The sequence below is a fragment of the Streptomyces sp. NPDC047081 genome, assembly GCF_040643775.1.
In the GTDB taxonomy this organism is placed as follows: domain Bacteria; phylum Actinomycetota; class Actinomycetes; order Streptomycetales; family Streptomycetaceae; genus Streptomyces.
This window is the reverse complement of the sequence record NZ_JBEYUY010000012.1, coordinates 226569-284239: the sequence shown is the minus strand read 5'-3', so window position 1 is coordinate 284239 and position 57671 is coordinate 226569. Positions and strand designations below refer to the sequence as shown.

The window sequence follows — 57671 nt, the reverse complement described above, 5'->3', positions numbered from 1 at the left end:
TGGAGGAAGACGTGCAGCATCCGGAGGTCCATGCGGAGGCCGTGCAGGGGGTGGTGCAACTCGCCGTCCGGGGTGGAGAGGTAGGCGGCGACGGGGTCCACGTGCTCCAGGGCGGCGAGGGGGTCCGTTTGGTCCACCTGCTCCGTGGCAGCAAGAGGATCGGGGGCGGGCAAGTCGGCGTGGTCGTCGCCGGAGCTGTTGTCCAGGACCGTGCCCAGGCGCAGGACCTGGTCCACCCAGGCCGCCCCCTCGTGGCGGTAGTTGCGCAGCCACCAGAACCAGCCCATGGCCAGGGCGATCGCGCCGGCCTCCGGCTCCTCGCCGGCGGTGAGGGCTCGGTGGAGGGCCGCGCGGATGTTGTCCAGCTCGGTCTCCAGACGGGCGATCCACGGGAGTTGGCGTTCGGAGCGCAGCAGCGGCTCGGCCTCCTCAACCAGCGCGCGCACCCACGCGCGGTGCCGCCGCTCGGCCTCGGCGCGCAGCTCGGGGACCTCGGCGGCGCGCTCCACGGCGTACTCGTGGATCGTCTCCAGCATGCGGTAGCGCATGCCGCCGCCCTCGCCGGAGCCGTCCTGCCCGTGCGGTGCGGCAACGATCAGGGACTTGTCGACGAGCGCCCCGACGAGGTCGGCCGCGGGGCCGCCGCACACGGCCTCCGCCGCCGCGAGGTCCCAGCCGCCCGCGAAGACGGACGCCTCGCGCAGCAGCGTCCGCTCCTGCTCGTCGAGCAGGTCCCAGGACCAGTCGACGACCGCGCGCAGGGTCTGCTGGCGGGGCAGGACCGTGCGGCTCCCGGAGGTGAGGAGGCGGAAGCGGTCGTCTAGGCGGTCGGCGATCTGGCGGGGTGTGAGCAGCCGGAGCCGGGCCGCGGCCAGTTCGATGGCGAGCGGCAGGCCGTCCAGACGGCGGCAGATCTCCGCCACGGCCTCGCGGTCGCCGAGCAGGGCGTCCGTGTCGGGGCGGACGGCGGATGCGCGCTCCTCGAAGAGGCGGAGCGCCTGCTCGGGGACGAGGGGCTCGACCGGGCGCACCGACTCGCCCTGGATGCCCAGGGGTTCACGGCTGGTGGCGAGGATCGTGAGGCCCGGGCAGCGGGTGAGGAGCGTCTCGGCGAGCGCGGCGGCCGCTTCGATGACGTGTTCGCAGTTGTCAAGGATCAGGAGTTGGCTGCGCGGGGCGCAGTACTCGACGAGCAGGGCGAGCGGGTCGTCCTGCGGGGCGGTCAGCTCAGTGGTCATGAGCACGGTCTCGCGCAGACCGAGCGCGCTGACCACCGCGCCGGGCACCGCCTCCGGCCGGTCGAGCGGCGCCAGCTCGACCAGCCACGCCTGCGGGAGCCCGGCGGCGGCTTCCTCGGCGAGGCGGGTCTTTCCAGAGCCGCCCGGTCCGGTGAGGGTGACGAGACGAGCCCTGTGCAATTCGGAACGGATGGCGGCGATCTCGGGTTCCCGGCCCACGAAAGAGGTAAGGCGCGGACGGAGGTTGCCGGTGCGGGGCGGTGGCTGCGGGGCGGGGGCGGCGGACCTGGAGGCGACCTCGGTGGGCTCGGTGCGCTCGGGGACCGCCGGGGCCGTGGGGGGCGAGTCGGGTCGCGGGGCTTCCCTCGGGGCCGGTCGGGGCGTTGTCGGCCGCGCGGGCGCCGGCGTCCCCGCGAGCAGTTCCGTGTGCAGGGCGCGGAGTTGGGGGCCCGGGTCGGTGCCCAGGTCGTCGGCCAGGGCCCGGCGGGCGCTTTCGTACGCGGCCAGCGCGTCCGCGCCGCGGCCCGTGTCGCGCAGGGCGCGGATCAGGAGGGCGTGCAGGGTTTCGTCGTACGGGTGCGCCGCGGTGAGTTCCTTCAGGTGCGGCACGACGGTGTGGGCGCGGCCCAGGCGCAGGTCGGCGTCGATCCGGGCGCGGGTCGCCTCCAGGTGGAGGGCCTCGGGGCGGGTCGCGGCGGTGCGGTCGGGGAGGTCGGCGAGGGCGGGGCCGCGCCAGAGGGCGAGGGCCTCGTCCAGGGTGCGGGCGGCCCGGTCGGGGTCTCCCTGGTTCAGCGCCGCGGTGCCCTGGCGGGCGAGGCGTTCGAAGACGTACAGGTCCACGTCGTTCTCGGTGGCCGCGAGGAGGTAGCCGCCCGGGTCGGAGGTGATGGCGTCTTTGCCGAGGGCACGGCGGAGGCGGCCGACGAGGGCCTGGAGGGCGGCGGGGGCGTCGTGCGGCGGGGTGTCCGCCCAGACGTCGCCGATCAGGGTGTCGGGCGTGGTGAGGCGGCCGGGGCGCAGGGCGAGGGCGGTCAGCAGGGCGCGCAGACGCGGGCCGGGGACGGGTATGGGGCTGCCGTTGTCGTCCTCGGCCTGGGTGACGCCCAGGATTCTGTACCGCACCGGGTCATTGTCGCCGGGGGTGCGGGGTGGAGGCATGGCGTTTTGTGATCGGTGGGGATGTGAGGCGAGGCCGTCAGGATGTGCGGCGGGATGTTTTCGCCCCCGCCGCCCTTACCCGTCCCATCCCCAGGGGCTTCGCCCCTTCGACCCCACCAGGGGGCTCCGCCCCCCTGGACCCCCGTCGGCCTGGGCCCCCGTCGGCCTGAACGGCCTCGTCCTCAAAACTCCCCCAGAGGGGGCACCCCAGACGGGCTGAAATACCTCAGCCTCGCCCTCCCCCCGAAGCGAGCGCCCCTCTCATGGGCGTGATCCCCGCCGGTACCGCGCGCTGGCGCGCGGGCGTGCCCGTCCAGCAGGTGCCTCGGCGGGCCAGCAGGCGGCGCAGCCAGAGTTCCAGGGAGACCAGGTCCGCCAGGCCGTCCAGGGGGAGGGGTTCGCCCTGGGCCGCTGCTCGGAGGGCCTTGCGGACGACCCTTGCCTCGACCAGGCCCGCCTCCGCGAGGAGGGGTGTGCCGAAGAGGGCCATCAGGGAGTCCGCGGCGACGCGGATGCCCGTGCGGGCCGCCACCGCCGCCGGGGCGTGGGAGGGGGCGCCCCAGCCGGGCGGGAGGTCGCTCACGCCGGCGCCCTCCAGGACCGTACGGAGGATCGCCGCGCGGGCGCCTGGCTGGACGCGCAGGGCCTCCGGGAGTTCGCGGCAGGCGCGGACGACCTGGTTGTCGAGGAAGGGGGCGTGCAGGCGCTGGGAGCGGATCTCGGCCGCCTGTTCGAGGACTCGGAGGTCTGCCGCATGGCGGGCGAGAGCGGCACGCGCGCGATAGTCGCCGGGGCGCTGGCCGGGGCCGACGCCCGAGCGGTGCGTGGACGCCTGTAGGCGAACCGATACTTCAGCTAGCGCCTCGCCGGTCAGCCAGCGGGCCGCGGGGCCCGGTCTGGCCCATGTGAGGGCGGACAGGGACGCCCCGACCGCGCCTCCGGGCTCGTCGAAGCGGCGGTCGAGGAGGCGGTCGGCGAGGGCTTCCAGGCCTGTGCGGTAGGGGGTGCGGGCCAGTCGGCGGGCCGCGCCGTACACGCGCGCGGGGACGAGCACCGAGCCGTCCGCCTTCGTGAGCGCGGCCACCGGGCGGACCAGGTGGCGGCGTTTGCGGTCCATCAGGAGATCGGCGAGCCGGGCCGGGTGCGCGTCCAGGACCTGGCGGGCGCCGTAGCCCGTGAAGTGGTCCGCGCTGCCGGCGGCCAGGCGGGCGCGGTGACGGGCGGCCGTGACGAGGGACTGGCCCGGTTCGTCCGTCAGCGGGCCGTCCAGGTCGGCGTACGGGAGGGTCTCCTCGCCGCCGGTGACGACCACGTGGTGCAGGCGGGGGTTGGCGGCGAGGGTGCCCGCGCGTTCCAGTTCCGCCTCGCGGCCGCCTACCGCCAGGTCGTTGAAGGTCACCGCCAGGAGGCGCTCGCCCGCGCCCGTGCCGTGTCCGAGGACCGTGCCCGGCATGCCCGGGAGGCCCGCCGCCAGGAGCGCGAGCGTCCCCGACGCCGGGCCGCCGGACAGGTCCGCGCCGATTCCGGCGACCGGCATCCCGCGCGCGGCACGGCGTTCGGCGGGTCCCATGCCGGGGACCGGGCCGGGGTCCATGTCGACCCCCGGGACGTGCCGCGGCGCCGACAAGCGCGCGCGTACCGCGTCGACCAGTGCGTCGCGTACGGCGTCCACCGCGCTGTCCGGGTCGGCCGAGGGCGCCGCCACCGCGAGGGAGGCGACCGGCTCGTACCCGGCGATCTCGCGCGCCCCGGCGCGCAGGATCAGCGCGTGCCCCGGCGGAATGCGCCGTACGCCGTCGTACGGGGTGGAGTCGTGCAGGGCGGCCGGGACGTCGGGGGCGGCCAGCAGAGCCGCCAGGTGGCCGAAGTCGAGGTTGGCCTCGATGAGGTCGGCGAGGGGGAGCGCGGCGGTCGAGTAGGCGGTGCCGCCGGCCCAGGGGGTGTAGAACACCGGGCGCGCGCCCGCCAGATCGCCGCACACGGTGATGCGGCGGCCGACCTGGACCACGGCCGTGTAACTGCCCGCCCAGGCCGTCAGATGGCGCAGGGCGCCCCCGCGCGCGGCGAACAGACCGACCCTCAGCTCCTCGTCGGAGGCGCCGCACGTGCCCAGGACCGCGATCCGGTTCTGGGCGTCGGCCTTCACCACCCGCACCTCGTCGGGGCGCCAGTCGCCGACCGCCCACAGCGGATCCGGGTCGCCCCACAGGAGTTGGGAACCCACCGGGTGCACGGTCTCGCCGTCGCTTCCGGTGGCCCCCGCGGAGCCGATGCCGGCGGCCACAGGGGCGGTGCTGCTCCAACCCACCAACCACCGCATCGCCGCCTCCACAGGCTGTGGACAACCAGTGCACCGCACGAACCGGTTCACCATGCTGCCACGAAGAACGCGCGCGTGGAGGGGCCGTGGAGCCGCTCGCGATCCCCGGAACGCGCCGGGGCGCTCCCCCTTCCGAGGGGACGGACGAGGTGCGAACGGCCGTACGGGACAAGGCCGCTGCGACGCGAATGCGCCCCCGCTATGCGCCCCGAAAACGCCCTTCACGCCCTCAAGTCCCATGGTGGGAGGCTTATTTACCCAGGGGAGGCGGGGTCGATTTTCAGCCAAATCGGCGGTGCGGGGACAGGTGTGCACACGCTCCGTGCAGGCTCTGCGCACCGCGTTCTCCGGTGCGCAGCCCGGGAGGTGGAGTTCACCTCCCGGACCGTTCCGCCGCCCGCGGGGATGGAGGCGGCGGTGTCCCCCAGCCCACTGGATCCAGTACAGCGGGCCGACCCACGCACGGTCCATGGAACCGCTCCCCCACTGGCCGGAGAAGAGCGCACGCACGGGCGCACGGCCACACAGCGGGAGCACGACGCAACTGCGCGTATCGGACCCGTACTTCAGTACGGACCACAATCCCGCCATCCGGAATAAAGCCTCTTAACGCTTGGGATGCGGCGAACTACGCTGGGTTTACGAATGCCGCGTGGTTATGCCAGCGCGGCAGCCGTCTGTGTCGAGGGGTGGCGCAATGTCCAGGGAGCAACGCGGGCCGAACGAAAAGCTCGGCGCCGTTCTCGCCCTCGCGGGAATCAGCAACGCAGGACTCGCGCGTCGCGTCAACGATCTTGGCGCTCAACGCGGGTTGACTCTTCGCTACGACAAGACCTCGGTGGCGCGCTGGGTGTCGAAGGGCATGGTGCCGCAGGGCGCCGCGCCGCACCTCATCGCCGCCGCGATCGGCCAGAAGCTCGGCCGCCCGGTGCCGCTCCACGAGATCGGCCTGGCGGACGCGGATCCCGCGCCCGAAGTGGGCCTCGCCTTCCCCAGGGACGTAGGACAGGCGGTGAAGTCGGCGACGGAGCTCTACCGTCTCGACCTCGCCGGGCGCCGGGCCGGCTCCGGTGGCATCTGGCAGTCGCTGGCCGGATCATTCGCAGTAAGCGCGTACGCAACGCCCGCCTCACGGTGGCTGATAACCCCGGCCGACAGCTCGGTCGCGCGCGAGGCGCACTCCGCGGAGGAGTCCGGCGCACCGCTCAAAGTCGGCCACAGCGATGTGCAGAAGCTGCGGGAGGCCGCCGAGGACGCCAGGCGCTGGGACTCCAAGTACGGAGGCGGCGACTGGCGTTCGTCCATGGTGCCCGAGTGTTTACGGGTGGAGGCGGCACCGCTGCTGCTCGGCTCGTACTCGGACGAGGTGGGCCGTGCCCTGTTCGGCGCGAGCGCCGAACTCACCCGGCTCGCGGGCTGGATGGCCTTCGACACCGGGCAGCAGGAGGCCGCGCAGCGGTACTACATCCAGGCGCTGCGGCTCGCCCGCGCGGCGGCCGACGTGCCGCTGGGCGGCTATGTGCTGGCGTCCATGTCCCTCCAGGCGACCTACAGAGGCTTCGGCGACGAGGGCGTCGATCTCGCGCAGGCCGCGCTGGAGCGCAACCGGGGCCTTGCGACCGCCCGCACCATGAGCTTCTTCCGGCTGGTCGAGGCACGCGCGCACGCACGCGCGGGTGACGCACAGGCCGCGGGAGCGGCGCTCAAGGCGGCCGAGGGCTGGCTGGAGCGGTCCAGGGAGGGCGACAACGACCCGTCCTGGCTCGGCTTCTACTCCTACGACCGCTTCGCCGCGGACGCCGCCGAGTGCTACCGGGACCTCAAGGCACCGCGCCAGGTCCGCCGCTTCACCGAGCAGGCGCTGTCGAAGCCGACGGAGGAGTTCGTACGGTCGCACGGGCTGCGGCTCGTCGTATCGGCGGTCGCGGAGCTCGAGTCGGGCAATCTCGACGCGGCGTGCGAGCAGGGCGTGCGGGCGGTGGAGGTCGCGGGGCGCATTTCCTCGGCCCGCACCACCGAGTACGTGAAGGACCTGCTGCACCGTTTGGAGCCGTACGGCGACGAGCCACGGGTGGTGGAACTGCGCGAGCGGGCCCGCCCCCTGCTGATGGCTCCCGCGTGAGTGGTGACCACCTCCGATTCACCGGGTTTGAAGTGACTGTCAGTGGCGCAGTGCACTATCGGTAGTGGGAGGTGGTGCAGGTGCGACCGGAGATCGCTTACGACTGCGACGTGCTGGTGGTCGGGGGTGGGATCGTCGGGCTGTCGACGGCGTATGCGATCACGCGTGCCGCGCCGGGAACGCGGGTGACCGTCCTGGAGAAGGAGGCCGGTCCCGCCCGGCACCAGACGGGGCGCAACAGCGGGGTCATCCACAGCGGGATCTACTACCGGCCCGGCTCGCTCAAGGCCCGCTTCGCCGTGCGCGGGGCCGCCGAGATGGTCAAGTTCTGCGCGGAGTACGGCATCGCGCACGCCGTCACCGGCAAGCTGATCGTCGCCACCGAGCGCTCCGAGCTGCCCCGGCTGCACGGCCTGGTGCAGCGTGGCCGGGAGAACGGCATTCCGGTACGGGAGCTGAGCGGCTCCCAGATCGCGGAGTACGAGCCGGAGGTGCGCGGGCTCGCGGCGATACACGTCGGGACCACCGGGATCTGCGACTTCGTCGGGGTCGCCCGGCAGCTGGCGGACGCCTCGGGCGCGGAGATCCGGTACGGGGCCCGGGTCGAGCGGATCGACCGGCGCCCGGAGCTCGGGGTCGCCGTCCGCACGACCACCGGCGACGTCGTACGCGCGCGCGTGCTGGTGAACTGCGCCGGGCTGCACTGCGACGAGGTGGCCCGGCTGACCGGGGACGACCCGGAGATGCGGATCGTGCCCTTCCGCGGGGAGTACTACTCGCTGGCGCGGCCCGAGCTGGTGCGGGGCCTGGTGTATCCGGTGCCGGATCCGGCGTTCCCGTTCCTCGGGGTGCACCTCACACGCGGGATCGACGGCGGCGTCCACATCGGACCGAACGCGGTGCCGGCGCTGGCCCGTGAGGGGTACGGCTGGGCGGTCGTACGGCCGCGGGAGCTCGGTGCGACGCTGGCCTGGCCGGGGTCGTGGCGGATAGCCCGGCGGCACTGGCGGTACGGGGCCGGTGAGCTGCGGCGCTCGGTGTCCAAGGCGGCGTTCACGACGGCGGTACGGCGGCTGCTGCCGGCGGCGACGGTGGAGGACCTGGTGCCGACGGCTGCGGGGGTGCGGGCGCAGGCGGTGCTGCGGGACGGGACGCTGGTGGACGACTTCCTGATCAAGGAGGGGGCGCGTGCTGTGCATGTGCTGAACGCGCCTTCGCCCGCGGCGACGGCCTCGCTGCCGATCGGGCGGGAGGTGGCGGGGAGAGCGTTGGCGATGCTGGGGGCGGTGTGAGGGGTGGGCCGACGTCGGTGTTGGGCTGATCTTGACTGCACCCCCGTAAAATCGACTCACTGTGTCTGACTCCCTCAACGCCCCCGAAGCTCCCCAGCCCGCCGATCACGCCCCCGGCGGGCAAGCCGGCGAGCCCGGTGCCCAGCATCCGCACACGCCCGGCGTGTCCGTCCGGCACACCCGGGCCAAGGGTGAGCCCCGGTTCCCCGACGGGCCCAAGGCCGATCCCGCGGGGTCGCACTTCGAGCGGCGGATCCGGAGTTTTCAGCCGCGGCGGAGTCGGGTGACCGCGGGGCAGGCGGACGCGTTGCAGCGGCTGTGGCCCAAGTGGGGGCTGGACATCGACGGGCAGCAGGTCATCGACCTCGGCGAGCTCTTCGGCAACGCCAACCCCGTGGTGCTGGAGATCGGGTTCGGCATGGGCGAGGCGACCGCGCAAATGGCCGCCGCCGAACCTGACACCAACATCCTCGCCGTGGACGTACACACGCCGGGACAGGGCAATCTGCTCAACCTCGCCGACCAGAGCGGGCTACCGAACGTCCGGGTGGGCAACGGGGACGCCATCATCCTGCTGCGCGAGATGCTCCGGCCGGACTCGCTCGACGGCCTGCGCGTCTACTTCCCCGACCCCTGGCCCAAGAAGCGGCACCACAAGCGCCGGCTCATCCAGCCCGAGTTCCTGGACCTGGCCGCGGCTCGCATCCGGCCCGGCGGCCTGGTGCACTGCGCGACCGACTGGGAGCCGTACGCCGAACAGATGCTCGAAGTGCTCACCGCGCATCCGGACTTCGAGAACACGCAGCCCGGCGGCGGTTTTGCGCCGCGTCCGCAGTTCCGGCCGCTGACCCGTTTCGAGGGGCAGGGACTGGACAAAGGACATGTCGTGAACGACCTGCTCTTCCGTCGCGTACAGCATCACAACCAGCCCCCCACAGGCGCCTGAAAGCCCCTCGGGCAGCCCGATGCACCGTCGCGGGCGGCGCCCTCGCTCGTTAGGGTCAATGCCGTGGCCACGTGTCCCCAGTACCCGCCGTACCCGAACCGGCCGCCGCAGCCCGGCGGTCCGCTCGGCGGTGCGCTCGGGCGGGTGCACTGGTGGCAGCGCAGGTGGGTGCGGTACGGCGCGCTCTGCACCCTGCTGGCGCTCTCCGGGCTGGTCATCCTCGCCCTGGTGCGCCAACAGACCGGCACCGAGGGGTTCCTGGTCGGGCTCGGCCTCGCCGTACTGCCCGTACCGCTGCTCATAGCCGCGTTCCGCTGGCTCGACCGGGTCGCTCCCGGTCCCTGGCGGAACCTGCTGTTCTCCTTCGCCTGGGGGGCCTGCGCGGCGGCGCTGATAGCGATCGTCGCCAACAGTTTCGCGACCAGATGGATAGCTACGGCGACGGCGGATCCGTCCAGCGCGGACACGCTCGGCGCGACGGTCATAGCGCCGATCGTCGAGGAGTCCGCCAAGGCCGCGGCCGTACTGCTCGTGTTCCTGTTCCGCAGACGGGACTTCACCGGGATCGTCGACGGGGTGGTGATAGCCGGGGTCACCGCCACGGGGTTCGCGTTCACCGAGAACATCCTCTACCTCGGCACCGCGTTCGGGACCGACCAGCTCACCGGCGACCGCGGCATCGCCTCCGTCACCGCGGCGACCTTCTTCGTGCGCGTGATCATGTCGCCCTTCGCGCATCCCCTCTTCACCGTCCTCACAGGGATCGGCTTCGGGCTCGCCGCTGCGATGGCCTCCGACCGGCGTCACGTGGGGCGCGTGCTCGTGCCGCTCGCCGGGCTGCTGCTGGCGATGGGCATGCACGCGATCTGGAACGGGTCTTCGTCCTTCGGGGAGTTCGGGTTCTTCGGGGTGTACGCGGCGTTCATGGTGCCGGCGTTCGGGCTGCTGACCTGGCTGGTGATCTGGACGCGGCAGCGGGAGCTGCGGACCGTGCGGGAGGAGCTGCCCGCGTATGCCGTGGCCGGGTGGCTGGCGCCGACGGAGCCGTTCGCGCTGGGGTCGATGCGGGCGCGGCGGCTGGCCCGGGACTATGCCGTGCACCACTTCGGGAAGCCGGCGGGGCGGGCGGTGACGGAGTACGAGGCGTACGCGACGTCGCTGGCGTTTCTGCGGCATCGGGGGCGGCGGGGGCGGGGCGGGGCGGATTTCGCCCTGCGGGAGCGGGAGTTGCTGAACGAGCTGTGGCTGCGGCGGGAGGTGGCTCGGCCGGCGCTGGACTATGCGGCGCGGGTGACTGCGCCGCCTGTGCCGGTGGCTGCGCCGCCTTGGCCGGTGTACGGGGCGTACGGGTACGGCTACGGGTATCCGACGGGGCCGGCGGGGCCGTATCCCTCGTACAACCCGTATCGGTCGTAGGGGTTGCGGAGGGGTCGGCACCGCCGGGGAACGCCGGCGTGGCTGGACGCCGTTGCGGCGGAAAGAAGAAGCCGACGGAGGATCAGGACCGGCAGAAAAAGAGTCCGGTCGATCGTCAGGCCGACGCCTGCGTCAGTCGTGTGAGTTCCGCAGTCGTCAGGGTCAGGTCCGCCACCCCCAGTAGTGCCGGGAGTTGCTCCAGCGTGCGGGCCGATGCGATCGGGGACGCTACTGTCGGCTGGGCTGCCAGCCACGACAGGGCCACCGTCGGGATCGGGACCCCGCGGGTTTCCGCGATTTCGTCCAGGGCCGTCAGGACGCGCTGCCCCCGTTCCGAGTCCGCGTGCTTCGACGCGCCCGCCGCCCTCACGCTGTCCACCTTCGTACCGGGGCGGTACTTGCCCGTCAGGAAGCCCGCCGCCAGCGCGTAGTACGGGACCGCCGCGAGGCCGTACTGCGCGGCGAGGTCCTGGAGGTCGCCCTCGTACGTGTCGCGGGAGACCAGGTTGTAGTGCGGCTGGAGAGCCACGTACTTGGCCAGGCCCTCGCGGTCGGAGAACTCCAGCGACGCCCGCAGCCGCTCCGCCGAGATGTTGGACGCGGCGATGTTGCGCACCTTGCCCGCCCGCACCAGCTCGTCCAGCGCGCCGATGATCTCCTCGACCGGCACCTCGGGCTTGTCGAAGTGGGTGTAGTAGAGGTCGATGTAGTCGGTGCCGAGGCGGCGCAGGGACGCGTCGGCGGCGGCCTTGATGTTGGCCGCGGACAGGCCCTGGTACTCCGGGTGCTGGCTCACCTTGGTCGCGATGACGACGTCGGACCGGTTGCCGCGGGCCTTGACCCACTTGCCGATGATCGTCTCGGACTCGCCGCCCTTGTTGCCGGGCACCCAGGCCGAGTAGCCGTCGGCGGTGTCCACGAAGTTGCCGCCCGCGGCCGCGTACGCGTCCAGGACGGCGAAGGACGTCGCCTCGTCGGCGGTCCAGCCGAAGACGTTGCCGCCGAGGCAGAGCGGGAAGACCTCCAGGTCGGAGGAGCCGAGCTTGCGCAGGGAAGGAGAAGGAGTGGCAGTCATGTTCAGCGTCAACGCCCGCCCTGGAGCCCGGCCTTCCGGGTCACCCGCAAACATCGTGTAAACAACACCGGAGCGTTACGGGTTCAGGCCCTTGCTGCGCAGCCACGTCATCGGGTCGATGCCGTCGGACTGGCCGTTCGGGTGGACCTCCAGGTGCAGGTGCGGCCCGGTCACGTTGCCCGTCGCGCCCACGCGGCCGATGACGTCACCCGTGGCGACCTTCTGCCCGACGCTCACGCTGATCGACGACTGGTGGCAGAACCACAGCTCCGTACCGTCGTCGAGCGTGATGATCGTGCGGTAGCCGTACGACCCCGCCCAGCCGGCCTCCGTGACGGTGCCGGAGTGGATCGCCTTGATGAGCGTGCCCGTCGGGGCGGCGAAGTCGAGGCCCGTGTGGTAGCCGGAGGACCACATGGAGCCGGCCTGTCCGAAGGTGCCGGTGATCGTGTAGGACACGACCGGCAGCTTGTACTGCTTGGCCAGCTCGGCGAGCTTCGCGGCCTCGGCCGCCTTCTCGGCCGCCGCCTCCGCCTTCGCCTTGGCGGCCTTGGCCTTGGCCGCCGCGTCCTGCTCGGCCTTGGCGGCCGCGTCGTCGATCTGCCTGGCGAGCGCCGCCTCGGTGGCGGACTGGGCCTTGCTGTCGACCTGGACCTGCTGCGACTCGGCCTGCGCCATGATCCGGTCGCGCAGCGCCTCGCCCGCGTCCCGGGCGCCCTGCGTGGTGTCCTCGGTGGTCACGCCGACGGAGCTGAGCGCGGTCGCGGAGCCCTTGGGTGCCTCGGAGGAGCCGCCGAACACGGCGCCGACGGAGGGCAGATCGGGCATGGAGATGGAGACCGGCGGCTTCCCGGTGTTGGCGCTGGCCATGCCGCCCGCGCCGACGGCGGCTATGACGCCGACGCCGAGAACCGTGGAGCTGCGGGCGAGTCCCCCGCCGCGCTGCTTGGCGACACGGTGCCGGCCGCGTACCGGAGCGATGGAGTCCGCGGTGGGGTTCCACTCCTCCCACTGGCCCTCTTCGGTGCGGGGGCCGGCGAAGCCGAAAGGCTCGGTGCTCGGCACGAACGGGGCTGCCGGGGCAGGCGGGTTGGACGCCACGTGGGCGTGCTCCTTTCCTTCCTTCTCGCCTACCGGGTTAGCTGACGGGTTCGGAGCAGGAAGGTCTCCTACGCGCGTAAACCTGCCGTGGGTCCACGGCGGTCTCCGCGCGATTCACCCCAGGGTGGTGGTTCCCCGGTTCCCTTGCGGGATTCGGCGCGTGCGCACGGAGCCGCCTCTTGTGACGGCTGGGACGACCGCGCTGCGTTATCGAACGTTAATAGACCCGGGGGGTCGTTTCCAAGCTGTTCGGCTTGATCATTAACGAATCCTGGCTGGACGTAGGGCCCATGGACGGCGAAAAACGGGCGAGTTGACCCGCCCTCAGGATCTTCACAGGCATTGACGGTATGTCAGTTGTTATGCAGAGAGTCACGGCCTGCGTACGGCGAGCAGCGCCATGTCGTCCGTGGTGCCGTCCCCGGTGTGCCGGCGCACCCCGCGCGCGAGGGTGTCGAGCAGTACGCCGGGTTCGCGGAAGACCCGGCCGGCGAGCCGGGCCGCGGGGTCGTAGAACTCGCCCTGTCCGTCGCGCGCCTCGGACAGCCCGTCCGTGTAAAGCAGCAGGGTGGCTCCGCCGGGGAACTTCGTCTCCTCGGCGCGGTCGGGCCAGGCGCCCAGCTCGCCCATGCCGAGCGGCAGCGCGGGCTCGCTCGGGTGCAGGGTGCGTACGGTGCCGTCGGGGCACAGGAGCAGCGGGGGCGGGTGGCCACGGTTGACGATCCGCAACACCCCGTCGTCGTGCGGGAGTTCGGCGAGTACGGCGGTGGTGAACCCCTCGAAGGCGTCGAGCCCGGCGCGCCGGGTGCCCTCGCGGGCCAGCGCCCGCTCCAGCCGCCCCGCGACCGCCTCCAGGGTCGCCTCCTGCTCGGCCGCCTCCCGGAAGGCCCCGATGACGACGGCGACGGCGGCCACCGCGCCCATCCCCTTGCCCCGCACATCGCCGACGACGAGCCGGACGCCGTACGGGGTGTCCTGCACCGCGTACAGATCGCCGCCGATGAACGCGTCGGCCTGCGCCGCCTCGTAGCGTGCCGCGATGTCGAACCCGGCGATGCGCTCGGCGGGTTCGGGCAGTACGGCGCGCTGGGCGGCCTCGGCGATCTCGCGGGTGGAGGCGAGCCGCGCGTCGCCGCGGGCCACGACCCGGTTGATGCCGGCCGCGAGCAGGGCGACCGTGGCCACGGTGACGGCCTCGGTGAGCGTGTCGGCGTCGGGCCCCCAGCCGAAGCGGACGTGGACCCCGTAGGTGGCGAGGGTGGCGATGGCACCGGTGACCGCGGTGGCGGCGAGTGAGAGGACGGGCGCTGCGACGAGCGGGGCGGCCGTGAAGAAGGGGGCGGCGGTGAAGTCCTTCGGGGTGAGGCTGTCGTACAGGATCCCCCCGGCGATCAGCAGCACGGGCAGCACACGCAGGAAGGCGACGGCGTCCCGGGACAGCCGTCCGCCGGCGCTCGCGTACGGCCGCTCATGATCCACAAGTCCAGGCTTCCTGGAGCGGGGCCGGGCGGCGAGTGGTGTGGGCCGACCGAATGACGCAGGTGAGGAGGGGCGGAAGTAAACCGTGGTGCTGAGCGTCCCGCGGATGGCGTATGCTGGTGACACACCGACGCGGGGTGGAGCAGCTCGGTAGCTCGCTGGGCTCATAACCCAGAGGTCGCAGGTTCAAATCCTGTCCCCGCTACTCAAGGCTCAGGGCCGGAATCCAGTCACTGGATTCCGGCCCTGAGTGTTTTCCCCAAGTGGCTTCCCTGAGTGTCTTCACGCTCCGGGGTTGTTCGCGTGGGTCAGGGTCTCCCAGGAGACGAAGAGGTCGTCGGTGCCGGCCGGGCGGGTCTCCTCGGCGAGCTTGTGGGCGTAGGGGACCTTCATGTCGAGACGGTTCTCCAGGTGGTTGAGGGCCACCTCCAGGTCGGGGCCCATGTTCCGGTCGACCTTGCCGCCGCACAGCCAGGCCGGCGGGTTCTCCCCCATCTGGTAGCGGGCGTGGAAGTCGAGCGCGGCCTTCAGCCGGTCCTTGACCTCGCCGTACAGGTCGACGCCCTGGTGCCAGGCGGTCTCGGCGATGTGGGCGGTGGCGGCGAGGGAGTAGCCGACGTGCTTGAAGTTGCGGCAGGTCTCCTGGGCGAGGCCGTCCTTGAAGCGGGTCTGCTTGAACCAGTACGTCGTCAGCTTCTGCGGGGTGTTCACCGTGGAGCCGGCCGGGGTGAGCGGCACCTGGCCGTCCTTCTCCAGGTAGAAGTAGGCGGGCACGCGGTTGCGGAACCGCTTGAGGGCCGCGTCGAAGGCCTTGTGGTCGTTGTTGAAGACCGCGATGCCGATCGCCGCGTCGGTCATCGCGAGGTCCCAGTTGCCGTTGTAGTCGGGGAGGTTCTGGGTGACCTGGGGCTGGTAGGCGGTGCGCAGCATGCGCTCGAACCGCGCGACCCGGTCCGCCGGCCACCCGGCCCCCGGCGCGTACCGCACGATCTCCGCGGCCCGCGCCCAGGTGGACCCGGCCCACGCGGTCTGCAAGCCCGCGTCCTCCTCCGTGTGCCGCCTGATCTTCGCCGACCAGGCGTCCATGATCTCGCGGGCCTTGAGGGCGTGCTGCTGCTTGCCGGTGACGCTGTAGAGCAGGGCCTGGGTGTAGGCGGCGATGGCGTCCTGCCGCTCCTCGACACACCCGTGCGCGGGCCGGGCGCCCCAGGGGCAGTCGACGTGCTCGTACGGCTCCGGCGTGTACTTGTACGACCCGTACTTGCTGTCCCGCATGCCCAGATAGGCCTTCAGCCACGGCTGCTTCCCGGCCTTCACGTTCTTGCGTACGACGTCCAGCTGGGCCTTGTCGACGAGCACGCCGGGGTGGGTGAAGGAGGCGTCGGGGGGCAGCGCGCGGGCCATGGTGCGGGAGCCGACGTCGGTGGCGCCGCAGGATGCGACGGCCGCGGTGAGCAGGGGCACGAGCAGAAGTGCGGCCACTCGTCCGGGAAATGGCCTCATGGGTGCTGGCCTCATGGGTGTTACCTCCGCATATGTCCACGCCGGGTCACGATGAGCGTGACCCTTCCGGGGCGGGGGCGCAGGCTGGGTTGGGCCGATTGGACTGTGCGGGTGGGTGGGGGCGCGGGCGTGAGTGCTGGGGGCTGCGCCCCCAGACCCCGCTTCGGCCCTTAAGGGGCCTCGTCCTCAAACGCCGGACGGGCTGAAGGGCACGGACCCGGCGCCGAGAAGTGGGAGCCGCTCAGCCCAGCAGGTGGCGGTTCGGTGCCTTCGCGCGCTCCTCGTACTCCGGGAGTACGACCACCCCGACGCCCTCCGCCGCCAGCAGCCCGCTCCCGTCCGCCGCCGTCACGAACGTGTCCGGCTCGCGCCAGGACGTGACCACCCGGCGTACCCCCGCGTCGAGGATCAGCCGGGCGCACGGCTTGGGGCGGGAGGCTCGGTGGGCGCAGGGTTCCAGGCTGCTGTAGACCGTCGCGCCGGGCAGGCGTGGGTCGGTGGGGTCGAGCTTGGCCAGGGCCGCCTCCTCGGCGTGGACCACGGGGTCGTCGTCCTCGCGGGAGTGGCCGCGGGCCAGTTCCGTGCCGTCGGCGGCGACGATCACCGCGCCGACGCTGAAGGCGGTCCGGGAGGGCGGGCACAGGGCCGCGAGGTCGCAGGCGAGGGAGAGCCAGTGGTGGTCGGCGGCGGCGGGGAGGGCGCCCGTGCCGGGGGCCGTGGGCTCGTAGCGCATCAGGACCACGTCCTCGATCCGCCGGGTTTCGAGGAGGCGCAGGCGGCCTTCCTGGTAGCCGCCCGGGCCGAACAGGCGGGGGGCGTCCGGGTCGCCGACGAACAGCGGGGCCAGGACCAGTTGGAGTTCGTCGGCCAGGCCCTGCTGGAGGAGTTGGGTGTGGATCGTGCCGCCGCCCTCGACCATGAGGCGCCGTACTCCTCGTACCTCGTGAAGGTGCTCCAGGAGGCGGCGCCAGTCGAGGTCCGGGCCGAGGGGGACCACGTCGGCCGCCAGGCCCGCGGCACGGGACCGCTCCGCGCCCTTGTCCGTCGTATAGACGACCTTGTCGCCGCCCGTGTGCCAGAACTTCGCCGTGGGGTCGAGGTCCCCGGAGCCGCTGACCGTGACCTTGAGGGGGTACTCGGACTGTCCGGCGGCCACGCGGGCGGCGCGGCGCTCGGGTGAGTTCACCAGGAGCCGCGGGTTGTCGGCGCGGATGGTGCCGGCGCCGACGAGGATGGCGTCGACGGAGGCCCGTACCTCGTCGACGCGGTCGAAGTCGGCCGGGGACGAGAGCAGCAGGCGCTCGGGGCCGGTGTCGTCGAGGTAGCCGTCGAGGGAGACGGCGGCGGACAGCAGGACGTACGGGTACGGCATCGGACGCGCTCACATTCGGCGGGTGGGGCTTGGTTCAAGTTTGAAACAAACCTACACTGGTGGCATGACGACTCGCTGGCTCACTCCGGAGGAGCAGCGCGCCTGGCGCGCGTACATCGCCGCGGCGCACCTCCTGGAGGACGCGCTCGACCGGCAGCTCCAGCAGGACGCCGGCATGCCCCATCTGTACTACTCCATCCTGGCCAACCTCTCCGACGAGCCCGACCACCGGCTGCGGATGACCGATCTCGCCGAGCGGACGAAGATCACCCGCAGCCGGCTGACGTACGCCGTCACCCGGCTGGAGAAGGACGGGCTGATCCGGCGCGAGAACTGCAACTGGGACAAGCGCAGCAGCTTCGCCGCCCTCACCGACGAGGGGATGGCGGTGCTGGAGCGCACGGCGCCGGGGCATGTGGAGACGGTACGGGCCTTCCTCTTCGACCACCTCACCGAGGAGCAGGTCGGGCAGCTGGAGGAGATCTTCACCGAGGTCACGAAGGCGCTGGAGGCGGACGAGACCCGCCCGTCCGCGGACGAGGTGCCCTGGCGGCGGCGCTCGTCGTCACCGTGCTCGGGCACCGCGAGCGAGTGAGCTGCACCATAATCCTGTTGCTTCAAATTTAAAGCATGAGGTAGGGTCACGGATCATGGATCTGCTTCAAAACTGAAGCAGATACGCACGGACCCCGGAGACCCGCATGCCCGACTTCCCCGCCGCCACCCAGCGCTCCCGCGTCCGGGTGCCGCTGCGCTTCCAGGACGGCTACAGCGTCGACGCCGAACTGGTCACCTTCCACGGCCTCACCGACGGCCAGGAGCACGTGGCCGTCGTCCTCGGCGACCCCGCCCCCGGCACCACCCCGCTGGTCCGGCTGCACTCCGAGTGCCTCACCGGCGACGTCTTCGGCTCGGCCCGCTGCGACTGCGGCCCCCAGCTGCGCGAGGCGGTCGAGCGGATAGCCGAGCGCGGCGGCGTCCTGCTCTACCTGCGCCAGGAGGGCCGGGGCATCGGTCTCTACAACAAGCTCGACGCGTACGCCCTGCAGGACCAGGGGCTCGACACGTACGAGGCGAACGCGGCGCTCGGGCTGCCGGAGGACGACCGCGACTACACGGCGGCGGCGCAGATGCTGCGGTCCCTCGGCATCGACGAGCTGGACCTGCTGTCCAACAACCCGGACAAGGCCGGCCAGCTGCGCGGGCTCGGCATCGCGGTCCGCGACCGGGTCCCGACCGGCGTGTTCACCACCGCCCACAACGTCCGCTACCTGCGCGCGAAGGTCCTGCAGACGCAGCACACGCTGCCGCTGGGGGAGCTGACGGAGCTCAACGCGGGCTGACCGCGGGCAGCGCCGGTGAGTGGCGGCGCCCGAAACAGACAGACGGGAAGAACGGACGCCGCCGTCGAGAACGTACGGCGAAGACGGGCGAATTGTCAACAATCCTGTCGACTTCTTACCTTCACCATACGCAGGGAAGCATCACGTCGATCACCGTCGGACCGCCCACCGGACTGGTCACCTCCACGGTGCCGTCCAGCGCCGCGACCCGTCGCCGCATGCCGAGCAGTCCCGAGCCGCCCTTCTCGTCAGCGCCGCCCTTGCCCTCGTCGGCCACGCGGACGCGCAACCCCCGCTTGAGCCGGGCGAGTTGGACCGAGGCGACCGGTGAGCCGCTGTACTTGGCCGCGTTGGTGAGGGCCTCGGCGACCACGAAGTAGGCGGCCGCCTCCACCGCGGCCGGCGCGCGCAGCCCGTCCTCCTCCAGCCGGTCCACCTCCACGGAGACCCTGAGCCCGCTGCTCGCGGCCAGCGCGCGCACCGCGCCGACCAGGCCGCGGTCGGTGAGGATCGGTGGGTGGATGCCGCGGACGACGTTCCGCAGCTCGGTCAGCGCCTGCTCGGCCTGCGCCTGGGCCTCGTCGAGCAGCTTGCGGGCGGTGTCGGGGTCGCGGTCGTACGCCCGCTTGGCGAGGCCGATCCGCATCGACAGGGCGACGAGGTTGGCCTGCGCGCCGTCGTGCAGATCGCGTTCGATACGGCGCAGCTCGGCGCCGTGGGCCGAGATGGCGTCGGCGCGGGTGGCGGCCAACTCCTCGACGCGGGCGGCGAGTTGTGCCTTGGGGGACGGCTTGAGCAGGGCGGTGGACCAGTCGGCCTCCAGGTCCGCGATCCGCACGATGAGGGGGAGGACGACGGGGGTACGGCGCAGCAGGCCGCTCCAGACGCCGTCGACGACCAGGCCGACCGGCCACAGCGGCAGGGCGAGGACGAGCAGGGCGCCGTAGAAGTAGTCGGCGACCATCCAGCGCAGGTCGGTGAAGGTGCCGGGGTCGCGGACGGCCGTGCGGATGCGCTCACGGACCGTGCCGGTGAGCGGCTGGTAGGCCTCGGGGATCTTCTGGCCGGTCCAGGAGGCCGTCATCGCCCGCTTGGCGCCGGCGATGCGGCGGATGATCAGCACCGTCTCGGGCAGCAGCCAGGCGCCGACCACGGCGAGCGTGCCGACGGCCGTGATGATCAGCACGGTGACGAAGATCCACAGACCGAAGGCCATCGCCGCGGCCAGCACGAGATGGCCCGTGGCCCGCCCGGCCTGCCGCAACGTTTTTCGCATACGGCCACGCTAGGGGACGGGGGGTGGTTGGCGCGGTGTAGCGGGCTACACCATTGGGGGCGGTGAGGGGGTGGTCAGCTTCGGTGCGGGGCGGTCTCGATGCGGATGTTCCCGGCCGCCGCCCCCGCTGCCCTGCGGCTCTCCTCGCGGGTGCGGCCCGTGGCCAGGACGTGGCAGAGGCGGTCCGTGTTGGAGCCGGTCGTGGTGACCAGGTCTCCGACGGCCACGCGGCTGAGCACGTCGTGCACTCCGGGGGCGCGGCGGGCCGCCTCCGTTCCCGTGATCGCGGTGATGCGGCCGTCGGCCGGGGCCGTCAGGTGGAAGAGGCAGGCCGCTCCACGGGTGCGCGCGGTGAGGAGGGGCCGGCCGAGGTGGGCGCGCAGGACCTGTTCGGCGCAGGAGACTCCCGTGGCGAGGTCGATGGCGCGGTGGATGCCGGCGCCGACAAGCCGCGTGTTGATCTCGACGAGCACGGGTCCCGAGCCGGTGAGCACGACCTCAAAGTGGAAGGGGCCGTTGCGGTAGCCGAGGGCCTTGCAGACGGCCGCCGCGTAGTCGTCCAGGTCGGGGTGGAGCGGGTCGGTGGCGAAGGCCACGCTGGTCTCGACGTAGTACGGGGGTGGGCCCAGGGTGCGGTCGCTGTGCCCCCAGATCTCCAGGCGTCCGTCGACGACCATGCCCTCGGCGCTGACCAGCGGGCCGCGCAGTTCCTGTTCGCACAGCAGCGTGCCGGCCGGGACGACTCCGTCGCCGTAACCGCCGCGCAGCCGGTGCGCGTCGACCGCGCGGCGCAGGTCGTCCACTGTCGTGGCGCGCACGGTGTCGAGGCTGGAGAAGCCGTCGACGGGCTTGACGACGAGCGGTGCGGGGAGGGGCAGTTCGGTGACCGGGCGGCCCGGCGGTACGACGGCCCAGCGGGCGTTGGGCACGCCGTGCTCGTCGAGACGGGCCCGCACGGCGGCCTTGTCGTTCCAGCCGCCCGCCGGCCAGTCCGGGTTGGCGGTGTCGAGGCGCAGCAGGGTCGCCGCCTGCTGGGCGACACCGGCGAAGGGGTCGACCCAGCTGACCAGCGCGTCGGGCCGCCGCCCGGCGAGAGCCGCGACGACCGCGTCCGCGCTGCGGGTGTCGGCGCCGATCCAGCTGTCGACGAGCTCCCCGACAAACGGTTCGAGCCGCTCGCGGTGCGCGGTGACGACGGTGGTGGCGAGGCCGAGCCGACGGGCGGCGTGGAGCCCGGAGATGCCGTTGGCGTGGGGGTTGGGCGGGGCAGCGGGAGGGAGCAACTCGACGAAGGCGACGGCAGGGGTCATAGGGGGGTGCCCTTCTCGCGTACGTCCTTCGCGCATACGTCACTCGCGCATACGTCCTCCTCGACAGCCGGCATCCGCCGCAGCTGCCGTACCTCTCCGCTCAGCAGGAACGGCAGTCCCGTCGTCGTCACCAACCCCGCGACCGCCAACGCCCCGCCCAGGCCCGCGCGTTCGCCCCAGTGCGCGGTGGCCCAGCCGGCCAGCAGGCCCCCTGCCACCGAACCCAGCGGGATCGTGCACAGGTTGACCGTGCGGGCCGTGGCGTGGACGCGGCCCAGCAGGTGCGGCGGGGTGATGAGCTGGCGCAGGGTGGTGACGCTGATGTTCCACACCGGCAGCCAGAGCGCGGAGACGAAGGCGACGGCGACGACCACGGCCGTGGACTCGGTGAGGAGGGCCAGCGGGGCCGCCGTCCACACGACGCCCTCCGTGACCGTCGCCAGGAGCACCGGCCCGACCCCGGCCCGCTCGACGAGCGCCCGGCTCGCGGCGGCGCCGAGCACCGCGGCCAGCGCGCCCGCGGTCAGTACGGTCGCGGCCAGGGCGGGCGGCAGGTCCAGCGCCCGGTACAGGAACAGCAGCAGGACCGTGTCGACCATCGCCATGCTGAGGTTGCGCAGCGCCGCCGCGGCCGACAGCGAACGCAGCAGCGGCGTACGCCAGATGTACCGCGCCCCGTCGAGGATCTGCCGCCGCCACGGGGTCGGTTCCGGATCGGGTACGGCGGACTCGGGCGCCCGGATGGCGAGCAGCCCGGCCGCCGAGGCGACGAAGCTCGCGGCGTTGGCGGCGACGGCGAGGGCGGGGCCGAGCAGCTGCGTGACCGCGCCGCCGAGCGCGGGGCCGCCGGCGCGGGCGACGCTGGCCGACATCTCCAGGCGGGCGTTGCCCAGCGACAGCAGCTCACGGCCGACCAGGCGGGGCAGATGGGTCTGGTAGCCGACGTCGAAGACGACCGTGCACACGCTCACCAGCGCGGCGACGGTGTAGAGCAGCCAGAGGTCGAGCCGGCCGGCGAGAGCGAGCGCGGCGAGGGCGGTGAAGAGGGCCAGCCGGGTCAGATCGGCCGCGATCATGTACGGGCGGCAGCGCACCCGGTCCATGAACGCGCCGACGAACAGCCCCAGCGCCGGAAACGCCACGGTGGCCATCGCCCGCACCACCCCCACCTGCGGCGCGGTGGCGTGCAGCGTGAGGATGGCGAGGCTGGGCAGGGCGAAGAGCGAGATCTGATCCCCGACGAGGCTGACACTCTGCCCGAGCCACATCCGCCGGAAGTCCCGCCGCTGAGCGGCAGGTTCGGCGACGACAGCGCTCACGGCACGTCCACCGGGTCGCCGCCCAGCCCCGACTCGCACATCCCGTACGGCCCCTCCATCCCCGTGACGATCACCTTCGCCACCGGCACTCCAAGGTCCGGCCGGGTCAAGTCCACGGCCACGGCGGTGTGTTGGGGGTGCGCGGTCACCGCCCGTACCACCGCCCCCAGCCCATCCTCCGCCGACACCGCCGACAGCTCCCCCCGCTCCCCCCGCTCCCGGAAGTCCACCTCTTCCCGCTCCGCACCAAGCTCGTCCCACACGGCCCGTACCAGCTCCGGCGCCCGCACCCGCTCCAGTTCCTCGCGGCTCAGGTCGTCCCTGCTGCCCGCGATGTACGTCAGCCGCTTCTGCAGCGCCTCCTTGACCGCCCCGGCGAACGCGGCCGCCGGTGAGGGATGGCAGCCGAAGCCGTCGTGGACGCCCGCGTCGAGGACGTCCCGCCGGTCGGGCGGGGCCAGCACGACACAGCCGTAACAGGGCACGTCCGTGTGCGAGGTGACGTCCCAGACGGCGAGTTCGAGGCCCGCCGCGCGGGTCATGGCGATCAGCCTGCGGCAGGCGGGGCCGGTCACCGTGTCGAGGCGGATCCGGTACGACGCCGAGTCCGCCCGCCAGCGGGACTCCGCGTCCCGCTCCACGACCTCGCACAGGCCGTGCAGCAGCGCCTGTTCGAGGCTGTTGCCGGAGGCGAGCCCGTTGGAGTTGCGGGCGAGGCCGGGTTCACCGAGCTGGTCGGCCACGAAGTTCATCGACACCGACTCGTACGGGACCCAGGTGTCGGCGCCGGTGACCAGGTCCGTGCCGCACAGCCAGCGCCGGGACTGCCCGCGCGTGACCGACCCGCCGAAGGCGCGCGGGAGTTGGGTGGGGTCCACCGCCCGTACCGCATCGGCCATCTCCTCGTACGTCCCGGTCCGCGTCGGCAGCGTGAGGTGCTCCGCGTGCCAGGTCTCGACGGCCTCCATCAGCGCGCCGGCCCTGGCCGCGGCCGGCGTGAGGCCCTTGCCGATGCTGGTCACCAGGGAGCGGGCGGTGGGGCGCAGCGCGAGGCAGACCGGCAGGCCCACGTGGTCGAGGCCGGTGACATCGGCCAGCCTGGTAATTCCGACGCGTTTTCCCACGGGGCCGAATCTCCGCAATGTTTCTTCCGGAGGAATTTCCGAATCCTTCCGGCCGTGACCCCTCCGATTATGGAGGGCCTGCGAAGATCCGACCCCCCGGTATTCCGGCAGGCTCAACAGGCGCCGTTGGCCGCGCCCGCACTGTGCACGGAGCCCTTGACGGCGTTCGCCGCACCGGCGGAATTCACCCGGCGCTTCACGGAGTTGGCGGCGCCCGCACTGTGCACGGAGCCCTTGACGGCGTTGGCCGCGCCGGAGCTGGTGACCTGCTGCCGGATCGCGTTCGACATGTGCCCTCCTTGAACTGGATGACAATCAGTGGCCGATGCTAGCAATGCCCTTCGCTTTCCTGAAGAACCAGGAAGCTGTAGGTCTCCTCGAAGGTGAAATCCTCGGCGGGCGCGGAGGCGTGGAGTTCACCGTTGGCAATGCGCCACAATGTCTCGATCGCGTCGGCTCGTTTGAGGTTGGTGTCGGTCTCCCGGAGAAAGCGGCGGAGGCGGTCGGCCGTCTCGCCGGGCCCCGCGTCCGCGATCACCCGGGACCAGTGCCGGTCCGCGTAGAACACCCGCTTGGCCTGCCTGACCAGCCGTTCCTCCAGCTCTCCGGAGATCACCCCGGCGCGCCGGGCGAGCTCGAGGCCGTACCGGATGTTGACCATCGGCTCGGACAGCGGGCGATATCCGGATTCCGCGTCCCCGTGGATCACGGCGACCTCGTCGTCGTCCTCGTAGGAACCATCGTTGTATGCCGAAAAGATCCGGCCATATCCCTGCATTCCGTACCGGCACAATTCGGCCGCGCGCAACGCCCCCATACTGGAGCAGCCGATCACGGTGACACCCTGATGCAACGCGTACATGATTTCCTTGTGCCACACCGAGGGAACGCCCTGGAAATACCCGTCGACCAGCACAATTGTCCCGCAGCCGGCCCGTACCGCTCTCAGGACGTCACCGACGGAGACCGGCGGAAAGAATTCGGCCCCGGGCAGTGTCTTCTCGGCCTCGGCGACCGGAAGTGTCGGCCCGAGAAACACACGTGTCGTCATACTGAGTCCATCCGACGTGGCTATGGAGGTGGCGGTGGGCGAGTCCGTGTGGCTGCTCGACCGGATCCAGAGCGATTGGGAGGTCGACACGCTCTGCGCGGCGCTGACCGACCGGGGAATTCCAGCGGAGCGCGTCGACTGGGCGGAGATCCAGCCGTACGCCGTGCCGCCCGGGTTCGCCGGCCCGCAGGGCATCCGCGAGGCGCCGCGGCTGGCCGTGGTGACCGCCCGGGTGCTCACCCGGCACACCGAGGGCGACCTCGCGCTGCTCTACGACTGGCTCACGATGCTGGAGGACCAGGGCGCGCGGCTGGTCAACCCGGTGGGCTCGCTGCGGGTCTGCCAGAACAAGGTGCGGCAGGCGGCGCGGCTCGCCGCGGCGGACCTCCCGGTGCCGCCGACCCGGGCCGTGCGCAGCGCCGAGGAGGTCGAGCGGTGCCTCGCGGACTGGGGCGACGTCATCGTCAAGCCGATCACCGGGCACGCCTCGGTGGACGTGATCCGGCTGGTGCCCGGTGGCGGGGGCGGCCAGCGGGGCAGTCTGCTCGGGCTGCGCGAGGACATCGTGCTGTGGCACTGGCTGCGCCGCCACCATGTGCTGTGCGCCCAGCGGTTCGTGGAGAACCCGGGCCGCGATCTGCGCGCGGTGGTGATCGGCGGCCGGGTCGCCTCGTGCCACTACCACGTCAGCACCGCGCCCGACGGAAGCGTGCGCAGCCTGCTGCACCCGCTGCGGTGGGCCCCCGCCGAGCTGACGGACGAGCTGGAGCGGATCCTGGTCAACTGCCTTGAGGTGCTGGGCCTGGACCTCGCGACCGTCGACCTGGTCGAGGGCCCCGACGGCCCGGTCGTCATAGAGGTGAACCCCACGGTCAGCCGCTGGGAGCCGGTCGAGGGCACGGACCTGGACCTCACCCCGCACGGCATCACCGCGGCCCAGGTCGACCTGCTCACCGGCCTGCTCCACTCGTGACCGCGAAGGGGTCGAACTCCCCGCCGCCGGCGACGGATTGGAGCTGGTCGGCACCCGCAACGGGTCGCAACTGCGACCACCAGGTGGCCGCCGGATCGAACCGGGCCAGAAAGGGCCGCCCGACCCAACTAGGCTCCCGCGCCTGCAGATACCGCAGCACGAACGCCCGCTCCTCCCCCGCCCCCAGCACCCCGTCCACGCACACCTTGCCCTCGTCCGCGGACATCACCGGCCCGCGCACGGTCCGAGCCAGCCCCGAAACCCGCGCGTACGCGTCCCGGTAGATCTCCCAGGCCCGCCCGAGCGGCACGGCGAAGTGGTCCTGCGGCCCGGTGTCCCGCTCGACGAACATGTAGTACGGCACCATGTCCAGCCGTACGGCCGAGGACCACAGCTCCTGCCACAGCGCAGCCTCGTCGTTGACGCCCCGGATCAGCGGGGCCTGCACCCGCACGGAGGCACCCGTCTCCAGCACCCGGCGGACCGCCTCCACCGCGATGCCGGTGCCCAGCTCCCGCGGATGGGAGTAGTGGGCCATCACCACCAGCCGCCGCCCGGCGGCCACGACCCGCCGGAACAGGGCGAGCAGTTCGCCCGCATCCGGGTCGCTGACGAACCGATACGGCCAATAACTCAGCGCCTTCGTCCCGATCCGCAGCATCGACACGTGCGCGAGCGGCTCGGCGAGCAGCGGTTCGACGTACCCGGCGAGCATCCGCGCTGACATCACCAGCGGATCGCCCCCGGTCAGCAGTACGTCACTCACCTCGGGCCGGCTCGCCAAGTACCGCACCACGGGCTCCACTTCACCGGCGAACCGCAGATCGGCGTCGCCGACGAACTGCGCCCACCGGAAGCAGTACGTGCAGTACGCGTGACAGGTCTGCCCGCGCCGCGGGAAGAACAGCACCGTCTCCCGGTACTTGTGCTGGATCCCCGGCACGGCCCGCCCGTCGACCACGGGCACGTTCCGCTCCCGCTGCCCCGACGGATGCGGATTGAGCCGCGCGCGTATGCCCCGTACGACACCCTGCACCTGCGACCGCGGCGCGGAACCCGCCAACAACCCGGCCACCGCCTGCCGGTCACCGTCGGGCAGCATCTCCGGCTGCGGGAAGGTGAGGCGGAACATCGGGTCGTCCGGTACGGCGGACCAGTCGATGAGCTCGTCCACGACATAGGAGTTGGCGCGGAAGGGCAGCACCTCGGCGACGGCCCGCGCCTGCAGCCGGTACGACGCGGACAGCGACGACCGGCTCAGGAGCGCCTCCAGGTCCCTGCTGCCGTACGGGCGGAAGACCTCGGTCGGTGCCCCCTGCACAAGCAAGCCGGATCCCCTCGTCGCACGCCGTCGTGCCCCTCGGCAGCCCTGTCCCGCCTCCCTTCCTAGCAAAGGCCCCAGACAGCGACCAGTACGCGTGCCCACGGACCCGCGATTACCGGACAGTCCGTCAGTCCATCGCAGGGAGAGGGGAGTTGCTGTCGCAGCAGCCGAGCTCGGTCAGCAGTCCGCGCACGCGTCGCTCGATCTCGTCGCGGATCGGGCGTACGGCGTCGACGCCCTGGCCTGCCGGATCGTCGAGGCGCCAGTCCAGGTACCGCTTGCCCGGGAAGACCGGGCAGGTGTCTCCGCAGCCCATGGTGACGACGACGTCCGAGGACCGTACGGCGTCGGTGGTGAGGATCTTCGGTGTCTCGGCGGAGACATCGATCCCGGCCTCCGCCATGGCCTCGACCACGGCGGGATTGACCTGGTCGGCGGGCGCGGACCCGGCCGAGCGGACCTCGACCCGGTCACCGGCGAGGTGGGTGAGGAAAGCGGCGGCCATCTGCGAACGCCCGGCGTTGTGGACGCAGACGAACAGTACGGAGGGGCGCGGGGCGGCGGTGTCCACGACCCCGGCGGCCTCCCGAGCGGTCAGGAACCCGGCGAGCCTGTCCAGAGCGCCGGGGAGTACCCAGTAGTAGACCCAGGTCCCGCGGCGCTCGCAGTCGATGAGGCCGGCCTGGCGCAGCAGCTTGAGGTGGTGGGAGATCGTCGGCTGGGACAGCTCGAAGGCCGGGGTCAGCTCGCACACGCAGACCTCGCCGCCGGCCCCGCGCGAGGCGATCATCGACAGCAGCCGGAGCCGCACCGGGTCGCCGAGGGCCTTGAACGCCTTCGCCAGTTCCATCACATCAGGGTCTTGATTCGACACTCTTCTATATTGACACTCTTCGATCCAAGGTGGAAGCTCACGTCAGGTGGATTTTCACGTGAAGGTGGAATCTCGCTCCAGCGGAATCTCGCTTCAAGGGAGTGCGCCATGTCCGATCAGTCCACAGACCTGCGCGAGACGGTCCGACAGCGGTACGCCGCCGCGGCCCTGAAGGTCACCGAGGGCGGCGGCACCGCCTGCTGCGAACCCGAGTCGGCCCTCTACGCGATCGACGAACGCGCCGCCCTCCCCGCGGAAGCGCTCGCCGCCTCCCTCGGCTGCGGCAACCCCATCGCCGTGGCCGAACTCCGCGAGGGAGAGAGGGTGTTGGACCTCGGCTCCGGCGGCGGCATCGACGTCCTGCTCTCCGCCCGCCGCGTCGGACCCACCGGCCGGGCCTACGGCCTGGACATGACCGACGAGATGCTCGAACTCGCCCTGGCCAACGCACGGAAGGCCGGCGCCACGAACGTCGAGTTCCTCAAGGGGACGATCGAGGCCATCCCCCTCCCCGCGGACACCGTCGACGTCGTGATCTCCAACTGCGTCATCAACCTCTCCGTCGACAAGCCCTCCGTCTTCGCCGAGACCCACCGCGTCCTCAGGCCCGGCGGCCGTATCGGCATCTCGGACGTCGTCGCCGACGACACGCTCACCCCCGCCCAGCGCGCCGAACGCGGCGACCACGTCGGCTGCATCGCCGGCGCGCTGTCCTTCGCGGAGTACCGGGCGGGGCTGGAGGCGGCCGGGTTCGAGGACGTCGAGATCACGGCGACGCATCCCGTGGCCGACGGCATGCATTCGGCGGTCGTCCGTGCCAGGAAGGGCGGGTAGGGACGCGAAGGCCACGGAGGGCGCGTAGGAACGCGAGAGGGCACAGCACCCGGCTACGCGAGCGGCCCCAGGATCTCCTGGGACTCGACGAGGCCCTGCTCGCTCGGTTCCTCGCCCGCGCCGAAGACGCGTTCGGCCTGGCGGGCCCGGAATTCGAGGTGGGCCTCGGCGGGCCTGGGGTAGCCGTGGCGGGCGCGGGCCTCCGCGGGGGTCAGCACCTCCTCCTTGCGGGGCGGGACGCCGAGCTTGACCGGTGCGACCACCGGGACGGTGGAGGGCGAGATGAGCCCCAACAGGCGTAGTTCGACGCGGGGGTCGAGGTGGGCGAGCGCGAAGGACGCCTTCATGACCGGCACGATGAGCGCGTCCAGGAGACGGGACTGGCGGATCCCGGCCAGCTCGCGCATCCAGCGCGGCATCGTGGCGATCGTGGCGATCCGCTGCGCCCGCGCCACCGCCAGCCTCGCCGGCTTCGCCCAGAACGGCACCGGCGGCAGGACGAGTTCGGTCCTGAGCAGGTGGTTCATGGCCTGCCGGGCGATCGGGCTGGCGGACAGCTGCGGTCGCATCCGCTGGAAGTACGCCCGGACACCTTCGCGGGTGCGCGGAACGTCGTCGGCCGAGCAGGTCTGCAGCTCCGCGGCGAGCGCGCAGGCCTCCCAGTACTCCGTCTCCTCCTGCGCGGAGAGCTTGCCGGGCCCGTACTTCTCGTACGCGTAGAGGATCGAGTGCCAGCCGGTGAGCTGGATCCACAGCTGGGAGTCGGGGTCGTTGGCGTCGTAGTTCCCACCCCCGTAAGGCAGTTGCCCGATCGCCTTGGAATGGACCTTCACCAGGACGTCCGCGGCCCGGCACACCTCCCGGGACCCGGCGAAGGCGACCATCGCGAAGTACTTCAGCGTCCGGTCGTAACGAGTGCGGGAGCGCCGGTAGATGCCCTGCGTGGCGTGGACGGCGGCGACCAGCGGCGGGTCGAGCTCCTCGACCACCACGGCCCGCTGGAAACCCACGGTGGGAGCGGTCGGATGGCTCCAGACCTTCCAGACCACCGAGCCTGGACCGAAGAACCCGTAGTCCTCGTGGGGCTCGATCTCCCCGCGCTTCAGCTTCGCCATGGAGCCAATTAAGACACGAGTGTCGTAAACTGCCAAGGTGTCTGCGCCCACGTCTTCGTCCCCCGCACCGGAGGACCGGCCCCGCAAGCGACGCCCGTACGCCCCGCGCGTCCCCATCGAGCAGCGCCGCGAACAACTCCTCGACGCCGCCCTGGCCGTGATCGTGAACGACGGTTACGACCGCGTCTCCATCGACGCCATCGCCAAGCGCGCCGGCGTCGCCCGCTCGGTGGTCTACGGCGCCTACGACAACCTCGACAGCCTGCTGACGGCGCTGCTGGACCGCCAGCAGGCGCATGCGTTCGGGAGCCTGCTCAAGACGATCCCCGGCGCATCGGACCCGAGCGACCCCGCCGCGTTCATCTCGGAGACAGTGCGCCGGATGTCCACGATGCTCCACGAGGACCCCGACACCTGGCGCCTGATCCTGCTGCCGCCGGGCAACATGCCCAACGTCGTCCGCGACCGCATCGAGGCGGACCGGGACCGCTTCCGACGCCGCGTCGAGGCCTGGATCTCCCACACCCTCCCCAACCGAACCGAAGGCCCGGCCCTCGACCCACAGATCGTCGCCCACGCCCTGGTCGCCTGCGCGGAACACTTCGGCCGCCTGGCCCTCACCGACCCCGGCCGCGTCGACGCACCGCGCCTGATCACCCAGGTCCAGGTGATCCTCGACGCCCTCTGGCCGCGGACCCCCTGAGAACACGGAAGCGCCCGCCCGCCACCGGTAAGCCGTGTGGGACTCTTGCCGCCGTCTCCAGCCACACGTAGCGCTGGTCGGTGGCCGCGGTGAAGCGGCGGCCGTTCCTGCCCGAAAGCGGCGATTCCGCCTCGTCGAAGGTCGACGCCCGCCCGCGGTCACAGCAGTCCGGGCCGCTGCCACTCGGCGCCGAGGACGTGGTGGTCGAGGAAGTTCAGGAACGCCTCGTACCAGACCTGGATGTGGCCCGGGGAGAGGATCCAGTGGTTCTCGTCCGGGAAGTACAGGTACTTCGCAGGCACCTCGAACCGCTGCAGATCCTGGAAGAGCGCGGCGCCTTGGCCGACCGGCACGCGGTAGTCCTTCGCGCCGTGGATGACCAGCATCGGCGTACGGATCTTCGCGGCGTCCAGGTACGGCGAGTGCGCCTCGTACCGCTCGGGCCGGGTCACCGGGTCCCCGAAGATGCACTGGAAGTACCAGGGCACGTCGGTGTCGCCCTGGAAGGACCGCAGGTCCCACAGGCCCGCGTGGCTCACGATCGCCTTGAACCGATCGGTGCTCGTGGCGACCCGGTTGGCCATGTAGCCGCCGTAGGAGCCGCCCCCGAGCGCGGTGCGCGCGGCATCGATGTCGTCACGGGCCTCGGTTGCGTCGGTCAGCGCCATCACGTCCGTGTACGGGACCCCGCCCCACTGCCCCCAGCCGCGCCGGTGGCCCTGCTGACCGTAGCCGGTCGACAGGGCCGGGTCGGGCAGCAGCACCGCGTAGCCGCGGGCCGCGAACGGCCACGGGTTCCATCGCCAGGTCCAGCCGTTCCAGCTGCCCTGGGGTCCGCCGTGCACGGCGACGAGCAGCGGCGCGGGGTTCTCGGCCGACGCGCCCTCGGGCAGCACGAGCCAGCCGCGCAGCCGGTACCCGTCCGCCGCGTTGGCGTGCACCTCGGTGAGGGTGCCCGGCAGCGCGTCGAACGCACCGGGGGCGGGCAGCTCGACCGGCGTCTGACCGGCGGCGCCGGCCTCGAACCTGACCGGACGCGGCGGCGAGTCGATCGCGTTGCGCAGCGCGTACAGCGTCTGCCCATCGGGGGCCACGCAGAGCGAGCCGTACGCGCCCGAGGCGGTGAGCCGGGTCACGGTGCCGTCCGTGTCCCGCCGGAAGACGGGCGCGTGCCCCTCCACATCGGCCACGAAGAAGAGGGCGTCGTCGACCGGCGAACAGACGGCGCCAACGGGCCAGTTGTCGAACCCGGGCAGCAGATCGACGGCCTCGCCGCCGTCCACGCCGACCCGGACAAGCGTCACGTCCATCGACTCGTCGTAAGTCGGCCACGTCATCCGCGAGCACACGACCGCCGAGCCGTCGTGCGTGAACACCGGCGCCTCGTAGAGGTGCTCCACATCGCCCAGGACGAAGACCTCCTCGCCGGTGGCCGCGTCTGCCACCACCACGGCGGTGCGGTTCTCGGCGGGCACCCGGCCGGGAACGAACCGGGTGTAGGCCACTCGCGTCCCGTCGGGCGACAGCGCCACGTCCCCGGGGTGCTCGAGGCCGACGCCCTGCCCGCCGGCGTCGACCACGGCGCCCTCGGCCCCCGCGCGCACGAAGGTGTGCTGTGCCTCGGGGCCGAGATCGCGGTCCCAGGCGCGGGTCGGCCCGGCCTCGTACAGGATCGCGGTGACCTTCGCGTCCTTGCGCGCCGTGCGCAGCTTGCCGTGCGTGTCGGCGTCGGCGGCCCCGGGCAGCAGCCCGGCGGTGTGGGCCAGCGCGCCGGAGTCCCGGGCGACGGTGAACGCGGTGATCCCGCCCGGGTGCCGGGCCGCGACGGCGGCCTCACCACGCCTGGGCAGCGCCCACAGCGCGGCACCCTCGTGCTTGCCCTCCGCACTGTCGTCCTCGCGTTCCGACAGGAAGTACAGCACCCCGTCCGGGCCGAACGCGGGCCCGGACTCGCCCTTCCCCGACCGGGTCAGGCGCAGCGCCTCGCGTTCCCCGGCCGGATCGATCTCCCACAGCCCGGACACGAACCTGGTCCGGTCCTCCGACAGCGTCTGCACGGCGGCGACGAGACGGCCGCCGTCGGCGGACAGCGCAAGGGAGTTGACGCGAGGCTGGGCGAGGAACGCGGACAGGTCGTGGAAGGCGGTCGTTCCACCAGGGATCGCAGACATGCGGACGATTCTTGCTCTCGAAGGAGGTGGTGAACAGCGGATTACGGGCGCCGCCCGCCAGGGTGCCTGCCACCCGTCCTGCGAAACGCAGAGATCCCGCCCGGTCGAAGTGATCGGACGGGATCCCGTCAACCGCCTACGAGCTGAATCGTGAACGGCGCTGCAGTTGCGGTGAACCAGCCGGGATCCGGCAGCGAGGGGGGCCTCGTGGACGGCGACCGAGCGGGTCACACGTGCACCGTGGTGGCGCACACCCTGGACAGCCTTGGGCGGTGGCCGCGCCCTCGGGCCGAGTGGCGGGCGTGAAGACGATGACCCGCCCGTCGGTCACCCGGCACAGTCGCTCACGCGCAGACCCTTGCACCTGGAAGCGCCCCGACCGAACAAACCCGATCGAGGCGCTCCTTCGCAGGTCAGAGGGGTTACCCCCGCCTACGACCCGTAGGCCCTGTGGGACTCGAACCCACAACCAATGGATTAAAAGTCCTGGCCAAAGCTTGCTGGGTGGTTCCGGATGCTTCTTCCAGGTCCGGAACCGCCTGGTCAGGACAGGTATTGATTGATGCGCGGTCTACTCTGTGATGGCCGCTGCTGCACCATCCGCTCACGCATCGCTCACGCAAGTTGGATCAGCTGGAACGGATTCGAGGGCTCACTGACGCCTACGTTTGCCGATCAGGGACGCACATCGAGCCATGCGTCCAATCCTTCCGCAAGATCCGCGTCGACGGCCTTCCCCCGGGCCTGCGGTCAGCAGGTCCACGTAACGCCGGTTCTCAGGCTTCCTGCTGCGGGAACAGCCGGCGAGCGAGTTCCTCGAACGTCGTAGCGATCAGTACCCATGCCAAGCCCCTCAAGTACAACACGCGTGGAGAGGTGAGCGATTCGCGATAATCCAGGACGATGGGCATCGAGGGGCCAAGGTCTGCGATCACCAGTGACCGTTCGGCGAAGATTCCCAGGCTTCCCTCTACGAGTGGCTGTGGCGGTCCTGCAATTTCTGGATCCGTATGCCACGCACGGTTCTCACCGATAAGCATGGCTTCTCCGTAGAAGCAAGGCTGTACCGGCTCTTCATTGAAGATATCGAGGAGGATCTCATCACCTGGTGAGACCCACCTCCCGGATCTGATCAGCGAGAGCAGACTCGGGGGAACCGGCAACCCGCCGATGACGATCTCATCGCTCACGCTTACCCCGTTGCCCTGAGGCCGGTGAGACTCTCCAGCAAGTCGAGAATCGGCTGGCGGTACTCGTCCGGCGCCTCAAGCTGTTCATGATTGAACAGATTGACGCCCGTTGATTTCCAGGTCACCTTGAGTCCGTCTGCTGTGATGATGGCGGTGAATGCAACGGTGTCGTCGGCCCGCCCGAAGCTTTCACGGTTGATGATGTTGTGTCCGCCGTTGCGAACGACTAGAGCGGGCGGGACAACACCGCTTAGCCGAGCTTCAAGTTTACCGGTCGAAGGGCTGTAAATTCCGCTGAACGCTTCACCCAAATCCCTGGCCCCTACAGACGCCGCGTTTTGTTGAAGTGACTGCTCAGTGCTGATGATGCGATTCCCGGCGGGCGTCGTCCCTTCGACCATGGCGCGGGGCTCACCCAGCCCACCGCGGCCAAGTCCGCTGAAGGCGCCGCCGAGTGCTCCGAGGAGCAGGTCGCCGGGGGTGGTGGGTTCGCAGAGGGCGTTGTCGAAGGCCCATGTGTAGGCGGCGCCCACGCCCGCGTTGACGGCAGCCGAGGTCGCTGTGGCGGCCGTGCTGCCTTCTTCCAGGCCAAGGAGTTCGGCGGCCCCCGCGCCGGTCGCGGGCATCAGCAGTCCGGCGCCGAAGCCGTAGAGGGCGCCCTTGGCGGCGGAGGTACCGAGGCCGCTCCAGCTGAAGTCGTTCGGGTGGCTGATGGAGTAGCTGATGCCGCCGAAGACTCCGCCGATGATGCCGCCGACGGCTGCGCTGACGCATTCGGGGCAGGCGCCGGAGGGGTCGGTGAGGGTGGTCGGGTCGTCGTCGGTGTAGGCGTAGGGCGACGTGGCGGGTTCGGTGAGGGAGGCGGGGGCGGGGTCGGTGCTGGTGAAGCGACCGGCGCTCGGGTCGTAGGTGCGGGCGCGGAGTTGGTAGCCGAGGGCGGTGCCGGCGGGGTCCTGGTACTGGCCGGTGTAGGCGAAGGGGTTGGCGGGCGCGCCGGTGACCAGCGCGGTGGCCGTGGTGTTGCCGTACGCGTCGTAGCTGTACTTGGTCTGGTCGACTCCGGCCGAATTGGTGAGGTCGGTGATGGAGCCGGACAGGGCGTGGTGGTCGTAGTAGGTACCGGCGGTGGTGCGCAGGGTCTGGGGCTCGCCGAGGGGGTCGTAGCGGTAGTCGCCGATCAGGGTGCCGGAGCCGTTGGTCTCGTCGGCGATCTGGGACAGCGGGTTGTTGACGTCCCAGTAGGTGGTGCGGGAGAGCGTGCCGTTGGTCTTGGTGGTGGTGCGGTTGCCCGTCGCGTCGTAGGTGTAGGCGTATGTGGTGGAGCCGACGGTGGCGCCGGAGAGTTCGCCTGCGGCGTCGTACTTGTAGGTGGTGGTGCCCGCGGCGGTCTGGTCGCCGTCGGCGTCGTGGGTGTAGGCGGTGGTGGTCGATCCGGTGACGGCCTTGGTCAGTTCGTCGGCCGCGTCGTAGGTGTAGTTCGTGGTGGCCGTGGCGGTCGCCTTGGTGAGGCGGTTGCCGGCCTTGTCGTAGGTGTAGGTGATCTTCGAGGAGCCGGTGGGGCAGCCGGTGGAGCCGGAGGGGGCGGTGCATTCGGACAGCAGGCGGCCGTTGGGGTCGTAGGTATAGCTGGTCGGTGATTGTGCAGTGCCGGCGCGCGTGGAGGTGACGGTGGAGGGGGAGCCGTTCGCGTCACGCGTGGCGGACCAACTGGCCAGGGTGGTGGTGGAGTTGGCGGAGGCAATGGTGGCGAGGCGGCCGGCGCCGTCGTATGTGCGGGTCTCCGTGTAGCCGTTGGTGGTGGGGAGCGTGGTGGTGGTGAGGTTGCCGGCGGCGTCGTAGGCGTACTTGGTGCTGGCCGAGTTGGCGGTCTGGGCGGTGACCTCGTCGTCGGAGTTGTAGGTGAAGGTCGCCTGGTAGCCGTCCGGGTATGTGCGGGCCGTGACGTCGTTGTCGGCGTCGTAGGTGTAGGTGAACGGCGTACTGCTGCCGGGAGCGGAGAGGGTCAGCAGGCGGCCCGCGGTGTCGTAGGTGGCGGTACGGCTCCCGGTGGCATCCGTGAGGCCCGTGACCTCACCGGCCGCGTCATAGGTGTAGGAGACCGCGGCGGTGCCGTCGCTGTAGGTGCGGCCGGTCGGCAGGCCGCGGCCGTCGTACGCGGTGGTGATCGTCTGGCCGCGGGCGTTGGTCGTGACCGTCGGGTCGCCGTCGGGGTCGTAGGCGTAGGAGACGGCCCGGCCGAGGGGGTCGGTCGTCTTGGTGAGGCGGTGGTCGGTGTCGTAGGCGTACGCGGTCGTCCGGTTGTTGGCGTCGGTGCGGCCGGTGATGTCGCCGACGGCGTTGTAGGTGTACGTCGTCACGCCGGTGTCAGGTGCCGTGACGGTGGTGAGGTGGTCGTCGGCGTCGTAGGCGTAGGTGGTGGAGTTGCCGCGGCCGTCTGTGGTGGAGGCGACGTTGCCGTCCGCGTCGTAGGAGCGGTGGGTGGCGGCCCCGGTGGGGTCGGTGACGGTGACCGGGTTACCGTCGGCGTCGTAGGCGTAGGACCAGGTGTAGGCGGCGGCGTTGGCGCCGGTGACATTGCCGCGCGGGTCGGTGGCCGTGATCCGGCGGCCGTCGTCGTCCACCGTGTAGGACGTCTTCTCACCCGAGGGTGAGGTGACGGACGTCAGATCATGGTCGGCGTCGTAGGCGTACGCGGTGGAGTAGAAGCGCCCGTCGGTGACCTGAGTGATGTGGTTGGTCTTGTCGTAGGTCCAACTGACGCTCTGGCTCAGCGGATTGGTCACCTTGGTGGTGTTGTCGTCCGCGTCATAGGTGTACGTGGTCGCCCTGCCGAGCGGATCGGTGACCTTCACCGGCCGGTGATCGGCGTCGTAGGCGGTGGCCGTGGTCGCGCCGGCAGGATCGGTGACGGTGAGCCGGTTCCCGGCACTGTCGTAGCCGTAACTCCACGTGTACTTGGCCGGGGTGGCACCGGAGGCGTTGCCGCGCGGAGTGATCGTGGTCAGCAGCCGGCCGGCTTTGTCGTAGCCGTAGCTCGTGACGGCGCCGAGCGGATCCGTGACGGAGGCGACCAGGCCAGCCGTGTTGTAGGAGCGGGTGGTGCTCCCGCCGTTCGCGTCCTTGACGGAGGTCAGGCGGTTCGACGCATCGTAGGCATAGGTCGTGGCCGCGCCGAGTGGGTCGGTCACCGAGGTCAGGTTGCGCGCCGCGTCATAGGTGTACGACGTCTTCTTGCCGCGTGGGTCGGTGACGGAGGTGATGTCGTCCGTGGCGTCGTAGACGTAAGTGGTCGTGTTGCCCAGCGGGTCCTTGCTGGTCAGCCGCCTGCCAGCGGTGTCATAGGTGTAGGTGGTCTTCTCGCTCAGCGGCGAGGTGACCGAGATGAGGTTCCCGGCGGTGTCATAGCCGTACGACGTCGTCTTGCCCCGCGCCGTCGTCAGCGACGACGTGAGGCCAGCCGTCGTGTACGTCAGGTTGGTCACGCCGCCCGCGGGATCGGTGATCGACGTCAGTCGCCCCGCGGAGTCGTAGCCGTACGTCGTCTTGTCCGAGCGCCCGTCGGTGTAGGTGGCGACGTTGCCGGAGCTGTAGGTCCATCGCTCGGTGGCGACCGGCGTGACATGGGTGAGCAGGTGGCCCGAGGTGTCGTAGGTGTCGGTGGTGTGGGCCCCCAGCGGGTCGAGGACGGAGGTGCGGTTGCCGTAGCCGTCGTAGCCGTAGTAGGTCCGGTTGCCGAACGGGTCGTAACGGGCCGTCAGCAGGCCGCCGGCGTACAGATCGCTCCACACGCCGCCGTCCGGGGCGGTGATGTCGGTCTCCCCGCTGGTGTACGCGAACGTGCTCTTCCCGCCGGCCGCGTCGGTCTGCGTGACGACGCGTCCGGAGGAGTCGTAGTCGTTACCGACCACGTCGTGGCCGCGCGGGTCGTTGATCTTCGAGAGCCGGCCCGCGGTGTCGTACGTGTAGGTGGTGACACCGCCGTCGAGGCCGGTCACCGTCGTCAACCGGCCTGCGGAGTAGGCGTAGTTGACGTGCCGACCGTCGGCCAGGGTCACGCTGCTGAGCGTGCCGCCGCTGTACGACAGGCTCACCGCCCGCCCGGCGGCATCGGTCACCGTGACCGGCTGAGTCCCCGCGTAAGTGAACGTCAGCCCCTGGCCGGAACGGTCCTTCCTGCTGGTGAGCAGCCCCGCCGCGCTGAAGGTCAGCACCTGGCCGTCCACCGTGGTCAGGGTGTAGCCCCCACTGGAGACCGCCGCGAGGGTCGAGCGGGCCAGAACCGGTGCGGTGAAGGTGCCGGTAGAGGTCTTGGTGTAGGTGAAGGTGGAGCCGTTCTCGTCGCGGAGCGTGACGTCACCGTTAGCGGCCACCGAGAGGGAAGTCTCCCAGGGCAGCGTCCAGCCGGTACCCAGGGCGCCTGGCGTGGTGTCGTTGGAGGAGTAGTCGCGCGACAGCATGAACGGCACACCGGCACCGGCCACGGTCGCGTCCGTGAACGCCTCGGAGAACGCGCCGGTCGCCGTGTTGACCGGGTCGCAGTCCAGCGCCTGCGGCCGAGCAGCCCCGGAGGCCGTGCCGCCGCAGCGGCCCCCGTAGGTCTGGGCGGCCTGCAGGCTGGAGAAGGTGTGCGCGTTCACGGCGGTCCCGCCGGCCGTGCCGCCGGCGTCCGTGACCGTTCCGACCACGTCCAGGCTGAGGTAGGTGGATCCGCCGGTGGGGCAGGTCGCGGGCACCGTGTACGTAGCGGACACGCGCGGTGGGGCCGGTGTGGGGCCGCCGTTGCTGGTGTTCAGTTGTGTGAACGACGAGTGCGCGGTTACGACCTGACCGGTGTCGATGGTGACGTTCGCGCCGCAGCCGGAGAGTTCCCAGGTGACGTGGACCGTGGCCGTCACATCCAGATACGTTCCGCTGGTCGAGTCGTAGTCGTCGGCCGAGTCCCAGATGTCCGCGGCCAGCGTCAGCGTCTCGCCCGGGACGACCGCACCCGTGTTGAACGCACCCGGGGAGACCTCCGTGTTGGCCCAGGACCTTGGATCGCCGCCCGGCCCCGACATGACGACGTTGTCAGGAACGCCCCATACGCTCGTGTCGGCAGCCGCATCGGCTCCCGCAGCGACAGACGTCGACGTCCCATCGCGCTCCGGGGCCGCCGTCCGCGCCTTGTCGATCGCCTTGTGCAGGGCGGACGAGGTCGGACGAGAGCCACGCTTGGACACGACCGAGGCGGCACTCGAACCGGAGGCGCGGTCCCGCTCGACCTGTGTGCGGCGCTGGGCGAGCGTCATCGCGTGCTGCGAATCGACGGGCCTTGGTTTCGTGCCAGCCGCAAAACCGCTGCCCACGGCGGGCGTAGCCATCGCCGCGCCAGGAATGGCTGAGGTGAGACCGGCGAGGAGGACGAGCCCCACCCCGGCTCTGAGCACTCTGAATCGACGTACGTTCATGACACAGCCCCCTTGGCACGAAACCTCGTGACACCGCGACATTCAGCCGGTCATGAACATGCCGCCCCGAAAGGGTTTACCACGCACCCATTCACGGTCAACGCCTGGATTTCCCGACAAAGATGATCTTGACCCTAATTCGCCAAGTAATCGAGCGGTACGCAAAGCGATGATCTGCCCTCTTGATTCCAGCGCACCCCATGCGACGAAACGGGCTCTCTTTGCGTTGGACTTACGACCTTGACCACTGGTTGACTCTGGCATTTTGCAGTCGCGACACAGCCAAGAAGTGCGCTTGACCAGATGGGGCGAGCGCCACTTCGACTTGGCGGTCTGCTTGCCTGAAAGCCGCCACAAAGCCTGTGTGTGAGCTGTTCGTAGGCGATGACGTACCGGTGAGGCCGGTGACGGCGGACTCTGCCCGATGTCCTCGTACCCCCACGGCTTGTAGAGCTCGTGAACCTTTCCGTCCCCGGCGGCCGGGTTGACCATGAGAGTGACGTACCGCTCGTTGCGCGTGGCGAGAAGGGCATCGTGGATGCGGCGGGCGGTGCGGGTCTTCCGCCAGGTCGGCCGGCCGATCTCCTTCAGGGCCACGGCCGGACGCTCATCTCGGCCGGCGCCGGGCTGGTGCGCTGCCAGTAGCGGTCGCCGCGCTCGATGGTGTTGCCGTAGACGTAGCCGACCGGATGTCCGTCCGCGTACGCGAGGACGGCGGTGAATCCCGGCTCGGTGCCGTGCCGGTCCAGGCGTTCGCCGAACGCGGTGACGGCAATGACCGTACAGAGGCGGGGTCTCCAGCGAATCGCCCTCCACGCATGGCTTCGCGCTGGCCGCCTACCGTCTTGGCCATTGATGAGTTGAGGACGTCGACTCGGCCCGAGCGGGGTCTTCACGGCTGAGGCCTTTCTCATGGCTGGACTCCGGCCTGGTATCGCGGCACCACCCGGATGGCGCGGCGGCCGAAGTCGGACGCGCAGCCGAACATCCGGCCGACGGAGTTGATCGTGCACTCGCTGGCCGCGCCATGGGCGGCGAAGCGCACCTTCGAGCACTGACGCGACTCCACCAACCTTCCGTCGCACTTCGGGCTCGGCCACGAGGGCAGCCTCGCCCAGTTCGTCGGCCCGAGGGCCGCACCGACGCCAACCGGCACGCCGACGGAGCGAGCGCTATGCCTATCGAGCGACAGCAGGTCGAGCAGCCTTCGATGTCCACTCATCGCTGGTGAGTAGAGAAGAATAGGAGTATCTTTTGGTACCAGAGAGGGCGTGAGCAGAGTATGAGGATCACTGAAGAATCCCGGAGTCGGACAACCCGGACGACAGCACCGTTGAAAGTCGATGCGGCCATAGACGAGCTGATCGCGGACGGCGCCCACTTTCTGGGCATGACAAAAAAGGACCTGGTCGCTGAGGCCGTCCGAACCTACTTGGAGATCCGCCGTGAGGAGGTTCGGGCCAACATGCTGGAGAAGATGCGCAAGCTGGACGGGTCCGTGGAATCGAGCGTCTCGCTGCTCACCGGACTGTCACCCGAGCGGATCAAGGAACTCGGCGGAGTGGGCGAGGACGACTGATCCGTGCGGCCCGCTCGCCCCACCCTCCGTGCACTCCGGGAGGACTTGAAACTTCCGCTACCGTCAGCCCGGGAGCCGCTCGATGAATTGGATCATCCGATCTTGGCAAAGGCCCGGGAGTGCTTTGCCGACGACGAGGCCGGACATGAGCGGATCCGCTCGGTCGATGATGAGGTGCTCTTCAAAGTCAAGGTCCAACGCTGGCGCGGAGCGGTCTGGACCGACGAGGACCTGCCCTGGCTCATCGCCGCCGGGCAACGCGAGGACGGGTCACCAGACGACTTCTACTCAGCCCTGGAGACGAACGCGAGGGCTGCACGAGCCCGCTATAACGCCGACAACCGTCAGCCCCTGAGCACCAAAACGTACGTCGGGCATCTCCTCCCTGACCAGAACGACCGTGACCGCTACCAACTCGAAGCCGGTACCCGGCTCGTCCGTCATCTCGCTGCGGCTGTCCGGGAGCTGGCTCGTGGATCACTGCACGACGGGCATGAGCACGCCGCCGACTTTCCCGCCTTCCGCCTCGGCATCCTCGTACGCGCCGACGACGGCCATGAGACCTATGCTGCGGTGCGCATCACCGGCTCCGTCCCCGACGATCTCATCGCGGTCATCCTGCGGCATGTCCCCGGCTGCGATCCCACCCTCTGGTACCCCGAGTACGCACTCCCCAGCCGCCCCCTTCTTCCCGCCGAGCAAGCCTGGTCGACCCTCATGGATCCGAAGGCCGCGGCCAAACTCCTGAACGAGGAATGAGCCGGGATCAGGATCCCCGCTCCACGCCGGCCCAGGGCCAATGACTACCGGAACAAGGACCCGCTCATGCCGGATCACGGCAACTCGTCCCGGACAGTAACTGTCCCCACGTGCGACCACGGGACTGTCACCGTCTGGGAACCCGACTGGTGCGCAGGAAGCGAGCAAGAGCATCAGCCTGGCGGCTACCGCTGCGACATCACGCACACAAGCTCTGACTACGAATTCACAACCTCAACCAGCCGTGGCACAGCGGTAGTTCTGCGTGCATGCTTCGAACAGCGGCCGTTCACCACGCGCTCACCCGGTCACGTCCCCTTCGTGAACGTCGAGATGGACGGCGACTGGCATCCACATGGTTCCGACGACTTGCGTCGTCTCTCGGACAGCCTCACGGCACACGCGGATCGGCTCCGGGACCTTGCCGACCACCTCGACGGTCTCACCAACGCCTTCGATGCCAAACAGGGGGGCACGCCTGCGGCGGCAAACCCCGAGAAAGGGCGTGACGGCTGAACAAGCCAGACTGCCTCTCGGCACCCCCGCTCACGCAGACAGCATCCACACATGGTGTGGCCCCGGCCAGGAGGACTGGGCGGGGCCACGAAACCGCTGGTCAGAGCCACGAAACGGCTCTGACCTCCGTAGGCCCTGTGGGACTCGAACCCACAACCAATGGATTAAAAGTCCACTGCTCTGCCAATTGAGCTAAGGGCCCAGGCGATGTTGCCTCCCCGAGCATAGCCGGACCCGGCCGTGTCTCCGATCGGGTATCGGGGACACGGCCGTGCCGAGGCCGGGTGGCGCGTCGGGAGTGTCAGGGATCGACCTCTTCCGGCCCCCCTCCGAGGCCCCCGACGCCCCCGACGCCCCCGACACTCCCCGAGATCTTGGTCGTCGCCGTCGGGCCCGCCGCCCGGGCCGCCTCCCGCGCCCGTGTCCGCTCGTGCTCCGGGTTCAGGAACCACTCCCGGGCCGACGCGAACCACCACGCCGCCGCGAAGCCCAGGACCACCAGGACCGCGATCGGGGCGTAGTTGAAGCTCTCCCAGGTGACCGGGGACAGCTGCGGCAGCATGAACAGGACCGTGATCACCCCGACCCACACCACCGAGACGATCCCGATCAGACGCGACCAGCGGCCCAGATGCCACGGCCCCCGCTCGAACGCCTCGCCCTTGGCCAGCCGCAGCAGCGTCGGGATGACGTACGCGATGTACAGCCCGATCACCGCGACGGACGTCACCGCCGCGTAGGCCGTGTAGTTGATGAGGTACGGGAGCCCCAGCAGCAGCGCGCCCACCGCCGCCAGCCACACCGCCGCCACCGGCGTCCGGGTGCGCGGGCTGACCGTGTGCCAGATGTTGGAGAAGGGCAGCGCGCCGTCGCGCGAGAAGGCGTAGATCATGCGGCTGTTGGCCGTCACCGAGGCCATCCCGCAGAACAGCTGCGCCCCGATGACGACCAGGAGGAGCAGCTTGCCGGCCGTGGCGCCCAGCGCGTCGAGCAGGATCTGGGCCGGCGGTGCGCCGGTCGGCGACGCGAGCTCCTTGTCGTAGTTCTGGATCGCGAAGGTGAAGCCCAGGAGGAGTACGAAGCCCGCTATCCACGACGTCCAGATCGACCGGACGATTCCCTTCGGGCCCGCCGTCGACGCGTCGTGCGTCTCCTCCGTCATATGGGCCGAGGCGTCGTAACCGGTGAAGGTGTACTGCGCCATCAGCAGGCCCAGCAGGACGACGTACACCCCGCTGCCCCAGCCCGTGTTGTTCACGAACTTCGTGAAGACGAAGGACGCCGACTGGTGGTGGTCCGGTACGAAGGCCAGCGCGCCGACGATCACGCCGACGCCCAGCACGTGCCACCACACGCTGATGTCGTTGAGGAGGGCGACGATCTTCACGCCGAAGGTGTTGAGCAGGCCGTGCAGGACGAGGATCCCGGCGAAGAGCAGGACCGTCCGGCCCTTCGTCACCTCGAAGTCGAACTGGAGGTTCAGGTACGCACCGAGGAAGGACGCGGCGCCGAAGTCGATGCCCGCGGTCACCGCGATCTGCCCGAGCACGTTGAACCAGCCCGTGAACCACGCCCACGCGGCGGCGGTACGGGGCGGCGCGAGCCGGTACGCCCAGAAGTACAGGCCCGCCGACGTCGGGTACGCCGAACAGATCTCGGCCATCGACAGGCCGACGAACAGGGTCATCAGGCCTACGGCGACCCAGCCCCACGTGATCACCGACGGGCCGCCGGTGTTCATGCCGAACAGATAGAGCGTGAGGCAGCCCGACAGGACCGAGATGATCGTGAAGGAGACCGCGTAGTTGGAGAACGCCGACATGCGGCGGGCAAGGACCTGCGTGTAGCCGAGCTGGGCAAGCCGTTCTTCGTCGGACAGTCCCGAGGGGGAAGGGCCCGACTGCCCGCTCGCTATGGCGTCATCTGTCATGCCCCCAGCGATTCCCTCGCCAGGGGCGTGACATGCATCACAACATGGCTAAAAAATGCCCTTGTAGCCCTGCCAGCCGCTCCCGATCAGCACCCGCCCGCCGAAGGAACCATTGCCCTTCCCGCCGTACCGGTAAAGGTGCCCGGCGGTGTCCCGTACGACCAGGTCGTTCTTCCCGTCACCGGTGATGTCTCCGACGCCGACGACCGTGTTGTACGTCGATCCCCAGCCTCCGAATACCTTTGCGCGGGCTGTCGAAATTCCGCCCCTCACCCCGTTGTAGCGCCAGAGCGTGCCCGACTTGTCGCGGGCGAGGACGTCCCCGATGCCGTCTCCGTTCAGATCCCCGGCACCGACGATCTTCGTGAAGCCGCCCCAAGCCGACCGGATCCGCTTCCCGGCCGCCAGCGTCCCGTCGCTCTTCGCCGCGAAGAGGTACACGTCCCCGGTCGAAGCCTTCCGCGCCAGCAGATCCGCACGCCCGTCACCGGTCAGATCACCGGGCGAGGTGAGGACGTTGTAGCCGTTCCAGCCACCGCCGAGCTTCGTGTACGGCATCGCGGGCGTCGGCGCCTTCCCGCACGGCACCTTGTAGCCCCGCAGCGAGCCGTCCGTCATCCGCACCAGCACGTCGTCGCAGCGATCCCCGTTCAGGTCCCCGAACGGCACCGCCACCACCTTGGCCGACCATCCGACACCGGAGACCTTCCCCGCGAAGGCGCCCTTGCCGTCGCCCTGTTGGAAGGTGAGCGTGCCGGAGGAGTTGAGGGTGAGCAGGTCGGCGAGGCCGTCCCGGCCGACATGGTCGCGGCGCACGGGCGCGGCGAGGGTGCCGGCGGTGAGGATGTGGATGCGTTCCACCGAATCCGCGTACGCCAGCCGGTTCCCGTTCGCCTCCAGCGTCCAGCGGACGCCCCGGTCGGAGCTGAGACGTCCGTCCAGGTTCCCCGCCGCGGGCAGGTCCGCCACGTCCGCGGAGACCGCCTTGCCGGAAGTGACGTCCGTGCGGACCAGCTTGGCGCGGAGGATGTCGTGCCGGATCAGGAAGCCGTCGGCCAGCAGCGCGGCGCCGGTCGGCACGGCCACCGAACGGCCCCGGGAGCGGTCGAAGACGCCGGCCTTCCCCTGCGCCGTACAGGCCCAGTAGACGAAGCGGCCGACGGCCTGCACCTCGTCGGGTGCGCAGCCCGAACCGACGTTGACGTCCACGGCCGGGTTGCCCGAGCCGAGCCGGGTCAGGGTCAGGTGGCCGGGAGTCGAGGCGGTGGTCCACAGCTGGCCGCCCCACAGCGCGCCCGCCGTCGCCGTGCGCGTGGCGAGCACCTTCATGTGCGCCCAGTCGAAGACGTACAGCTTGGTGCCGTCGGCCGCGAGCGTGTTCATGCCGTCCGTGGCCACCACCTGGGTGTCCCCGTCGCCGATGGTCGCCGTGTCGGTCAGACCGTCGGGCCGGCGTCGGTGGATCGAACCGCTCGTGCTTCCCGGGTCGTCGTCGTAGACGACGGAGCCGTCCGTGAGCCCCTGGAACCGCAGGCAGGCCGCACTGGCGTTGCAGGGCTTGGCCCGGCCGCCGTCCGACCGCACCGGGCCGACCTCGGGCGGCGAACCCGCCGACACCGTGCGGGTGTTCCACATCACCTGGTACGACGAGGACGTGCTGGTCTGGTCGGTGTAGGTGAGCGTGCCGGCCGCGAGCGCCAGCCCGTCGACGGCCGCCGGCACCGGCGGCAGGTCGAGGATCTTCGTGACCGTGGGCCCGGCTCCCGGCGACGACTGCGTCACCCGCTGCACGCCCCAGTCCGCGGGCCCCGAGCCGCCCGTGACGATGGCCGACCCGTCCGGCGCCTGCGTCAGCGAGATCTCCGCCTGCGGGAGCAGCTGCTGCCACTCGCCACCGCTGAGCGGCTTCGTCAGCAGCGCACGGGTGTGGTCCTCGACGGAGACGAGGTGGTCCCCGACGACGGTGAGCGCGGTCTTTCCTGCCGTGATGGGCACCGGGATGTCGACGGCCGCTCCCTGCGGGTCGTCCCGGCGCACCAGCCGGGCGCCCAGGTTGGGCAGCCAGTAACCCACGTAGTCGTGGGTGAGCAGCGGCTTCCAGGACAGGTTCGGCTTGTACGGCGTGAAGAGCGGGGTGACGGTGGCGTCGTGCAGGTCGACGACGGCGAGCTGGTCGAGGAGGACCTCCGGATCGTCGGCCGAGGGCACGAGGTAGTGCAGCACCAGCGAACGGGCGTCCCGCACCACCGGCCCCTGGATCCGCACGCCCGCGGGGAACCCGCTCACCACCGTGTCGGAGGTCCCGCCGCCGGCCGCGGGCCTGAGCACGTGCAGCGCGGTCATGTCCTGGGGGCCCGCGCCCTCGTAGGCCACGACGGCGACGCCCGCCACCCCCAGCGAGTACAGGTTGTCCGGCACGGTGACCGTGCCACGGTCCGCGCCGGTCGCGATGTCACGGAACCGGACGGTGTCCGGGGTCCGCCCCAGCACCTCGTACGCCGTGTCGGACTGGGCCAGACCGAGGCGCCCCTGGATGCCGTCCCAGCGCGAGAAGTCGGTGAGGTCCCGCGACTGCCCGGTCGCGTAGTCCGTCCACTGCTGATGCTCCACGCCCTCGGGCTGCGACAGCAGTCCCGTGTCGCCGTATCCCTCAAGTCCCGCGTAACGCGGGACGGTTCGGACCCCGGCGGGCAGTACGGTCTCCCCCGGCGCGGCGGCCGGTGCCGCCCCCGCCGAGCCGACGACCCCCGGCGACCCCACGGCGAGCACGAGGACGGCGACCGACGCCACGCCCCCGAGCAACCGCCGCCGTACGAACGTGCGGCCCTTCAACGGAACCCCCCGGCCCCTCGACCCTGCGCCTATGTCCACAGCCGCGCCTGTGTGTGAAATGTGCATGCCCTGAGCGGGCGGGGGGAGAGTACCAGCGCCAGGTGTACACGAAGGGCCCGTACGACCATGTCGTACGGGCCCTTCGTCAGCTCACTCCGCGTCAGCCGTTGCGCTTCCAGCGGGGCTTGTCGTCGCGGCGCCCGAAGGACGAGCCGCCGCCGGTGCCGCGGTGGTCGTCACGGCGGCCGTAGGGACGCTCGTGGCCGCCGGAGCGGAAGCCCGGACGGTCGTCGCGGCGGTCGCGGTTGAAGGGACGGTCGCTGCCACGGTGACCGCCACGCTCGTCCCGGCGCTCGAAGGAACGCCCGGCCGGACGGTCGTCGCGACGGAACCCGCCGCGGTCGTTGTCCCGACGCTCGAAGGAACGGCCGCCACGGTCGTCACGGTCACGGTTGAAGGAACGGCCACCCCGGTCGTCCCGACGGTCGTCCCGGCGGAACCCGCCACGGTCGTTGTCCCGACGCTCGAAGGAACGGCCGCCACGGTCGTCACGGTCGCGGTTGAAGCCACCGCGGTCGTCACGACGGTCGTCGCGGTTGAAGGAACGGCCACCGCGGTCGTCCCGACGGTCGTCGCGACGGAAGCCGCCACGGTCGTTGTCCCGACGCTCGAAGGAACGGCCGCCACGGTCGTCACGGTCACGGTTGAAGGAACGGCCACCGCGGTCGTCCCGACGGTCGTCCCGGCGGAAGCCGCCACGGTCGTTGTCCCGACGCTCACGACGCTCGTACGGCGCCGGGGCCTCGGCCCTGTCGACCTCCTGGGCGACCGGCTGCTCGGGCACGGACACCTCGGCCGCCTCGACGGCAGCCTCGGCCACCGCAGCCTGCGCCTCGGCCACCGCGGTCGAGCCCTCAAATGTCGCGGTCTCGCCACGCTCGCGGGCGACCCGCGCCACCAGCCGGTCCGCCTCCTCGCGCAGCTCGGTCGCGCGCCGCTGCGCCCGCTCCAGCTGCTTGGCGAGCTGGGCGACCTCGCGCTCGGCCTGCTGCGCCGCGTTGGCCGCGGACTCGGACTGGACCTCGGTCATCGAACGGGCGCCGGTGATCTCGGCGACCTCGGGGTCGAAGGCCGTACCGGAGTTGATGATGTGCCGCCCGGCGTCGACGCCCGCGTCCTCCATCAGCCGGAAGATCTGGCGCCGCTGGTGCGGCAGCGACAGGGATACGACCGTGCCGGTGCGGCCCGCGCGGGCGGTACGGCCGGCGCGGTGCAGGTAGTCCTTGTGGTCGCCGGCCGGGTCCACGTTCAGGACCAGGTCGATGCCGTCGACGTGGATACCGCGGGCGGCGACGTCGGTGGCGACGAGGACGTTGACGTACCCGTCCTTGAAGTCGGCCAGCGTCCGCGTCCGCGCGCCCTGCGTCATACCGCCGTGCAGCGCGTCGGCCTTCACACCGGCGTCGCGCAGCTGCTCGGCGACGCGGTCGGCGCCGAGCTGGGTGCGGACGAAGATGATGGTGCGGCCCTTGCGGGAGGCGATGGCCGCGGTGACCGGCGCCTTGTCCTTGGGCTTCACGATCAGGATGTGGTGCGACATGGTCGTGACGGCACCCTGGGCGGCGTCGACCTCGTGCGAGACCGGGTTGTTGAGGTACCGGTCGACGAGGGTCTTGATCTCGTTCTCCATGGTCGCGGAGAAGAGCATGCGCTGGCCGCCGGCCGGGACCTGGTCGAGCAGCTCGGTGACCTCGGGCAGGAAGCCCAGGTCGGACATCTGGTCGGCCTCGTCGAGGACGGCGATCTGGACGTCCTCGAGGGAGCAGGCGCCGCGGTTGATGATGTCGCGGAGACGGCCGGGGGTGGCGACGAGGATGTCGACGCCGCGCTCCAGCGCGTAGATCTGGTTGCCCATGGACGTACCGCCGCAGACGACCTTCATCTTCAGGCCGAGGACGTCGCCGTAGGGCTGGAGGGCGTCCGCCACCTGCATGGCGAGCTCACGGGTCGGCGTGAGGATGACGGCGCGCGGCTTGTGCTTCGCGGTGTGCCCGCCGGCGAGCGTCGCCAGCGTCGGCAGACCGAAGGAGAGGGTCTTGCCGGAGCCGGTGCGGCCACGGCCGAGGATGTCCTTGCCGGCCAGGGCGTCCGGGATGGTCGCGGCCTGGATCGGGAAGGGGGTGGTCACGCCGTTCTGCGCGAGCTTGCGCACGACGCCCTCGGGGAGACCGAGGTCGGCGAAGGTGACCGAGGGGGTCTCCTCGACCGTCTCGGTGAGGACCTCTTCGACCGTGTCGTTCTCGCCGTTCTCGGGCACGACGACGTGATCAGTACTGGAAATGGACATGCGTAAGCGAAACCTTCCGGAGTCTCGTCGGCACGCGCCCGTCAACTCCGTGATTCGCAATACGACCGCCTCTATGCGGTCAGCCACGGCAAGGGAGAGAACGCGCCACACGGCGCTCTCTGCAATGGCGCCGGGCAATGGGATCAAACGATCTACCACCATACGCACCCCCCACCCCCAAAGGCAAACCAGCTCCCCCCGGTGTAGGCAAGGTCACTCACCTCCGCGGCTCGCTGCACGACTCCGCCTTCGCGCAAGCCCAACCGCTTACTCCACGCCGCTTTCTGCCTTCCGCCGCAACGGCGCCCAGCCACGACGCCGCATCCCGGCGGTGCCGAACTCCCCGCACCCCCAACGCCTACACCGGCGCCCCAGCCGTCGGCGCCGGCTCCCGCTCCGCCAGTTGCGGTGCCGTCTCCCCGTGCGCCGAAGACGACGGCTCGGCGGACGGCGTCGGCTCCTGCGTAGCAGTCGGCGGCGGATCACTCGGCGTCGGCTGCGGATCGGCCGTCCGCGTAGGCGTAGGCGCCGCCTTGGTCGGCGTAGCGGCCCCCGGCTTCCCGCTCACGTCCGGCTTCCCCTTCACCGGCGCGGACGCGCTCGCGTCGGCGGACGGCGACGCGGACGGCGAGGCCGACTCCGTCGCCTCCCCCTTGCCCTTCTTCCCACCGTGCTTGCCGTCGGCGGCCACCCCGAACCCCCCGCCGGACACCGCCGACCCCCCGTCCGGCGCCTCACCACCCCGCTGCCCCGCCGAATGCGAGGGCTTCGCGCCCCCGCCTCCCCCGTCGTCACCCACGCTCATACAGCCGGCGGCAGCGGCGACGGCCATGACCGTGGCGGCCAGTCGGACGGGTACGTACTTCGGGCGCACGGGAAGCCACCTCCGAGGGCGGGAAAGAAGTCAACCTCCTCAACTCCCGCCGCCCGCAAGAGGACACGCACCCGCCGTCCGCACCCGGCACGATCAAGCCGCGGTCCGCCCGCCACCCCACGTCACCGAAGCGATCACATTGGAGACCACGGTCGTCACGACAAGGCTTCCGACCATGACCATCCCGACACCGACCGCGTAAAGCCCGCCGGCGTCGTCCGACCAGTCGTAATAGGCAGCGACCGTGAGACCCGCCGTCGTACCGAGCACCGCGCCCGCGACCTGGCGCCGGGCAGCCGCCCAGCACACCGCCGCCAGCAGCGTCAGTACAAGACCGACCACCTGCCACGCCTCGTACGGCCCAGTCGTCGTACCGTCGGCATGCACATCACGCCGCTGGTCCCAGCCCAGCCACGCGGCCCACGCCCCCAGCGACACCGCGGCCGGCAGCAGGGCCGGTCCCAGCAGGCGAACACGTACGAAAAGTCCTTGGCTCATGAGCCCAGCCTCGCCACCCGCCCGGCCCACGCCCAGAGCGCACGTACTCATCCCCTCCCGAGTACATGGGCCCACCCGAGCGCCTCGTCCCTGACAATGGCTCTGTGCTGGAGATGACACGCGAATCGTTCGAGGAACTCGTCAGCCAGGCCCTGGACCGGATCCCGCCGGAGCTGACCCGGGTCATGGACAACGTCGCCGTGTTCGTGGAGGACGAACCCCCAGCCGACGACCCCGAGCTGCTGGGCCTGTACGAGGGCACGCCCCTCACCGACCGCGGCGAGTGGTACGCGGGCGTCCTGCCCGACCGCATCTCCATCTACATGGGCCCGACCCTGCGCTCCTGCGAAACCGCCGAGGACGTCGTCCACGAGGTGGCCGTGACCGTGATCCACGAGGTCGCCCACCACTTCGGCATCGACGACAAACGCCTCCACGAACTCGGCTGGGGCTGACCCCGGCCGTCCGGCGCATACCCGCCCCCGCACTTGGGCATACGGGACCAATGGCCCGCGTACCCGCCATCGCCGTGACCGCCCTGAACCGGATACGAAGGACCCCGCACCTCCTCACCCGCCGCCACCGCACCCGCCGCCCGGGCCCGGCCCTCGAACTCGCCGCCCGCCCCAACCCCTGGGCCCGCGGCCTGGGCCTGGTCGCGGTCGTGCTGCTCGGCGCCTGGCTGGGCCTGCTGGCCGTCGGCAACGTCCGTGTCCCCGTCGGCCCGATGAACACGACGATGACCCTGCGCCCCTCCCTCACCGGCGGCACGAAGATCAACATCTCCCCGCTGGGCGCGCTGGAGCTGAACAGCCACCACGGGCCGGTCCGCCTGGACGTCAACGTCGACCAGCTCGACCCCGAGCGCGCCTCGGCCCTGGTCGACCACCCCGAACGCCTCTCCGGCCTCCAGGACGAGGTCGCCCACGACGTCGAACACGGCACCCTCGACCTCGCCCTGCGCTCCGGCATCGCGGTCGTCTCCGGCGCCACCGCCCTCGGTCTCGCCGTCTACCGCCGCCCCCGCCGCGCCCTCGCCGCCGGCGGCACCGCCCTCGCCCTCCTCGCGGCCTCCGGCGCGACGGCGTACGCGACCTGGAACCCGAACTCCGTACTCGAACCGAAGTACTCGGGGCTCCTGTCCTCGGCCCCGTCCCTGGTGGGCAACGCGCGCAACATCGTCACCGAGTTCGACGTCTACCAGAAGGAGCTGGCGCGCCTGGTGACGAACGTGACGAAGCTGTACGACGTCACGTCCACGCTCCCCGCCTACCAGCCGGACCCCACGACCGTCCGCGTCCTGCACGTCTCGGACATCCACCTCAACCCGGCGAGCTGGAAGATCATCGCCTCGCTGGTGGACCAGTACAAGGTGAACGTGATCGTCGACACCGGCGACACGATGGACCACGGCACGGCGGCCGAGAACGGCTTCCTGGACCCGATCGCCGACCTCGGGGCGCCGTATGTCTGGGTCCGCGGCAACCACGACTCGGCCACCACCCAGCGCTACCTCTCCCGCATGAAGAACGTCCACGTCCTCGACAACGGCCGCGCGGAAACCATCGCCGGCCTGCGCTTCGCCGGCATCGGCGACCCCCAGTTCACCCCCGACCGCTCCAACCCGCCGGGCGCGGACGCCTCCGAGGAACTGGCCGGCGACCGCCTCGCCGCGGCCCTGCGCGACCAGCGGACCGCGGGCACGCCGGTGGACGTGGCCATGGCCCACGAGCCGTCGGCCGCACGCGAGGTCGACGGCGAGGTACCCCTCGTCCTCTGCGGCCACCTGCACCACGAGGGCGACGAGATCCTGAAGTACGGCACCCGCCTGCGCATGGAGGGCTCGACGGGCGGCAGCGGCCTCCGCGCCCTCGAACACAAGTACCCGGCGCCGATCGAGGCCTCGATCCTGTACTTCGACCGGGACACCAAGCGCCTGCAGGCCTGGGACGCGATCAAACTGGGCGGCCTGGGCGAGACGACGGCCGAGGTCACCCGCCACCTCCCGAAGGAGAACCAGCCGGGAGCGGCCTCCCCCTCCCCGTCCTCCCCGTCCTCGGCCACCCCGTCAGCCCCCACCTCCTCGGGGCCGTAAACCGTTTTGGCGATACCTCCCCCCATCCCATATGCTTCTCACGTCCCCGACGCGCTGAGAAGCGCCCAGGCGGGCCGATAGCCCTCATCGTCTAGCGGCCTAGGACGCCGCCCTTTCAAGGCGGTAGCACGGGTTCGAATCCCGTTGGGGGCACGCAAAACCGTGTGCGACACTGGTGGTCGCCCACACAGCTTGGTCCTGTGGAGCAGTTTGGAGTGCTCGCCACCCTGTCAAGGTGGAGGCCGCGGGTTCAAATCCCGTCAGGACCGCTGAAGCTTCCGCGGAAGCTTCGTGGCTGGGTAGCTCAGTTGGTACGAGCGATCGCCTGAAAAGCGATAGGTCGCCGGTTCGACCCCGGCCCCAGCCACAAGCACGAAACCCCCCTCCCGGACATCCGGAGGGGGGTTTCGTCGTCCACAGGGGACCTGAGGGGGGTTCTTGAGACACATCGCCAGAGGGCTGGTGACGGCCGGGGCCGTGCTGGTCGGCACCCTTGCGCTACCCGGCACCGCCCATGCCGCCGGGCCGAACGTGGAGGACGCGTACAGCGACTCGGCCGACTGGTCGGTCCTCGACGTACGCCTCAACTACAGCGGCGACATCGACAAGGTCACCGCGACGCTCCGCCCGGTCGGCGGCAGCGAGTCGGACCCGCCGGTGGCCACGATCACCGACTTCACGAAGAAGTACTACGTCAGCTCGTGGGAGGGGATCTGGGCCTCCCAGCCCATCCACCTGGACACCCTCGGTGACTACACGGTCGACGTCGAGGCCACCGACAGCAGCGGCGAGACCACCGTCCAGCAGAACGCGGGCACCCTGCACTACCAGAAGCAGCCCGTCATCACCGGCTTCGCCGTCACGCCGACCGAGCCGGACATCGAGCACCGGACGGTCACGGCCACCGGCGACATGGTCGTCCGCGACCCCAGCACCCGCGAGACCGTGCCGCTGCCCGGCGCCACCGTGGACCTCACGTTCGACGAGAACCAGGACACGACCGTCGTCACGGACGAGGCCGGCCACTTCGCCGCCTCCGACGAGACGACGTCGGGCGGCTGGACCTTCGCCCAGTACAACGGCGACCTGGGCTTCGCCACCGTCCCCTGGGTCGACGTCAGGCCGCAGGCCGCGCCGACCCGGTTCGTCCTCGACAAGAGCAGCTTCCACGTCACCGCGGGCGACAAGGTCGACGTCACCGGCACCCTCCAGTACCAGTACGGCGACGAGTGGAAGCCGCTGTCCGGCATCCCGCTGGAGATGGACTACAAGGACTGCACCACCTGCAACCCCGTCGACGCGACGACCGACGCGAACGGCCGCTTCTCCTTGGTGAAGTCCCCCTGGGGCAGCACGAGCGTCTTCGAGGTGGCCTTCCAGCCGTACCCGTACAACCCCTTCATCCAGCGCACCACGACCGCGGACGTCACCGTCGCCGTCACCGCGACGACGAAGTTCTCCGGCTTCACGGCATCCCTGGACAAGTACGCCCAGCTGACCGTGAACGGCACCCTCGACCTGATCGGCCGCGACACCAGTGACCAGGCCAGCGTCGACATCCAGTACTCGGCCGACGGCAAGACCGGCTGGAGCACGAAGAAGACCGTCAAGACCACCTTCGGCTCCCAGTTCACCGTCGAGAAGCTGCCCGGCTACACCGACGGCTACTGGCGCCTGCACTACGGCGGTTCCTCCACCAAGGACATCAAGGGCACCCTCAGCACCGCCCTGCGCCGCAACCGCGCCCTCACCCGGATCAAGGACGCCAACGCGTCCCCCGAGCCGGTGACCAAGGGCCACACGATCACGGTGAAGGGCGTGCTCCAGGAGCTCAAGGTCGGCAGTACGACCTGGAAGGCGTACGGCGGCAAGAAGGTGCAGATCCTCTTCCGGCCCAAGGGCAAGACCACCTGGTACCTGATGACCACCGTCACCACGCAGACCAACGGCTCCTTCGCCAAGGGGTTCAAGGCGACGCAGGACGGCACCTGGGTGCCCGTCTTCCTGTACCCCGACAGCAAGCACTTCGTCGGCGACGGCCGGGAGGACTACGTCGACGTGCGGTGACCGGCTTGGCACCGCGCCCCACCGGGCGCTACCTTCCAGGCCCATGGGGGACACCGAGTTGGAGAAGAGCCGGGCCCGGTACGGGCTGCTGGCCGTGGTGATCAGCAACCTGGCCATCGCCGGGGTCGCGATCTTCGGGGTGTGGCGGCTCGGTGGGGACAGGTCGGTGATCGTCGGCGTCCTCACCGCCGCCTTCACCGCGGTGAGCAGCATGACCACCGCCTACCTGGGCATCAAGGCCGTCTCCAACACCGCGAAGTCGATCGCGCTGGGGGACGGCGTGGCACGGCAGCAGCAGCCGGCACCGGCGCCTGCGGCCACGCCCGCCGCCCCGGCCGCGCCTCCCGCCCAGCGGACCTCCGAGGCGTCCTGAGGCACCCGCCACAAATGGTTCGCCACGGATTTCCCGGGGATGAGATCCTGGATCGCGTATGTCTACGCATCCTGCCCCCGGCACTCCGGCACCTGGCACCCCGGCGCCCGGTTCGCCGGCCCTCGGTGATCTCGCCCCCCGCCTGACCGAGCTCTCCCTGCGCGACGCGCAGCGGCTCGGGCGCAGGCTCGAAGGCGCGCGCAAGATCCGCAAGCCGGAGGCCCGTGCCGCCGTACTCGCCGAGATCGAGGCGGAGATCGGCAAGGCCGAGGAGCGCATCGGCACCCGGCGCGCCCGCGTGCCCGCGGTCACGTATCCCGGGCAGCTCCCGGTCAGCCAGAAGAAGAGCGACATCGCCGACGCGATCCGCGACCACCAGGTCGTGATCGTCGCCGGTGAGACCGGGTCCGGCAAGACCACGCAGATCCCCAAGATCTGTCTGGAGCTCGGCCGTGGCGTGAAGGGCATGATCGGGCACACCCAGCCCCGCCGTATCGCCGCCCGTACCGTCGCCGAGCGTGTCGCCGAGGAGCTGGACACCCCGCTCGGGGAGGCCGTCGGCTGGAAGGTGCGCTTCACCGACCAGGTGAACCAGGACTCCACCTTCATCAAGCTGATGACCGACGGCATCCTGCTCGCCGAGATCCAGACCGACCGCGAGCTGCGCGCCTACGACACGATCATCATCGACGAGGCCCACGAGCGGTCCCTGAACATCGACTTCCTGCTCGGCTACCTGGCGCAGCTGCTGCCGCGCCGGCCCGACCTCAAGGTCGTCATCACCTCCGCGACCATCGACCCGGAGCGTTTCTCCCGGCACTTCGGCGACGCCCCGATCATCGAGGTGAGCGGACGGACGTATCCGGTGGAGGTCCGCTACCGGCCGCTCCTCGAAGAGGACTCGGACGACTCCGACCGCGACCAGATCACCGCGATCTGCGATGCCGTCGAGGAGCTCCAGGGCGAGGGGAAGGGCGACATCCTCGTCTTCCTCTCGGGCGAGCGCGAGATCCGGGACACGGCGGACGCGCTCACGCGCAAGCAGTACCCCCGCGCCGGAGGCGCTAATTGGCAGGGCACCGAGATCCTGCCCCTCTACGCCCGCCTCTCGCACGCCGAGCAGCACCGCGTCTTCCAGCCGCACACCGGGCGCAGGATCGTTCTGGCTACGAACGTCGCCGAGACGTCGCTGACGGTCCCGGGCATCAAGTACGTCATCGATCCCGGCTTCGCCCGCATCAGCCGCTACAGCCACCGCACCAAGGTCCAGCGGCTGCCCATCGAGCCGGTCTCCCAGGCCAGCGCCAACCAGCGCAAGGGCCGCTGCGGCCGTACGTCCGACGGCATCTGCATCCGCCTCTACTCCGAGGACGACTTCCTCGCCCGCCCGGAGTTCACGGACGCGGAGATCCTCCGTACGAACCTCGCGTCCGTCATCCTCCAGATGACCGCGGCCGGCCTCGGCGACATCGAGAAGTTCCCGTTCATCGATCCGCCGGACCACCGCAACATCCGCGACGGTGTCCAACTCCTCCAGGAACTGGGCGCGTTGGACCCGGCCGAGAAGGACGTACGCAAGCGGCTGACGCAGACCGGCCGCAAGCTGGCCCAGCTGCCCGTCGACCCGCGTCTGGCGCGCATGGTCCTGGAGGCCGACAAGAACGGCTGTGTCCGCGAGGTCATGGTCATAGCCGCCGCGCTGTCGATCCAGGACCCGCGCGAGCGCCCGGCGGAGAAGCAGGCGCAGGCCGACCAGCAGCACGCCCGCTTCAAGGACGAGACCAGCGACTTCCTCGCGTATCTGAACCTGTGGCGGTACGTCCGTGAGCAGCAGAAGGAGCGGGGGTCGTCGTCCTTCCGCCGGATGTGCAAGCAGGAGTACCTGAACTTCCTGCGCATCCGCGAATGGCAGGACATCTACACGCAGTTGAGGACCGTCGCCAAGCAGATGGGCATCCATCTGAACGAGGACGACGCACCCGACCAGTCCGTCCACGTCTCCCTCCTCGCCGGCCTGCTCTCGCACATCGGCATGAAGGACGTGAAGGACGGCGCGAAGAACGAGTATCTGGGCGCCCGCAACGCCAAGTTCGCGATCTTCCCCGGCTCGGCGCTCTTCAAGAAGCCGCCGCGGTTCGTGATGTCGGCGGAGCTGGTGGAGACTTCCCGCCTCTGGGCGCGCGTCAACGCGAAGATCGAGCCGGAGTGGGTCGAGCCCCTGGCCGAGCATTTGCTGAAGCGCACGTACTCCGAACCGCACTGGGAGAAGGACCAGGCGGCGGTGATGGCGTACGAGAAGGTCACGCTGTACGGCGTCCCGATCGTCGCCGACCGGAAGGTCAACTACGGCCGCATCGACCCGGAGGTCAGCCGCGAGCTGTTCATCCGCAACGCGCTGGTCGAGGGCGACTGGCGTACGCACCACAAGTTCTTCGCCGACAACCGCAAGCTGCTGAGCGAGGTCGAGGAGCTCGAACACCGCGCCCGGCGCCGGGACATCGTCGTGGACGACGACACGCTCTTCGACTTCTACGACGCCCGGGTGCCCGAACACGTCGTGTCCGGCGCGCACTTCGACTCCTGGTGGAAGCGGAAGCGGCACGAGCAGCCCGAATTCCTGGACTTCGAGCGGGAGATGCTCATCCGGGAGTCGGCGGAGGCGGTCACCAAGGCGGACTATCCGGACAGTTGGCGGCAGGGGCAGCTCAAGTTCCGTGTCACGTAC

General features: G+C 70.7%; 41 protein-coding genes, 5 tRNA genes, 3 pseudogenes and 1 riboswitch (2 of these 50 cut by a window edge). Of the genes and pseudogenes, 21 read left to right on the top strand and 28 right to left on the bottom strand.

Annotated elements, in window-relative coordinates; translation table 11 throughout:
• Positions 1 to 2396: the 5' portion of a BTAD domain-containing putative transcriptional regulator gene (locus ABZ848_RS24700; RefSeq protein ID WP_360835178.1), read on the bottom strand. It extends 1111 nt beyond the left edge of the window; 2396 of the gene's 3507 nt are visible here — the first part of the coding sequence; the start codon lies at positions 2394 to 2396; its stop codon lies beyond the left edge, outside the window.
• A gap of 226 nt (positions 2397 to 2622) precedes the next feature.
• Positions 2623 to 4716: an asparagine synthase-related protein gene (locus ABZ848_RS24695; protein WP_360835176.1), complete on the bottom strand. Its 2094-nt coding sequence runs from the start codon at positions 4714 to 4716 to the stop codon at positions 2623 to 2625.
• 697 nt (positions 4717 to 5413) lie between these two features.
• On the opposite strand from ABZ848_RS24695, the gene ABZ848_RS24690 reads away from it, so the two are divergent.
• From ABZ848_RS24690 to ABZ848_RS24675, 4 genes are all read left to right on the top strand, one after another.
• Positions 5414 to 6838, top strand: a complete 1425-nt coding sequence (locus tag ABZ848_RS24690) for an MFS transporter (protein ID WP_242767860.1) — start codon at positions 5414 to 5416, stop codon at positions 6836 to 6838.
• 71 nt (positions 6839 to 6909) lie between these two features.
• A complete protein-coding gene (lhgO, locus tag ABZ848_RS24685) occupies positions 6910 to 8130 on the top strand; it encodes an L-2-hydroxyglutarate oxidase (protein ID WP_360835174.1) in 1221 nt (406 codons plus the stop codon).
• A gap of 163 nt (positions 8131 to 8293) precedes the next feature.
• Positions 8294 to 9076 (top strand): tRNA (guanosine(46)-N7)-methyltransferase TrmB, encoded by a 783-nt coding sequence (gene trmB / locus ABZ848_RS24680; RefSeq protein ID WP_360835226.1) that lies wholly within the window; start codon positions 8294 to 8296, stop codon positions 9074 to 9076.
• Between the two features lie 63 nt (positions 9077 to 9139).
• A complete protein-coding gene (locus ABZ848_RS24675; protein WP_360835172.1) occupies positions 9140 to 10492 on the top strand; it encodes a PrsW family intramembrane metalloprotease in 1353 nt (450 codons plus the stop codon).
• Positions 10493 to 10607: 115 nt separating this feature from the next.
• On the opposite strand, the gene ABZ848_RS24670 is transcribed toward ABZ848_RS24675, so the two are convergent.
• The 3 genes from ABZ848_RS24670 to ABZ848_RS24660 form a co-directional block, all read right to left on the bottom strand.
• On the bottom strand, positions 10608 to 11567 hold the full coding sequence (locus ABZ848_RS24670) for an aldo/keto reductase (protein WP_360835170.1): 960 nt from the start codon (positions 11565 to 11567) through the stop codon (positions 10608 to 10610).
• A 75-nt stretch (positions 11568 to 11642) separates the two neighbouring features.
• Positions 11643 to 12668 carry a M23 family metallopeptidase gene (locus tag ABZ848_RS24665; RefSeq protein ID WP_360835168.1) on the bottom strand — a complete coding sequence of 342 codons (1026 nt, stop codon included), beginning with the start codon at positions 12666 to 12668 and terminating at the stop codon, positions 11643 to 11645.
• A gap of 11 nt (positions 12669 to 12679) precedes the next feature.
• A riboswitch (cyclic di-AMP (ydaO/yuaA leader) is annotated at positions 12680 to 12837 on the bottom strand.
• A gap of 203 nt (positions 12838 to 13040) precedes the next feature.
• Positions 13041 to 14147 carry a PP2C family protein-serine/threonine phosphatase gene (locus tag ABZ848_RS24660; RefSeq protein ID WP_360835166.1) on the bottom strand — a complete coding sequence of 369 codons (1107 nt, stop codon included), beginning with the start codon at positions 14145 to 14147 and terminating at the stop codon, positions 13041 to 13043.
• A gap of 131 nt (positions 14148 to 14278) precedes the next feature.
• On the opposite strand from ABZ848_RS24660, the gene ABZ848_RS24655 reads away from it, so the two are divergent.
• Positions 14279 to 14352 (top strand) — tRNA-Met (locus ABZ848_RS24655).
• 77 nt (positions 14353 to 14429) lie between these two features.
• Here ABZ848_RS24655 and ABZ848_RS24650 read toward each other — a convergent pair.
• The gene (locus tag ABZ848_RS24650; protein ID WP_360835224.1) at positions 14430 to 15551 is read right to left on the bottom strand and encodes an alginate lyase family protein; all 1122 of its coding nucleotides are present in this window, start codon (positions 15549 to 15551) and stop codon (positions 14430 to 14432) included.
• A 340-nt stretch (positions 15552 to 15891) separates the two neighbouring features.
• Positions 15892 to 17022, bottom strand: coding sequence for a dihydrofolate reductase family protein (locus ABZ848_RS24645; RefSeq protein ID WP_360835164.1), 1131 nt, complete (start codon positions 17020 to 17022; stop codon positions 15892 to 15894).
• A 64-nt stretch (positions 17023 to 17086) separates the two neighbouring features.
• Between ABZ848_RS24645 and ABZ848_RS24640 the strand changes: the two genes are divergently transcribed.
• Entirely contained in the window at positions 17087 to 17617 is a 531-nt protein-coding gene (locus tag ABZ848_RS24640) for a MarR family transcriptional regulator (RefSeq protein ID WP_360835162.1), read from the top strand.
• Between the two features lie 106 nt (positions 17618 to 17723).
• Positions 17724 to 18365: a GTP cyclohydrolase II gene (ribA, locus tag ABZ848_RS24635; protein ID WP_360835160.1), complete on the top strand. Its 642-nt coding sequence runs from the start codon at positions 17724 to 17726 to the stop codon at positions 18363 to 18365.
• Positions 18366 to 18486: 121 nt separating this feature from the next.
• Here the strand turns inward: ribA and ABZ848_RS24630 are convergent, their stop codons facing one another.
• The 6 genes from ABZ848_RS24630 to ABZ848_RS24605 form a co-directional block, all read right to left on the bottom strand.
• The gene (locus ABZ848_RS24630; RefSeq protein ID WP_360835158.1) at positions 18487 to 19641 is read right to left on the bottom strand and encodes a histidine kinase; all 1155 of its coding nucleotides are present in this window, start codon (positions 19639 to 19641) and stop codon (positions 18487 to 18489) included.
• A gap of 74 nt (positions 19642 to 19715) precedes the next feature.
• On the bottom strand, positions 19716 to 20951 hold the full coding sequence (locus ABZ848_RS24625; RefSeq protein ID WP_360835156.1) for an ATP-grasp domain-containing protein: 1236 nt from the start codon (positions 20949 to 20951) through the stop codon (positions 19716 to 19718).
• Positions 20948 to 22270 (bottom strand): MFS transporter, encoded by a 1323-nt coding sequence (locus ABZ848_RS24620; protein ID WP_360835154.1) that lies wholly within the window; start codon positions 22268 to 22270, stop codon positions 20948 to 20950. The genes ABZ848_RS24625 and ABZ848_RS24620 overlap by 4 nt, the downstream gene beginning before the upstream one ends.
• Positions 22267 to 23412 carry a YcaO-like family protein gene (locus tag ABZ848_RS24615; RefSeq protein ID WP_360835152.1) on the bottom strand — a complete coding sequence of 382 codons (1146 nt, stop codon included), beginning with the start codon at positions 23410 to 23412 and terminating at the stop codon, positions 22267 to 22269. Before ABZ848_RS24615 ends, ABZ848_RS24620 begins: the two co-directional genes overlap by 4 nt.
• A 95-nt stretch (positions 23413 to 23507) precedes the next feature.
• Positions 23508 to 23684, bottom strand: a complete 177-nt coding sequence (locus tag ABZ848_RS24610; protein ID WP_360835150.1) for a hypothetical protein — start codon at positions 23682 to 23684, stop codon at positions 23508 to 23510.
• A 38-nt stretch (positions 23685 to 23722) separates the two neighbouring features.
• Positions 23723 to 24445 carry a TfuA-like protein gene (locus ABZ848_RS24605; protein WP_360835148.1) on the bottom strand — a complete coding sequence of 241 codons (723 nt, stop codon included), beginning with the start codon at positions 24443 to 24445 and terminating at the stop codon, positions 23723 to 23725.
• A 34-nt stretch (positions 24446 to 24479) separates the two neighbouring features.
• On the opposite strand from ABZ848_RS24605, the gene ABZ848_RS24600 reads away from it, so the two are divergent.
• On the top strand, positions 24480 to 25418 hold the full coding sequence (locus ABZ848_RS24600) for a hypothetical protein (RefSeq protein ID WP_360835146.1): 939 nt from the start codon (positions 24480 to 24482) through the stop codon (positions 25416 to 25418).
• Here the strand turns inward: ABZ848_RS24600 and ABZ848_RS24595 are convergent.
• The 3 genes and pseudogenes from ABZ848_RS24595 to ABZ848_RS24585 all read right to left on the bottom strand — a co-directional run.
• A complete protein-coding gene (locus tag ABZ848_RS24595; protein WP_360835222.1) occupies positions 25396 to 26739 on the bottom strand; it encodes a lysine 2,3-aminomutase in 1344 nt (447 codons plus the stop codon). The genes ABZ848_RS24600 and ABZ848_RS24595 overlap by 23 nt on opposite strands.
• 130 nt (positions 26740 to 26869) lie before the next feature.
• Positions 26870 to 27313, bottom strand: a complete 444-nt coding sequence (locus tag ABZ848_RS24590; RefSeq protein WP_360835220.1) for an arsenate reductase ArsC — start codon at positions 27311 to 27313, stop codon at positions 26870 to 26872.
• A gap of 54 nt (positions 27314 to 27367) precedes the next feature.
• Positions 27368 to 27592 (bottom strand): annotated as a pseudogene (locus tag ABZ848_RS24585) (metalloregulator ArsR/SmtB family transcription factor); the annotation flags it as partial.
• A gap of 132 nt (positions 27593 to 27724) precedes the next feature.
• Between ABZ848_RS24585 and arsM the strand changes: the two are divergent.
• Positions 27725 to 28450 (top strand): arsenite methyltransferase, encoded by a 726-nt coding sequence (gene arsM / locus ABZ848_RS24580; protein WP_360835144.1) that lies wholly within the window; start codon positions 27725 to 27727, stop codon positions 28448 to 28450.
• 53 nt (positions 28451 to 28503) lie between these two features.
• Here arsM and ABZ848_RS24575 read toward each other — a convergent pair whose 3' ends face one another.
• Positions 28504 to 29565, bottom strand: a complete 1062-nt coding sequence (locus ABZ848_RS24575) for an oxygenase MpaB family protein (protein WP_360835142.1) — start codon at positions 29563 to 29565, stop codon at positions 28504 to 28506.
• A 37-nt stretch (positions 29566 to 29602) separates the two neighbouring features.
• Here ABZ848_RS24575 and ABZ848_RS24570 point away from each other — a divergent pair, with 37 nt between their 5' ends.
• A complete protein-coding gene (locus ABZ848_RS24570) occupies positions 29603 to 30268 on the top strand; it encodes a TetR/AcrR family transcriptional regulator (protein WP_360835140.1) in 666 nt (221 codons plus the stop codon).
• 158 nt (positions 30269 to 30426) lie between these two features.
• Here the strand turns inward: ABZ848_RS24570 and ABZ848_RS24565 are convergent, their stop codons facing one another.
• The 5 genes and pseudogenes from ABZ848_RS24565 to ABZ848_RS24545 all read right to left on the bottom strand — a co-directional run bounded on the left by ABZ848_RS24565 (position 30427) and on the right by ABZ848_RS24545 (position 40145).
• A complete protein-coding gene (locus tag ABZ848_RS24565) occupies positions 30427 to 32439 on the bottom strand; it encodes a S9 family peptidase (RefSeq protein WP_360835138.1) in 2013 nt (670 codons plus the stop codon).
• Between the two features lie 776 nt (positions 32440 to 33215).
• Positions 33216 to 33629: a hypothetical protein gene (locus ABZ848_RS24560; protein ID WP_360835136.1), complete on the bottom strand. Its 414-nt coding sequence runs from the start codon at positions 33627 to 33629 to the stop codon at positions 33216 to 33218.
• A gap of 2 nt (positions 33630 to 33631) precedes the next feature.
• Positions 33632 to 38917, bottom strand: a complete 5286-nt coding sequence (locus ABZ848_RS24555) for an RHS repeat-associated core domain-containing protein (RefSeq protein WP_360835134.1) — start codon at positions 38915 to 38917, stop codon at positions 33632 to 33634.
• Between the two features lie 549 nt (positions 38918 to 39466).
• A pseudogene (locus ABZ848_RS24550) lies at positions 39467 to 39882 on the bottom strand (GNAT family N-acetyltransferase); the annotation flags it as partial.
• Between the two features lie 104 nt (positions 39883 to 39986).
• The gene (locus ABZ848_RS24545) at positions 39987 to 40145 is read right to left on the bottom strand and encodes a hypothetical protein (protein WP_360835132.1); all 159 of its coding nucleotides are present in this window, start codon (positions 40143 to 40145) and stop codon (positions 39987 to 39989) included.
• Positions 40146 to 40466: 321 nt separating this feature from the next.
• On the opposite strand from ABZ848_RS24545, the gene ABZ848_RS24540 reads away from it, so the two are divergent.
• The 3 genes from ABZ848_RS24540 (at position 40467) to ABZ848_RS24530 (ending at position 41930) form a co-directional block, all read left to right on the top strand.
• Entirely contained in the window at positions 40467 to 40655 is a 189-nt protein-coding gene (locus ABZ848_RS24540) for a hypothetical protein (RefSeq protein ID WP_360835130.1), read from the top strand.
• 87 nt (positions 40656 to 40742) lie between these two features.
• Positions 40743 to 41414, top strand: a complete 672-nt coding sequence (locus tag ABZ848_RS24535) for a hypothetical protein (protein ID WP_360835128.1) — start codon at positions 40743 to 40745, stop codon at positions 41412 to 41414.
• Between the two features lie 321 nt (positions 41415 to 41735).
• The gene (locus ABZ848_RS24530; protein WP_360835126.1) at positions 41736 to 41930 is read left to right on the top strand and encodes a hypothetical protein; all 195 of its coding nucleotides are present in this window, start codon (positions 41736 to 41738) and stop codon (positions 41928 to 41930) included.
• A 129-nt stretch (positions 41931 to 42059) separates the two neighbouring features.
• Here ABZ848_RS24530 and ABZ848_RS24525 read toward each other — a convergent pair.
• From ABZ848_RS24525 to ABZ848_RS24500, 6 genes and pseudogenes are all read right to left on the bottom strand, one after another.
• Positions 42060 to 42132: transfer RNA gene (locus tag ABZ848_RS24525), tRNA-Lys, on the bottom strand.
• A 195-nt stretch (positions 42133 to 42327) separates the two neighbouring features.
• A pseudogene (locus ABZ848_RS24520) lies at positions 42328 to 43860 on the bottom strand (amino acid permease); the annotation flags it as partial.
• A 48-nt stretch (positions 43861 to 43908) separates the two neighbouring features.
• Entirely contained in the window at positions 43909 to 46692 is a 2784-nt protein-coding gene (locus tag ABZ848_RS24515) for a VCBS repeat-containing protein (RefSeq protein WP_360835124.1), read from the bottom strand.
• A gap of 160 nt (positions 46693 to 46852) precedes the next feature.
• Entirely contained in the window at positions 46853 to 49039 is a 2187-nt protein-coding gene (locus ABZ848_RS24510; protein ID WP_360835122.1) for a DEAD/DEAH box helicase, read from the bottom strand.
• A gap of 358 nt (positions 49040 to 49397) precedes the next feature.
• Positions 49398 to 49913: a hypothetical protein gene (locus ABZ848_RS24505; RefSeq protein WP_360835120.1), complete on the bottom strand. Its 516-nt coding sequence runs from the start codon at positions 49911 to 49913 to the stop codon at positions 49398 to 49400.
• Positions 49914 to 50006: 93 nt separating this feature from the next.
• On the bottom strand, positions 50007 to 50411 hold the full coding sequence (locus ABZ848_RS24500; RefSeq protein WP_360835118.1) for a hypothetical protein: 405 nt from the start codon (positions 50409 to 50411) through the stop codon (positions 50007 to 50009).
• Between the two features lie 104 nt (positions 50412 to 50515).
• Here ABZ848_RS24500 and ABZ848_RS24495 point away from each other — a divergent pair, with 104 nt between their 5' ends.
• The 8 genes from ABZ848_RS24495 to hrpA form a co-directional block, all read left to right on the top strand.
• On the top strand, positions 50516 to 50866 hold the full coding sequence (locus tag ABZ848_RS24495; RefSeq protein WP_360835116.1) for a metallopeptidase family protein: 351 nt from the start codon (positions 50516 to 50518) through the stop codon (positions 50864 to 50866).
• 50 nt (positions 50867 to 50916) lie between these two features.
• A complete protein-coding gene (locus tag ABZ848_RS24490; protein WP_360835114.1) occupies positions 50917 to 52506 on the top strand; it encodes a metallophosphoesterase in 1590 nt (529 codons plus the stop codon).
• An 80-nt stretch (positions 52507 to 52586) separates the two neighbouring features.
• A tRNA-Glu gene (locus tag ABZ848_RS24485) sits at positions 52587 to 52659 on the top strand.
• A 41-nt stretch (positions 52660 to 52700) separates the two neighbouring features.
• Positions 52701 to 52775: transfer RNA gene (locus tag ABZ848_RS24480), tRNA-Asp, on the top strand.
• A gap of 24 nt (positions 52776 to 52799) precedes the next feature.
• Positions 52800 to 52873, top strand: a tRNA-Phe gene (locus ABZ848_RS24475).
• Between the two features lie 71 nt (positions 52874 to 52944).
• Complete coding sequence (locus tag ABZ848_RS24470) at positions 52945 to 54573, top strand: hypothetical protein (protein WP_360835112.1); 1629 nt, start codon at positions 52945 to 52947, stop codon at positions 54571 to 54573.
• Positions 54574 to 54616: 43 nt separating this feature from the next.
• Positions 54617 to 54946, top strand: a complete 330-nt coding sequence (locus ABZ848_RS24465) for a hypothetical protein (protein ID WP_360835110.1) — start codon at positions 54617 to 54619, stop codon at positions 54944 to 54946.
• A 58-nt stretch (positions 54947 to 55004) separates the two neighbouring features.
• Positions 55005 to 57671, top strand: the 5' portion of a protein-coding gene (hrpA, locus tag ABZ848_RS24460) for an ATP-dependent RNA helicase HrpA (protein WP_360835108.1). Its footprint extends 1341 nt past the window's final position; only the first 2667 of its 4008 coding nucleotides appear in the window; it begins with the start codon at positions 55005 to 55007; its stop codon lies beyond the right edge, outside the window.

Coding starts and splice junctions, on each gene's coding strand:
- ribA (WP_360835160.1), top strand. CDS start 17,724: ATGCCCGACTTCCCCGCCGCCACCCAGCGCTCCCGCGTCCGGGTGCCG.
- ABZ848_RS24630 (WP_360835158.1), bottom strand. CDS start 19,641: ATGCGAAAAACGTTGCGGCAGGCCGGGCGGGCCACGGGCCATCTCGTG.
- ABZ848_RS24575 (WP_360835142.1), bottom strand. CDS start 29,565: ATGGCGAAGCTGAAGCGCGGGGAGATCGAGCCCCACGAGGACTACGGG.
- ABZ848_RS24650 (WP_360835224.1), bottom strand. CDS start 15,551: ATGGCCCGCGCGCTGCCCCCCGACGCCTCCTTCACCCACCCCGGCGTG.
- ABZ848_RS24640 (WP_360835162.1), top strand. CDS start 17,087: ATGACGACTCGCTGGCTCACTCCGGAGGAGCAGCGCGCCTGGCGCGCG.
- ABZ848_RS24555 (WP_360835134.1), bottom strand. CDS start 38,917: ATGACGCTCGCCCAGCGCCGCACACAGGTCGAGCGGGACCGCGCCTCC.
- ABZ848_RS24490 (WP_360835114.1), top strand. CDS start 50,917: ATGGCCCGCGTACCCGCCATCGCCGTGACCGCCCTGAACCGGATACGA.
- ABZ848_RS24510 (WP_360835122.1), bottom strand. CDS start 49,039: ATGTCCATTTCCAGTACTGATCACGTCGTCGTGCCCGAGAACGGCGAG.
- ABZ848_RS24565 (WP_360835138.1), bottom strand. CDS start 32,439: ATGTCTGCGATCCCTGGTGGAACGACCGCCTTCCACGACCTGTCCGCG.
- ABZ848_RS24610 (WP_360835150.1), bottom strand. CDS start 23,684: ATGTCGAACGCGATCCGGCAGCAGGTCACCAGCTCCGGCGCGGCCAAC.
- ABZ848_RS24695 (WP_360835176.1), bottom strand. CDS start 4,716: ATGCGGTGGTTGGTGGGTTGGAGCAGCACCGCCCCTGTGGCCGCCGGC.
- ABZ848_RS24670 (WP_360835170.1), bottom strand. CDS start 11,567: ATGACTGCCACTCCTTCTCCTTCCCTGCGCAAGCTCGGCTCCTCCGAC.
- ABZ848_RS24500 (WP_360835118.1), bottom strand. CDS start 50,411: ATGAGCCAAGGACTTTTCGTACGTGTTCGCCTGCTGGGACCGGCCCTG.
- ABZ848_RS24690 (WP_242767860.1), top strand. CDS start 5,414: ATGTCCAGGGAGCAACGCGGGCCGAACGAAAAGCTCGGCGCCGTTCTC.
- ABZ848_RS24540 (WP_360835130.1), top strand. CDS start 40,467: ATGACAAAAAAGGACCTGGTCGCTGAGGCCGTCCGAACCTACTTGGAG.
- arsM (WP_360835144.1), top strand. CDS start 27,725: ATGTCCGATCAGTCCACAGACCTGCGCGAGACGGTCCGACAGCGGTAC.
- ABZ848_RS24625 (WP_360835156.1), bottom strand. CDS start 20,951: ATGACCCCTGCCGTCGCCTTCGTCGAGTTGCTCCCTCCCGCTGCCCCG.
- ABZ848_RS24465 (WP_360835110.1), top strand. CDS start 54,617: ATGGGGGACACCGAGTTGGAGAAGAGCCGGGCCCGGTACGGGCTGCTG.
- ABZ848_RS24645 (WP_360835164.1), bottom strand. CDS start 17,022: ATGCCGTACCCGTACGTCCTGCTGTCCGCCGCCGTCTCCCTCGACGGC.
- ABZ848_RS24605 (WP_360835148.1), bottom strand. CDS start 24,445: ATGACGACACGTGTGTTTCTCGGGCCGACACTTCCGGTCGCCGAGGCC.